Origin of the sequence: Leptospira wolbachii serovar Codice str. CDC, from assembly GCF_000332515.2 — a bacterium.
Taxonomy (GTDB): Bacteria; Spirochaetota; Leptospiria; order Leptospirales; family Leptospiraceae; genus Leptospira_A; species Leptospira_A wolbachii.
Window position 1 is genome coordinate 1 of the sequence record NZ_AOGZ02000014.1, and the last position, 56,976, is coordinate 56,976.

Here is a 56,976-nt window from a genome sequence, read left to right on the forward strand (position 1 = left end):
ACGCGTAGATTATGGTTTCCTTAGAGTTTTTAGTTATGTTACCCTTCGGGCCATGATGGCGGGTCTCACTTCCATGTTTATCACCTTTCTTTTTGGAAAGGCTTTGATTTCCTTCCTTCTTTCCTTGAAGTTTCGAGAATCAGTCCGTAACGATGGACCGCAGTCTCATGCTGCCAAATCGGGAACTCCTACTATGGGAGGACTCATTATGATTCTCTCTCTGACCGTCTCCACTCTGTTATGGGGGAATCTCGCCAATTTAAATGTTTTGTTACTTCTAGTATCAGCCATTCTATTTGCAGGACTTGGTTTTACAGATGATTATATGAAGTCTGTGAAAAAAATCAAAGGGGGCATGAGGGCAAGAACCAAATTTCTTGTAACCATCTTCTTTGCAGTCTCCATTACAACGCTTTACTTTTACTTTACCGGAAAATCAAACTTGATCGCCACCAAAGGTGTTGTCTTTACCATCACGGATTTATTTTTACCGTTTGTAAAAGGTCCTGTTTGGAATTTAGGGTTTCTTGCTGTTCCCTTCGCCATCATCGTGTTAATTGGAAGCTCCCATGCAGTGAATCTTACCGATGGACTAGATGGTCTTGCTTCGGGGACTGTTGTGATTGCAACAGCTACCTTTGCTCTCATTTCTTATGTATCAGGAACTCCTTCTGCGGCAAACTATTTGCACATTCCTTACCTTCCGGGTTCCCATGAGTATGCGGTTTTCCTGGCAGGACTTTCCGGGGCTTTACTTGGATTCTTATGGTTCAATTGCCATCCAGCTCAAGTGTTTATGGGAGATACTGGTTCCTTATTTTTAGGCTCCACTCTTGGTCTTGTTGCCATTATGTTAAAAAAAGAAATCCTTCTTGTGATCCTGGGAGGTATCTTTGTTGCGGAAGCGGTAAGTGTAATCTTACAAGTGGGTTCATTCAAACTTACGGGAAAACGAATCTTTAAAATGGCCCCTTTACACCACCATTTTGAATTGTCTGGTTGGTCGGAAGAAAAAGTTGTGATTCGTTTTTGGATCATCGGAATCATTCTTGCTATCATTACCTTGTCTACTCTTAAGATTCAATAGTCGACAGGGTTAGACAACATTTATGGAAATTTACAGGTCAATACAAAACCTCTTTCGATTTGGAAACTCGAGGTTTGATGGACCTGTCTTGTATGGAATTTTTTTTCTATTTGGAATGGGCATTGTCATTATGTACAGTGCCTCTGTTATTCCCGCCGAACGTGAATTTTCCGATCCTAATTACTATTTAAACAAACAATTGTTATGGGGAACTCTTGGAGTAATTATTTTTTTGGTTTTTAGCCAAATTCCTTACCAATTTCTTGTGAAGTGGTCGTTTGTTTTTTCTGTTCTTAGTTTGTTATTACTCATTTCGGTATTTATTCCTGGCCTCGGAAAATCAGTAGGTACGAGTTATGGAAGGAGTTTTAATCGTTGGATCCAAATTGGAGGAGTCCAAATCCAACCTTCCGAATTTTCAAAGATTAGTATTTTACTTTTTTCTTCTTATTTCTTTTATAACTTTGATTTTAAAAAAGTAAAATGGGACAGAAAGAAAATTGTATCTGTCTTATTGATTTTTGCCACATTAGTGCTGATTGTGATCGAACCTGCCTTTGGAACAACTATTGAGCTTCTACTTGTTTTATTTTTCTTTGTTCTACTTGCAGGTTTTCCTATGAAACGTCTTTTCATTTTGGGAGCTTCGGTTTTGCCTCTGCTTGTAGTTCTTGTGACCCAAGTGGGATATCGTAAAAAACGTTTAGAGATTTGGCTTGATCCTTATAAATTTCGATTTGATGAAGGCCACCAGTTAGTGACAAGTTTTCGTGCCTTCTTTGATGGAGGGAGTTTTGGTCGTCCCGTAGGTTCAGGTTATGCCCACAGGTATTTGGCCTATAGCCATACTGACTTTGTGATGGCCTCTTTTGTGGAAGATTTTGGATTTTTGGGGTTTTTGTTATTTCTGACCGTAGTGATTTTTCTATTTATTAGAATCTATTTTTTACTGCAGCGTTTAAAGGACAAACTAGGATTCTTTTTAGGTTCAGGGATACTCATCCTTTTTGGATTCCAAACCATTTTGAATCTTTTTGTTGTGACAGGGATTGTTCCTGTTACTGGAATTTCGTTACCTTTTTTAAGTTATGGAGGATCCTCTCTTATAACAATTTTTATCCTATTCGGAATTCTTGCCAACATCACTAGTAAAGAGAATTTGGTATTATGAGTGGATCCGTATTAATTGCAGCTGGTGGAACCGGTGGACATATATCACCAGGAGTGGCACTTGCCGAAGTTTTGGCAGAAAAGATATCCACATTTGGATTTGATGCGGTCTATCTGCATTCTCTTGTGCGTAACAAAGACAATCCCGACCTTTTAAATCCGCCGTGTCTTGTTCTTTGGCATAATGTTCCACAGTTAGGTGGCCTACGAACATTAGTGTATCCACTTTTATTTTTGTATCCTTTTTTAAAAACCATCCTCCTTTTTCATAAGTTAAAAGTGAAGGCAGTGATTGGAATGGGAGGGTATTCTAGCCTTCCTGCCATCCTCTATGCCATTTTATTTAGAAAGAAATTATATCTTTGCGAACAAAATTGTGTGCCAGGAAAAATTACACGAATCTTTGCTAAATTTTCTGAAAAGATTGCCTTTAGTTTTCCCTTAGCGGAAGAATATTCCATTACCGGAAAGACGATTGGAAACCCCATCCGCAAACGTGTGATCCCAGTAACCTTAAACATCCGGCAAAATGAAAACTTGCACGAAGGAAAAAAGAATACTGTGAATGTTCTTGTTCTTGGAGGATCCCAAGGGGCAAGGCAACTCAACCAAATGATTCTAAAAGCGATGGAAAATCCCGATATAGCAAATAAGTATAAATTCCGTCTGTTGACTGGAACTTCTTTGTATGAAGAAACCAAACGTAAATCAGTTGGGAATGCAGAAATCATTTCTTATGCGAATGATATGAAACCCAATTATGAATGGGCAAATATCGTCGTCGCAAGGTCAGGTGCGGGAGTTCTTGCTGAATGTTTGGTTTTTGGTCTTCCTATGATTCTCATTCCTTATCCTTATGCCGCAGACAACCACCAAAAGGAAAATGCAAATTATATAGAATCACAAGGTGCTGCAGTGACAATTCATTCCACTTCGGAAGATCCAACAAGACTTGTGCAGATTTTACTTGGATGGAAAGACCACTCGGAGATTCTTCGAGAAATGGGACATACCTCCTTAGCACTTTCTAATGTAAATGCCGCTTACCAAACGGTTTCCTATTTTTTTCATTAAACAAAATTGAAGTTTTAACAAATGAAAGGTTCTATTTTATTTTTGGGAATTGGTGGGAGTGGGATGTCAAGCCTTGCCCACATGGCACTCGACTTAAAACTTTCAGTCCTTGGATATGACAAAAAAAGTTCTGAAACAACTCGGTATTTAGAAAAACGCGGAGCTACCATTCAAAATAATATCGAACAGATTCCACTAGAGGGAATTGAAATGGTTGTCTATAGTTCTGCAATTAATGATAAACACAAACAAGTGTTTGATGAGATAAAGAAGAAGAATATTCCTCTTAAACATAGATCCGAATTTATGCATCTTTTGGTTTCTAACCAAAAATCCATTTCTGTTGCAGGCAGCCATGGGAAAACATCTACTACAACCATGGTTTCCCAAATTCTTACGGAATTAGGAATGGATCCTACCATAATGATTGGCGGGGACACTAGTCTTTTAGAAAAACGTGGGGGAAAGATCGGAGGAGGAAAGTTTGCTGTATACGAATCAGATGAATCTGACGGAACTTTCCTTGGCCACAAAGCTTCCATACGTCTATTGACAAATATTGACAATGATCACTTGGACTATTACAAAACCAGGGAACGTTTAGAAGATGCATTTTTTGAATACATCGCTTTTGGCATAGAAGGGGATGCAGTCTTGTATGCCAATGATCCAGGGATTCGGGATGTTCTTATTCATAAAACAAAGGACATCGATTTTTCAAAAAACTTTCGGCTCTATCTTTGTATGGAAAAAAAAGATAAAGAGTCTGATTGGTATCTTTCTTTAGAATCGAAACTTCGAGACCAACTGGTTCCGGTTCTCTATCAAATTCAGGAAGATGTTTTGGAATTTGAATTTCTTGGATTTCCTACCCAATCTTTACAACTCCCTTATCCTGGAATTCACTATCTTACCAATGGCCTTGTGGCTCTTGTCGGTGCATTTGTAGCGGGAGTATCGCCCGATGTTTCGGCGGGAATTCTCTCTCGTTATATTGGTGTGAAACGAAGACAAGAGGTTCTTGGAATTTGGAATGGGGTCACTGTCATGGACGACTATGGACATCACCCGACAGAAATTGCAATGGTCATCCGTTCCTTACAGAATAAATTAAAATCGAACGGAAGGCTTGTGGTTCTTTTCCAACCGCATCGTTATACCCGCACGCAGTTGTTATTAAAAGAGCTGGCAGAGTCTCTTTCTCTTGCAGAAATTCTCTTAATCCTTCCCATTTATTCCGCTGGAGAAACATCCATTTCGGGAATCACTCACGAATCTTTTTTGCCATTCCTTGATACCAAGAATGCAGAATTTTTAAAAGGTGAAATGGATTTGGATTTAATTACTATCAAATCCAAATTAAAAAAAGGGGACATGTTACTTTGTTTAGGTGCAGGGAATGTAAGAGACTGGGGCCTTCAGTTATTAGAAGACAAATCTCAGTTATAGATCATGAAAGCGGGGATTTACCTCTTCTAAATTTCCTTTAAAGTTTATATGACCCATCTTTCTTCCTATTTTTGCATCCTTTTTTCCATAAAGATGCAATTGGTACCTATCATCTTTTAGAAGAGAACGAGCTATTACCAAACTCTCTTTGTATTCATTCCCTAAGATATTTTTCATTAACGTAGGTTTTGGCCTAACATCTGTTGGCGGAAGATTTCCGGAAATTGCAGAAACATGTAAATGAAATTGAGAAAAACTTTGACAGTCTTGAGTGAAATGTCCCGTGTTGTGAGGTCTCGGCGCAAATTCATTTAAATAAATATGGTTTTCTTTCAAAAAGAATTCTACACCCATCGTTCCCACATAGTCCAAAGATTCGGCAAGTTTGCAAGCCATCTCAGTAGCCTCCAAATTTAAGCCTGTTGGAATTCGTGCAGGATAGATAGAAAGATCCAAAATATGATTTTTGTGTTCGTTTTCTACAGCTCCATAACAAACAATTTCCCCATTTTGAAACCGAGTGAGGATGATACTTATTTCCTTTTGAAAAGGAATTACTTCCTCAACTAAATACTCTTCATTTCCACTGGCAAAGGCTCTGTCTAAAAAATTTTTGTATTCGCTCACATCGTTTACTTTGACCTGACCCTTTCCATCATACCCAAAACGTAGTGTTTTGATGATCCAAGGATAGGGAATGTTAATCTCTATTTTTGATGTGTTTTCTGTTAGGTGGAAAAAACTGGCTGTGCGAAAACCTAACTTACGAAAGTGGGTTTTTTCTAAATATCGGTCTTGGGCAATGACTAGGGCTTTTGGCGGCGGAAAAATTTGAATCTGTTTTGTTTGTGATTCCAAATACTCTAAAGTGGATTTGGGAATATTTTCAAATTCGAAACTCAAAACATCTATTTTAGAAAGAAATATTTTTAAACTGGCTAAGTCTTCATAAAAACCAACGGTCGCTACCGCACCAGCCTTTTCAGAAGGAGAGTCCTTATCTGGTGAATAACAAAAAAAATCATAACCAAGGGGAAGGGCCTCTAAACACATCATTTGTCCGAGTTGGCCCGAACCCAAAACACCGATTTTTAAATTTTGATTATCTTTAGAGGAGTTGGTCATTTTTAGAAAGTGCTAACTTACGATTGTTGTCTGCATAAGATTCTAATTTTTTGTGTAGTGTCGGGTCGAGTAAAGATAAAATGCGTACAGCAAGTAAACCTGCGTTGGCGGCACCACTCGTTCCAATCGCTAATGTGGCAACAGGGACTCCTTTGGGCATCTGCACAATCGATAATAAACTATCCATTCCATTCAGTGCTTTGGATTGCACAGGAACACCTAATACTGGCAATGTGGTGAGGGCTGCTGTCATTCCCGGTAAATGGGCGGCACCACCGGCACCGGCAATGATTACGCCAAATCCATTTTGTTTTGCCAATTTTGCAAACTCGACCATTCGTTCGGGGGAACGATGCGCTGAAACAATTTCTTTTTCAAAAGGAATTCCAAACTCTGTCAAAATATCGCAGGCTTCCCTCATAGTTTCCCAATCGGAATGGGAACCCATAATGACAGCTACTTTTGGTAGATTTGTAGGCATACGTGTAATCTAGGAAAGGCCAATTCTTCATCAACCCTTAAATGTTTCTAGGGCCAATACAATTCTTTCCATTTTCATAGACCTTGATCCCTTCACGAGTAAAACAGTTTTTTTAGGAACAGTAGATTTCACAAATTGAATGAGTTCTTCCACTTCTGTAAAACATTGAGCTCCCGGAACTTTTTTAACCATAGGTTTTGTTTCTTCGCCAAACCCAAGTAAGATACCTTTTCCGATTCTTTGGATTTCTTTTCCTACCTCTTCATGATAGTATTTGGAAAACTTACCAAGTTCCTTCATTGAACCTAGGATCCAAACAATTGGTTTATCCCCCGCAAACTGTTCTGCAGCCCCAATACTCGACAACATGGATTCAGGATTGGCATTATAACAATCATCGATGATGGTAAAGTATCCCTTGTTAATATTTAGTCGTTTGTCAGGGCTTTTGTAATTTTGAATTGTATTTGCAATTTGCTCTGGGTCGATTTGAAAATATGTTCCCACAGCTAACATTCCTCTCACATTGCTGAGGAGTTTTGTGCCGGGAAGTTTCCAATGGATCTCTTTTCCTTTCCACTCCAGTCGAAATCCATTTGTTTCAGTTTTCTTTATTTTTAGATTCGGTTTTTCTTTATGATTCCAAACCACAAGTTTTATGTTTTGTTTTTTGGATCTTAGTTTTGCCCGATTTAGAAACTCCAAATCATCAGGAACAAAAAGCACTGAATTTTCTAGCATTCCACTAATGATATCAATTTTTTCGTCAGCAATGGCTTCTCGTGTTTTGAGATTTTCAATATGTGCCGAACCAATGTTGGTGATGAGGGCATGCGTGGGTTCCGCAATGAGAGAGAGTCGTTTGATTTCCCCTCTATGGTTCATTCCCAATTCACAAATCACAACCCGAGTCTCTTCTGTAATCCGAAATAAAGTAAAGGGAAGTCCTATTTCATTGTTATAGTTCTTTTCAGTCACCACAAGGGATTTGTGATTTAAAAAACCAAACAGACCTCCTAACAAATCTTTAGTGGTTGTTTTCCCTGAGGATCCAGTCACGGCAAGGATGATGGGATTAAATCTCTTTCGATGGTAACGAGAAAGGACTCCGAGTGCGAGCAAACAATCAGAAACTAAAATTGCCTTAGCTTGATCAGCAACGGATAACTTTTTTAAAATGGGATGATTTCTTTCGCAAAGAAAAGCATGTGCCCCTTTGGATAAGGCATCTGGTATAAATTCATGACCGTCTCTTGTCCCTCGTAGCGGGACAAACAATGACCCTGGTTTGATTTCGCCAGAAGAGGTTGTGATCCATCGGAAGGTAGGATTGTCTGTCCGTTTCCAATCCTGGTCTTTGGAAAACAAACTTAGAATAGTTGACAGGGAATATTCAAATGGTGCGATCATAGCTTCTACGCCAGTTTCTTTCAGAAAGAAAGATTTGGAAGAAAAAGATAAATGAAACGATCCAAAATCAAAACCATCCTGATTGGCCTAGGACGGATTTGTTCCAGTTTAGAGGAGGATCCATTTCGTAAAAAACCCTGCACCCATATGGGGGTATTGGCCTCAGAATGGGGAAAAGATCGGTTCGAATTTGTTTTGGGGTTAGATACCAAGTCTGAAAAATGCGAATCATTCCAATCCTTTTGGAAGGAAAAAACCGAAATCATAAGCTCTGATCCCACAAAAGTTACGCTACCAAAATCGATCCAATTAGCTGTGATTTCCACCCCGAGTGCCTACCATGAAGAATGGGCCAAACACTGCATTCGCCAAGGGATCCCAAACCTCCTCATTGAAAAGCCTGTGGCTCTCACTGAATCTGGGGCCAAACGAATTCAAAAACTCGCAAAAAAAAACAATACTCGAATATGGATCAATCATGAAAGGCGATACCACCCAAGTTACCAATATGTAAGAGACCAACTAACAACTGGAAAATTGGGGAACCTGAAATCCCTTCGTGCCTCAGTATTTACCTCAGCAAAAAATCCAGGTCTTGCATTTTCAAAACTAGGTGGAGGACCTTTACTTCATGACGGGACACATGCGGTAGATCTGATCCATTGGATTCTCGGAAAACCAAAGTTAGTGGATGCGAAATTAGAAAGTCCTAAAAAGAATTCCATCGAATCAAGAGCTGTGGCCTGGTTCCGAAGCAAATCAGGTGTAGATGTTTTTTTAGATGTAGCGGGCGAAAGAGACTATTTTCAATTTGAACTCGACATCCATACAGACACTCATAGAATTATTTGTTCCAATGATGGTTTTCAGTTTTATCAATCAGAAACATCAAAATTGTACAAAGGATTTCGAAGTTTAGTTCCCTATCTTCCACCTCAGTTTCCAAAGCCAGAAACAGCAAACGCGTTTATCGGAATTTATGATGAAATCTTTCAAGTGATTATGGGGAATAAAAATACGATGGAAGGGACTCTTTCTGACAATATCGAGATTCTAAACTTGATAGAATCAATTTACAGGCGAAAACAATGAATTCAAAACAAAACAGATCTGCTTCTATTTATTTTTTTGTGATCAGAACTTGGTTTCAGTATCTCTTATTAACTAAAATCAAACGAAAGATAAAGAGCCAACCCAAATACGAAACACTCCGAATCCGGTTTTTAAAACGAAAAGGGAAAGAAACCAAAATCCTCTTCTTTCGGTTAGGTGGAGTGTATATCAAAATTGGCCAATTTGTCAGTAACTTGTTTCATGTTTTACCAGAAGAATTTCTTTGGGAACTACAAGACTTACAAGATAAAATCCCTCCAAGGAAATTTGAGGACATCGACAAACGTTGGATTCGTGATTATGGAAAATCCATGAATGAGATTTTTACTGATTTGGACAAAACCTCCTATGCCAGTGCGTCAACCGCCCAAGTTCATATTGGTTACTACAAAGAGAAAAAAGTCGCAATCAAAACTCTATATCCTGGAATTGAAGAAGACGCCATCAGGGATTTAAAAACCATCTCAAGAGTACTTTGGATGATCGATCGTTTCGTATTTAAAATTTCTGCTAAAGAAGTGAATGAACAATTGCATTCCATGATTCGTGCAGAACTTGACCTTCGAAGTGAATTAAAAAATTTAAAGTATACCAAACAACTATTTGCTTTAGAAAAAGATTTTCATTTTCCAAATCCCATTGATGAACTTTGTAATAAACATACTTTAGTTACAGAATTTGTAGAAGGGAAAAAAATTTATGAATTGGATGTCTTGGATTCTCACACAAAGAAAAATCCGAATTTAGAAAAACTGGTTCGTGCTTATATCTTGATGATTTTCGAATACCGCTTCTTTCATGCAGACCCCCATCCTGGAAATTTAATTTTTATGGAAACAGGGGAACTTTGTTTTATTGATTTTGGTGCCGTCCAATCCATCTCTGAAGAAGAAACTCGCATTTTAGAACGAATTCTGATTGGTGCTATGCGAAAAGACTACCATCTCATCACAGAATCTTTATTTGAACTAGGAGCCGTAACCGAATCCTTATCTAAGGAAGAACTAATCCAAATTGTGAAATATTCTCTAGAGAAACTAAATCGAATTTTAGATTCCACTGACCATTTTCGGAATATTGGTTTGGATACACTTCGTCCTGCCGAAGACCTTCGATTTTTAAAAGAAATCCAAGTGAGTTTAAAACGCCTTCTTTCAAGCCTAAAACTTCCACCCAATTTTCTTAGTCTTCACCGTGTTCTTGCATTGTTACTTGGTAACTCATCTTATTTGGACCCAACAAGGTCTATGATCGATTATGCCGAAAAACCTTTTTCACAAATCGTTTTGAAAGGAAGTTCCTTAAAAAAACTTTGGAAGGATGAAGGAGAAGAATTCATCACGAGCCTCTTTTCCTTACCTAAAGAGCTGAACGAATTTCTATACAAATGGAACCGAGGAGAGTTCCAAACCCCCGATTCGACAAGAAAAGAGGAGTTACGTCTGAAAGAGATTTTTACCTTTGGAGGTCTCGGTTCGATATTTTTCTTTTTCGGAATGTATTATTCGGAAAAATTATGGAAAGAACCAAGCATATTATTTTATATACTATCAGGACTTAGTTTTTGGTCATTAGCCAAATCTAGTCTAAGTTATTGGAAACAAAAATAAACGGATCATCTCTAATTTATGAATCTACCTAAACCCCCTTTTTTTTCGGTCTTTAAACCAGGATACCTTGCTTTTGTTGCGTTTGGACTTTTTTTAGATTTAGCATCCAAATATATCATCATAACAAAAATGTTAGCTCACGAAAGTATCCCCGTGTTAGGTGATTTTTTCAGATTGTCATTAACTTTTAATACTGGTTTTGTTTTTGGTCTATTCCAAGACAATGCCCTTCCTTCATTATTTGCGACAGGATTTGCTATTGTATTCTTAATTTTCTACCGTTGGCAAAATGCCGATTTAGGAAATGCTTGGGGTTGGAACTTTGTAATGGCGGGAGCTTTTGGAAACTTTTCCGATAAATTCTTTGTAAAGATTCCAGGTGTTGGATTTCGATTTGGATTCAGCCCTGAAAAACCAGGTATCGAATATATTGGGGTAGTAGACTTTTTAGACTTCGAATGGCCCGATTTTTTACTTTTTGACCGATGGCCTGCCTTCAACGTTGCAGATTCTTGTGTTTCGATCGGAATCGTCATTCTCCTTCTTACCATGGATTGGAAAGAAATAGATAAAAAATAAAATTTTAAGACACTGCGATTATAGAAAAACAAACTGAGTGGGGGTCATTTTTAAAAAAGATCCCCGATTGTTTGTATTTATAACAAATAACTTCTCATTACATTCACAGACAAAGTTTTAAACACATCTTTGTCTTCTTCTGCTTTTCCCACTTTCCAATTAATTCCAGAAGGGGATGCATACAGACTTCGAGCAGGTTTGCCGTCCGATGGTCCACAAACACGGATTAAATGGACAGATTTTTCTTTCGCAAGCGATTCAAAATATGTAAGATCTTCCTCGTAAGAGCGTTTTTCATCAGCGTAAGACAAATAAAATATAATCTCGATATCTTCTTTTTTAAACTCTTTCCAGATGGATTCATTTTCTAAATCTTCACCGACAAGAAGTCCAAAACGAAGTCCTCCCATAATAAAGATAGATTCTGTTTTTCCTGGAACCACACCAGGTTCTTTCGAGGCAGAAGGAGATTTTTTTTCATAAAAATCAACTAAAACCAAAGATTGAACAATGGGAAGAGCTGAAACTAAATGCCCGTCTTCATTTTTTCGATAATGGCTACCACCGAGGATAACACCTGGAAAAGTTTCTGAAATTTCCAATAAATGGTCTTGGTATTCTTTTTCATGTTTGGCTGCATCCTGAGGAGATTCGCTTTGGAAAAGATGAGGAAAACCTTCCGGTAAAATTAAAAAATGAGCCTTACTTTGTTGGATTCTAGAAATTTCATCAGAGCTTATGCGTTTGTGTAAGTTCTTTTGGTAGATTGCGATTTTGATAACTGCCATTAAAAAGGATTCCCGCTTGGTAATATGTCATCATCCAAAGGATCATCCGAACTGTCATTTTCTTCATCAGAAGAATCCTCTGCCGAATCCTTCGTTTCTAAATCATTATTTGTTTTCGGTGCTGGTGATTGATTCGATTGTTCTGTCGTCTCTTTGTCTAAATCGGCAAACTCTGTTTCAGTAGATTCGCCACTAGCATTACCCAATTCTACTCCAAAGGAAGATTTCATTTGTTCTGGAGTGAGTTCGACAAGCCCACCGAATAAGTCTCCTGTTTCCAGGCGCTCATACAAAGCCATTAGGTAACAATAGGCCTCCATAATACATTGTTTTACTGGTTTTTTGTTGAGTCGTTTACGAGACTCCATAGAATCCAAAGTTAAAACGTCATTCATGTTTGCGACGATTTCCTTTTTACTTTTCATGTCCTTAATGAGAACAAGAAGAGAATCTCTTGATTTTAAACTAAATTCTTTGATGGCCATCCTAACTGTTCTGGATTGACCTGTCCGTTTTTGTTCAATCCCTGTTAGCTTTTTGGAAGCTTCTATGTAATTAGCACCGGGATTTGCTTTGTGTTTTTCTAATTCTCTTACAATGTCGTTATAAATACGGAATTGGTCGATGATGGTTCTTGTACCTTCATAAATATCCAACATTTTTTGACGATAATCCACCTTGACTCCGTTAACCGAACCAGGTTTGATATCGATTTTTTTTGTAGTCATTACAAAAGAATACTCATCATCAAATTCAAAAAAATAAAACAAGGCAAGTAGAGCTTTGTCTGAATCGGGTATATGACTATACTCATTTTTCGGATCAAATTTTTTACGGAGTTTCGGCAAGGAATACATCTGCATCAAACGAAGACCATAGGCTTGTTCTTTGGAAAGAGGGACTTCTTCTTCCGTATCCTCCTTCTTTGATTCTTCGTCTTTTTTGTCGTCTTTGGTTTCTACTTGTTTCCCGCCAGGAACATTTTCCCCTGACTTTCTTTGTCCAGGTCGATCTTCCGGTAGAATACCCAAAAGATTTTCCATATAACGAGAAATTAGTGGTATATTTTTATTTTCTGCCCTTAAGACAACAAGGTAAAGTCTATCAAAAAAACCTTCAAAGAGAGTATCAATTTCTTGTGTTACCTTTCTTTTTTTATTAGCATAAATCATAGAAGGTTTCCCTTCTAATTTTTGTAACTCATCATAAGCTTGTACAAAAGATTTTTTTAAGGTCTCTTGGTAAGGATATAAAATGTACATCCTTTTAAAGAGAGCATAAATCGGGTTTTTGACTCGTTCTATGGCAACAGGGGATTCTGGTGCTACCATGATGGGGTCAGTAATGTCTGTTAGTTCAGGACCATTATAAAGTTTTTGGCCCATGGCAAGTAATTCAACAAGTAACGGATTGATTTTATCTAAGGCTTTACTGAGTTGGGGGGAATATTGTTGATTGGCTAAAAGTTCATTCCCGCTATACTGAAGTTCAATTAATGATTGTTTGGCGCGCATGCTAAAGTCATGCATAAATTTTGGAGTGAGATCACTAGTTCCAAAAGGGGTGACACGGGCAAGCCAACATTTAAGTTTAATTCCAAACCTGGCAGAGAAACTACTAATTTCTTTTTCGTATTGGGCTTTAGAATCTGCCTGTGATTTAGCATTTCCAGAATCGGATTTGTTTTGGTTTCCACCACGGCTTCCCGATCGGCTATCATCACCACTACCACGGGAAACAGTGCTTTGACGAACCTTTGGCTCCGGGCGGTTCTTCTTTGTGTCGTCTTCTTTCTGCGGTTGTTTTTCTTTTACAATTTCCCCACCAGCACTGACAAACTTATTGAACATATCCTTTCTTGCAGAATCATCCAGTTTCCCTACGCCAATTGCCCGTTTCGTATTATCAAAATCGCCCATAATTTACTATCGTTCCAAATCCTCAATATGGGAATTCAATTTCTTACAAAAAGCAATTTTTAGTGGATTCCCCCGTTTTTCTGAAAAGATTGGAGTCCAAAAGGTAGATTACACCATGGCTGATTACATCCTGTCCGACGATCTGAAAGAAGCGGTCCTAGTGGCAGAAATTACGAAAAGACCTCTCCTTCTGAAAGGGGAACCTGGGACTGGGAAAACTCTCCTTGCCAGTTTCCTTGCGGAAACAAAGGAGCTTCCCTTTTACCGGTGGCATATTAAATCCACCAGCTTGGCCAAGGAAGGTTTGTACTTCTATGATGCCGTGTCCCGCTTGAATGATTCTAGGTTTCCCGAAGAGGAAGCCATGCTCCGGGTTCGGGACGTGAAAAACTACATCCGGCTGGGTGCCCTCGGGGAAGCCTTTGCCCAAACCAATAAAGCAGTGGTCCTCATTGACGAAATTGATAAGGCGGACATCGAATTTCCGAACGATTTACTTTTGGAATTAGATAAAATGGAATTTTTCATCCCGGAAACGAAAGAACATATCATCGCCAAAGAAAGGCCGATTGTTATCATCACCTCCAATAACGAAAAAGAACTTCCCGATGCGTTCCTTAGACGTTGTATTTTTCATTACATTGAATTTCCGAAACGAGAGGCGATGAAAGAAATTATCAAAGCGCATTACCCTTCCATCCAAACGGAGTTCATGGAAAAAGCCTTGGCAATGTTCTATTCCATTCGCAAAATTGAAAGCCTTAGAAAAAAACCTTCTACAAGCGAACTTTTGGATTGGATTCAGGTTTTGTTAGTATCCGGAGAGACTTTGGAATCCAGTAGAATCCCTTTTGCGGGAACTCTATTCAAATCAGAAGACGACTATAGAGTTTATTTGAACTAATATGTTTTTGGATTTTTTTTACAATCTGCGAGGAGAGTCTGTCCCTTGTTCTACGGGAGAGTTAATTGCATTTCTTGCAAGCCTGAGGAAACTTACCGATCCATCCGGTTACATGAACTTGGACCAACTTTACCGGGTTGGCAGACTTAACTTTGCCAAAGATCTAAAATTCTATGATAGTTATGATCTTGCCTTTGCCAAAACCTTTGGGAGCTGGAAGGAACAAAGAATTCAATTTAGAGATACTCTCTTTGAATGGTTGGAAGAAAATATTTCGAAACACTTAAGTGATTCCGAAAAATTAAATGCCCCTAACTTGAGTTTGGAAGAAGTTATTGAAGAATTAAAAAAACGTTTAGCCGAACAAAAAGAACGCCACGATGGTGGTAACAAATGGATTGGAACTTCGGGAACCTCTCCCTTTGGGAATTCCGGATTTAATCCCAATGGAATCTCCATCGGCGGAAATACAGAAGGTGAGGGAAGTCGTTCCGGTGTGAGTTTGTGGAACGAAAGAAAGTACAAAGCCTACCGGGAAGATGAAATCCTAGACACAAGATCTATCCAACTTGCCTTAAAGGAACTTAGGTTCTTAAAAAAAGAAGGAAGGAGAGAACTCCACGTAGACAAAACCATCGATAGAACCTGTGAAAATGGGGGTGAGATTGAACTTGTGGAAGAGAGAGAGCGAAAAAATTCGCTTCGCCTTGTACTCATTATGGACATTGGAGGAAGTATGACTCCTCATTCTGACAGGGTAAGTAAACTTTTTAGTGCCAGTAGGGGACTGTATCATTTCAAAGAAGTTCACAACTATTTTTTCCATAACATCTTTCATGAATATCTATATGCAAACCATGAGTTCCAAACCAAAATCTCTCTCAAACAATTTGAGGAAAAATTTCGCAAAAACACAAAACTAATTTTTGTAGGTGATGCTTATATGGCGCCTTACGAACTTATGGGAACACCTTACAATCCTTATGCGTATCACAGTTCTAGTTCTGAAGAAAAACAAAGAAAGGCAAAAAGTGGACTCGAATCCTTAAAAGAACTCGTAGGATATTTTCCGGAATCAGTTTGGCTGAATCCAGAACCAAAACGTTTTTGGGGAGCACCCACGATCGAAGCAATTGAAGATGTTGTTCCTATGTTTCCTTTAACGATTGACGGTTTACGGAAGGCAGTAAAAAGATTAGTTTAATCAATTTTCTTTAGCATTTCTCATTGATTTTTAGAGTTTTTTAGCCGTTAATCATACCAAATGATCGCTCAAATTTCCATCCCTAGTCTGGTCATTTTTCTTATCAATTTTCTCACTTTAGGTTTTTATTATTCCTTCTATCGATTTCATTTTTACCGATTCACTGATTCCTTTTTGCAATATACTGCGTTTGCATTTTCAATTTTTAGCGCAGGAGTTGCGATTGGCCTGCAAGCGCTTCTTTTAAATTGGATTCCAAGTGGCGATCCCTTTTGGAATGCTTTTATCCACTCTGCCTTTCTAGAAGAGTTTGCCAAACTACTGGGAATTTATTTATTTTTCCGTAAGAATCAGGATGAATTTACTGTTACCGATGGTATTTTTTATGGACTTGTGTTAGGTGGAGGTTTTGGTTTAGTTGAAAATATTTTATATTACATCAACACGGGCCTTTGGTCACAAGTGCTTCGTTCCATCACGGCTTTACCCATCCACATGATGAATGGTGGGCTCATTGGTGCTTACCTGATGATGTTTTTATTTCATAAAAATCCAGTTTTTAAATGGGGAAAACTATCCTTTGGATTCTTGATTTGTGTCGGAATTCATGGATTGTATAACCTTTCTTTGTTTCAAGAACAAGACTTGTTATTAATTCTTCCGATTTGTATTCTTTTCCTTTTCTTTTTATTGGAACTGACAATTGCAAAATCTAGGATCCTTGTTCCTGGACACATCCTAAAACTCTTAAATATGAGTATGGAAGAATATGAAATTTTGAGTCGTCACAATAGGCACGAAGGTTGGATTCAAAATATTCAAAAACATATTTCTACGTCGGGTATCAAACTTTTACAATTTCCAACCTTACGTCATTCTCTACTCACTGTTTTCTTTCTAATACCTAGTATTTTATCAGTGTATTTATTATTTAATTCCCCTGATTGGATATCTCATAAATTTCCCGATTTAGCACTTCAAGATTATTTTGCCTTGTTTGTTATGTATCCAATGATCCTATCCCTAATGTTTTTCTTTGCCGGAATTATAAATCCATATTTTTTCCGGGACAGGATGCTTGAAGTACCTTTATTTAGTTCCGTTGACCTACATACGACAAATGTTGAAGAAAACTCGGCAATCTTTCATATACAAGCGAATATGTTTTATATGCCAACCTCACAATTGTTTCAAGAAAATACAAAAGTGAAATTTGATCTTTGGATTGGTTTGGACTGTTTTGTTGGACTTTCAGGAACCATTCTATGGTGTAAGGAAAACGAAGAAGGAAATTGCGGTGCTATGTGTCAATTGGACCAAATTCCCTATGCTTTCTTAACCAAATGGCATTTTCTAAGACTCAAACAGAATTTCAAAAATTTATTTTTAAGAAAGTCTATTGTTTGAGTTATCAAAACTAAAATCTTGACTCAAAGCTAAATCCATAAAACATACTGTCGTTAGGTTTATAGATTTGTTGGTTCCCAAGACCCAGGCTACTTACGTTTGGTTTCATATCCAAAATTGGTTTCAGATACACTCCGTTCGGATTTTCCTTTTTTGTCTCCATAGGTCCCAAATAAAAACTATCTATTAGACTATAAGTGATGATCGAAGTGAAAACTACAGAATAGATAAGGAAACGTTGCCTGTGAAAGTCGTAATTATCCGTTCCAAGAGTATTAGCAAAAATAAATACTTTTCCGTCACCAGAAGGAATGTATTCAATATCTTTGTTAATTGCATTTACGGATGCATTGTATTCGTATAACATTCCTAAGCCGGAAAGCAAAGCTCCTCCAAAAATATAAGCAGCTTTTCCATATCTTTTTTCTGTGATAGGGGCATAACCTGGAATGACTTTGGGTGTTTCTTCTTTGATTACTTTAACAATGACCGATTTATTTTGGATCTCAAAGGATTGGAAATCCAGAGTATCGAAGGATTCCAAAGTTTTGGATTCTGTCTCAATAGTGATTTTCCCACGTTCTAAAGTTTTGAAATTTCCGAGGATTTCTCTATCCGCAAAAATCCATTTCCCTCGCACTCCAGGATCAATATAGCGCTCCATAGGAAGCCCCGATTCCGCACTCACTTTCAAAGTTGAGATTTTTTTAACGGGAATAATCTCCAACTCCAAGGGACTACTTTTCTTCGAAAAACTTGCTGTCGTTTTGTTTAGTTTGGTGAGAATTAAATCACAATCCTCTACACCAAATGTTTTGTAATCGGCACAAGTAGGAAGACCGTCATACCCAACATCAATGCCCAAAACCTCTGTATTTAAAAATTTATAACGTTTTCCTTGGTCCTGCCATTCTACGTGAGTTGCGGTCACGTTCACCACTTTGCCATTCAGTACTTCCCCTGATTTTAACCGGATCTTGTCGGCAGAAAGGGCAGAAAAACTAAATACTACAAAACAGGTAAGAAGGGAGGCCCGCAAGCAGGAAGGGAAGGATATGTTGATGCCTAAAACCAATGGAAAATCTCAATTTTGTGATAGATTTCTATCACTTAATTATCGACAATACTAGTAATTGCCGTGAACAAAAGCAAAATCAAAACGACGAATTCCTTACGCTTTAAGATTGGACTCTTTTATTCCCTTCTTGCCTTACTTAATATCATCTTTTTTACGGTGATGATCTTCGAAAATCAATCTGATTTACTACTCAAGAACTTTCAATTCCAGTCAGAAAACCTTGCCAACACCATCCTTGCCGATATCCAAACGATTGGTCTTTCGGGAGAAAGGGATGAAAGTTTTGAAGTTTTTCGCAAAACACTTAAATTATACGAAATCAATAAATTTACTATCTTTGACGTTGATGGCAAAAATGTGTTATCGGAACCAGAGTCTGGTCCAGATGTAAAAGAGATAACAGAAGCTGTTTTAAAAAAGACAAAAGAGGTCTCATCAGATAAGGAAGGGAATCTCTTTAAAGCTCGGTATAGTTTGGATCTAAATGAGTCAGATTTCACAGTCGATTTTTTATTACCCATCCGTCTTTCAAATAACAAGGAAGTTTTTTTATTCACTCATTTCAATATCTCTTCAATCCAGGACCGACTGAAACAACTCTATATCCAAGTGGGATATGCTGTCCTTTGGGGAATCGTATTTCATATTATTTTTGCTATCCTTGTATACAGAGCCATATTCAAACGTGTTGGTTCTTTAGAAATTGCTTCAAAAGATATGGCCACAGGAAATTTACAATCTCGAGTCAAGTGGGATTTCAAAAGTAATGATGAGTTGGATAGTTTGGGTAAGTCATTCAACTTAATGGCAGAAGAAATCCAAAACAAAGTAACAACAATTACGCGATTGAACGAAGAGATCAATCAAGAATTACAAATCGGAAAAGAAGTACAGGAATTGTTTTTGCCTTCTGTGAAAAAATATAAAAAATTTAATATTGGAAAACTCTATCGCCCCATGCGGGAAGTTTCCGGCGATTTATATCAATATTTTCAGTTTCCCGAAAAAGATTATTACGGATTCTTTTTAGCTGATGCTTCGGGCCACGGTGTTTCTGCTGCTCTTGTAACGGTCGTTATGGCAATGTCCTTACAAGCTATTATGAAAGAAAATCATTCAGCGATACAAGCAATCAACCAACTAGGCGAAGTCATTGCCAATCGCCTCCAAGCATCCTTTTTTGCTACAGGTGTTTTTGTAGTTTTTGAAGAACCAGGTGTTGTTAAATTTGTAAATGCAGGCCACAACGCACCCTTTATCATTCGTCCTTCCACAAAGGAAATTACCTATGTAGATAGTTCAGGCCCACCACTCGGTATGGGTGATGACATCCAATACTCTTTAGAATCATTTCCTGTTCTTCCTGGTGATAAAATCATTCTTTATACGGATGGTGTAGTGGAAACTCCCATCAAAGAAGGGGGACTTTTTGGACTCGAACGTTTCACCGAAGTAGTTCTTGAAAACATTCATTTATCCAATGCAGAAATTGTGGAAAAGGCAATGGCACTGCTCGAAGAAAAACATGAGGAATATAAGGATGATGTGACTATGATTGTCCTTGATGTACCAGAATGAAAAAGTTTTTCTTTTTCTCTCTTTTCTTTGTTTTGTTTTTCTTTTTTGCTTTGGCTTCTCAATCGATTGTCAGTGTAAAACTACAAGAACTACGTTTTGGAATTCTTAGAGATCAACTGATGAATTACGAGCTCTCTTCTCAAACATTGAGAGAGCGATTGAAACAAATGTTCCTTTCCAAAGATGACTATATGTCTGAGGTAAAAGTCAACATTTTGGAATCGGGGATTATGAACTCCGAAACAGAAGGTTTGGACTTAAAGATGAGCTGGCAAGACCGTTTTGGTTTATATGTCATTAACTCGGTGCGTTTTTTAAATTTCAAACCAGCATTGGAGCTAGAGGAACAACAAAAAACCATCATTCGTTTGCAGTTTGCTTTCTACATGGAAAGAACAAGAAAGTATCCAATTGCTTCAAAAAAATACCAAGAGTTGGAAGAATCGATCACTTCTTCACTCTCTGATGAAATGGCTTTCACTCTTCTACACTACGGGTATTGTTTGGTGATGATGGGGGAGAGAGAAAAGGCCTTTCTCAAACTCACCAAAGCCATTGATTTATTTCCAGGAACTCACTATGCAGAGAACGCAAGCCTGCTCATTAGTTTTTTAGAAGAAGGTGAGAAGAAAAAAGAGGAACTCAAAAACAAAAAGAAGTCCCCGGAGGAATTGGCTTATTCTTTATTCCAAAGTGGAGACTATGAAGAAACCTTAAAAACCTTGGAAAACCTTCCTATACTTACTAAAGATCAATCCTATATCAAAGCTAGGGCAATGGAAGAATTAGGTAAAACTTCCAATGCAGTAAAAGAATACATTCAGCTCGTCAAACAAAAACAAAACAAAGAAGTCGCCATTAGGGCTAACAGACGTTTATTATTAATTGGAAATTTTTATCAAGAAAACAAATCACTTGTAGCCTTTTCTAAAGAAGAAGCAACGAAACTAGGTGATGCAAAAGCCGCAGAGAATATTGAAGAAGGAAAAAGTTTGGTTCTAAAACCGGTCATTATAGAAAAGGTGCTAAAATCTGAAACTGCGTCCAACCTTTCTGCAGAAGAAGCAAAAGAACTCAATCAAATCAAAGAAAACATTCGGGAGTCTCTCGAAGATTCCAAGGGTGAAACTACAAAATTAGCTACTGTTGTTTCAGAAGAAAAAATACCGCTAGTTGCAGAAACCCCAGAAGTGACCTTAAAAACTACCGAACAAACTCCTCCAGTCGTTATAAAGAAACAATTACCTCAAACTCCGTTAAAACTGAAAGTGAAGTTACGTGATGGAAGAGAAGTAGTTTGCGATGAAGTGCGGATTGAAGGAAACCTTGCTACACTGCAATTAGGTTCCTTTGGATTAAACCTACCATACGATTTGGTGGTTTCCGTCCAAGTTTCCGGGGATCGAGCTGGTATCGTAAAACTAATTACAGGTTCAGGAAGCCAAGTCGAATCAAGTCGTTGGATTCAAGATAGTTCTGGGGATTGGACTAAACCAAAATCACTAGAAGCGCCGGTCGTACGGGGAGAGGTGAAGTCCTTCCGGCTCTAAAAGAGAAACTAAGAATTTCTGAATTTAGGGAAGTTCAGATTCTCCGCCGAGGATCGTAAAGAATTTGTCCAAACTGGACAGTTTCAAAATTACCATAACATCCTGGCTAACATTGAGAAGAAAAAACTGCCCTTCTTCAGACTTAAGTTTCTTTTGAAGATTTGCAAGCAATGCAATTCCGGAGGAATCCAATAGTTTGATATTCACCATATCAATTGCTACTGATTCAGCCCGTCATCGATGATTTTGTGGAGTTCTTTTTTAAGTGCGGGTGCAGAATAAATATCGAGGGAACCCTCTAGAGTAACAACTGTATGATTTTTAACTTGTTTTGTTGTGAAATTCATTGAACTTCCTACTGGCACGTATACTATCTGTTTCGTTGCCAATTTTGTAAAGAATTTTTGTGGAAACTTGTCGCTTGAACCAATATACCATTTTAACTAGAAAAAACCCTAGGTTTGTAGCCTTTTTAAAACCAAAGTGATCGCTTGGTTGAAACCATCATAACCACCTTTGTCATATTCATTGAGTCCTTTATAATCCAAATCGCTCATGTCTAAGAGTAATTTCCTTAGTTCATGCTCTAAATAATCTTTTTTGATATAAGTAGTTTCGAAAGTTTTTGGATGCACTTCAGATATCGGACGAAATTTCCAAGAAATTTCGAATCTTTTTTAGGTTGAGATTTTAAGAAAAATACGAATCATAAGTGGCAGAGATAGCCGGGTTCGGCAAATACAATGGGCATTCCAATCAGCGTTCTAATACTCGAAAACGATTCTAATAGTGTATTTGACCTAGTAAGAGAGATGAAGGCCAACGGCCTAAGTCCTCTTTACCGAGTGGTGGAGACATTCCCATCCTGGGAAGCGACTGTCCACGAAGAAGACTGGGATGCCATCATCTGCAGCACGAGAGAACCATTCCACTCAGAAATTCCAATTTACCTACAATACTTAAATGATAAAAAAATTGATATCCCGGTAATTTTACTCAGCGATCCCGAAGACTTTTCGAAAAACTTGAGTTATATGAAGTCTGGAGTCAATGACCTAATTGACAGAAAAAACCTTCTTCGATTAACAGAAGTTTTAGAAAGGGAAAGGAGGGAACTTGTCTATAGAAAGGAAAAAAATACAACTGAAACCTTCTTATATGAATCTTTAAAAGAGATTCAACTCCAAAAATTTGCTTTAGACCAGGCCAATATTGTCTCAATTACAGATGCAAATGGAATCATTACTTACGTTAACGAGTCCTTTTCAAAAGCAACCGGATACACAGTTTCCGAATTGATCGGACAAAACCATAGAATTCTCAAATCCACAGACAAAACCAAAGACGATTGGACTAAAATTTGGGAAACGATCCAAAAAGGAAAAGTATGGCGGGGAGAAATACGCAATATTAAAAAAGACGGTAGTGACTACTGGGCAGACACAACCATAGTTCCATTTACAGGTCAAGACGGATCCATATTTCAATACATTGCCATCCATCACGATATCACAAACCGAAAACTCGCAGAACAACAATTAACCCATGATGCTTTTTATGATAATCTAACTGGACTACCAAATCGTGCTTTGTTTCTTGCAAGGATTGAACAAAAAATCTTCGCATATAATATGAAGAGCTCTGGGTATCCAATCTTATTTTGTATCAACATCGATAACTTCAAACGAATCAATCATTCGCTTGGAAATGATGCTGGAGATCAAATCCTCGTTATCTTTTCAGAAAGACTCAGACAATTTTCAGATTCCGATGCCATCATTACAAGGCTCGGTGCAGATAACTTTTCGATTCTACTCACTCATCTTCTTGCCATCGATGAAGGAGTGAATTATGCAATAAGACTTCTCGAACGTCTAGGAGATCCTATCCCTCTCGGTGGATACGAAATCTATCTGACTGCTTCCTGTGGGATCTCGGCATTTGGACTTGGTGGAAAAGATGCTGATGTACTTTTAAGGAATGCGGAAATTGCAATGTTTCATGCAAAATCTCAGAAGGTGGGAACTGTATCCGTTTTTAACCAAGCGATGCAGGAAAAAATTCATTTCCAATTAGAAATTCAAAATGATTTAAAAAAAGCATTAACTCATAACGAAATCTTTGTTTACTACCAACCAATCTTAGATCTTAAAGAAAATAAAATAGGTCACTGGGAAGCTCTGGTTCGTTGGCGCCATCCCCAAAGAGGAATGGTTTCACCTGCAGAATTCATTCCCCTTGCCGAAGACTCAGGTCTCATTGTTCCCATCACTCGTTTTGTATTAGAACAAGCTGCAAATGTCATTGAAGAAGTACAAATTAAACAAGGATTACCAATTTCCATTGCGGTTAACTTAAGTCCACAGGTGTTTTTTGATCAAAATATTTTCCATTGGATTGTAGACCTCCATAATAGAAGAGGGATTCCATACACGTCCCTACAAGTTGAAATTACAGAAAGTTTGGCGATGAAAAATCTCACAGAGACTGTTCCAATACTTTCCAATCTAATTGATATTGGAGTGAAAGTTGCTTTAGATGATTTTGGAACAGGATTTTCCTCTCTGTCATATTTAGAAAAGTTGCCCTTGTCGATTGTGAAAATTGATAAATCTTTCCTTAGTAATGTTGAGGAAGGTTCTAAAGAAAGTTTTTTATTAATTTCCATTATCAATATGGCACATGACCTTGGTTATTCGGTTGTGGCAGAAGGAGTTGAGGAATTAGAACAGTTGGAACTTCTTAAATCTTATGAATGCGACAAAATCCAAGGTTATTGGTTATCAAAACCGATTGGTAGCGAAGATGTAGTCCCTTTTATCCATCAATTTTATTCACAACAGGAAAAATAATGATTCGAAATTCAATTTTCTTTTTAGCACTTACAACCCTCATCCATTGCAGCACTTCTCCTACAGGAAGAAAACAAATCATACTTGTAAAAGATGCAGAAATGAACGAGATGGGAACCTCAGCATTTGCAGAGATGAAAACAAAAACACCAGTCGATACAAATGTAGTAGCAAATACTTATGTAAACTGCATTGTTTCGGCGGAGTTGGCTGTCACTTCCGATACCACTGGTGTAAATTCATGGGAGGTAGTTGTATTTAGAGACAACAATCCCAATGCATTTGCTCTTCCTGGTGGGAAAATAGGTGTATATACAGGTATGTTTTCAATAGCGAAAAACAAAGACCAATTAGCAGCCGTTATTGGACATGAAATTGGTCACGTGATTGCGCGCCATGGAAACGAACGCATATCTCAAAATCAATTGGCTGGTGGGTCTGTTAAAATTTTAGAAAGCCTTGGAAAACCTACCGTTGCAGGAGCTCTCGGAATGGGTGCGAAATTTGGAATCCTGTTACCTTTTTCTCGGGAACATGAATCGGAAGCTGATTTGATTGGTTTGGAACTTATGGCAAAGTCGGGATTTGATCCCAGACAGAGTGTAGAACTATGGAAAAATATGAGTGCTCTTGGTGGTAACAAACCAAACGAGTTATTATCAACTCATCCGTCTGATGCCACTAGAATGAAGAATTTAAATGCTGCTATGCCAAATGCGCTGGTTTTATGGGAAAGGGCAAAAGCAGAAGGGAAACATCCCAACTGCCAATTGTAAGGTGATATTTATTCGCAGAGAAGTTTTCTTCCTGCGATTTTACAATTCCTGGCTTTACCTTCATCAGTAAGTACACCGATACCTTCCTGACCATCAGAAGTAAAATCACCAGAAACAGATTTACCATCTTTGAAACTATAAGTTCCTTTTCCGTTGATTTGTCCGTTTTGAAATTCTCCAATATACTTGTCCCCGTTTTTGAAATTATATTCACCGGGGCCTTGTTTTTTATCTTCTATATATGTACCACTAAACTTCTCACCATCAGAGTAGAGAAAACTTCCAGGACCTTCCCGTAAGTCGTTTTTGAAAGACCCTGTGTAGACATCTCCATTATCATACACATATTTACCGATTCCATTAACACAGTTTCCTTCGATACAACCAAACTTCTTTCCACCTTTTTCTGGATCTTCTAAATTGGCAGCTCGTGAGTTTGTTTTCGAATCTTGGTTGGATGGATCAGAAACATCTTTTGTATCTTGTGAAGCACAAGCCATAAATAGCGGCAAAAGTAAAACTCCACAAACCAAACTGCGAATGAATAATTTCATACGTCCCCCAAATCTGAACCCATCCTAGAGGGTGATTTGTTAGAAATCAATTCAAAAAGTATCTTTGGATGTCCTGAAACCGGTCGTTTTCCGAATCAGCTTTTGTACCTTCCATTTGATTGTTTGCAATTTCTGGATGAACTACTTCCACTAAATCGGAAAGATTGGGTAAATCGACTAGGAATCGGCTGATAGTTGTTAATCGGTTTTTATCAGTGAATACAGGTGATGTTAAAAACAAACCTTGTTTTGCCCGAGTGATAGCTACATAAAACAATCGTCTTTCTTCCTCCAAATCTTGGACAGTTTTGATCCTAGAACTTGGTAAACTTCCTTCCACCAAATGCATGGTAAATACATACTTCCATTCTAATCCCTTTGCTGAATGAATTGTGGACAGTGTCAGAAATTCATCTTCCTCTGTATCCAAAGAGTTTGTATCTTTTTTTTCCGTAGGATCTAGAGTTAAATTTGCAAGGTATTCAGAAAGGTTCTCAGTCGATTTGGCTAAAATTTTCAATGAATCCAAATCCTGTTTCCGTCTCTCAAAATCATCATATTCCTGTTCTAAAATTGGTAAGTAGTGTGAAAGAACGGTTTCCACTACCGCCTGACTATTTCTTAAACTTACAATATTTTCTTGTAAAATTTGGATTAATCTTTGAAAGGATGACTTAACTGCTTCAGGAATACCCAAATAAAATGTAGGGGAACTTTCCAACATATCATATTGGAAATGGTTCAGTTCTAGATTTTTATAAAGAACTTGCGCATATTTTTTTCCAATGTTTTTTTCCAAAAGTAAAACCCGGTTCCAAGAAAGGATATCTTTGGGATTGTCGATAATGCGAAGGTAAGCAAGAAGATCCTTCACATGTGCTAAATCCAAAAAACGTTTTCCCCCATATTTACGGAACGGGATTTGTTTCGCACTCAGTTTGACTTCCAGAAGGTTTGAAATATAACCAGCTCGGAATAGGACTGCCATTTCCGACAAAGGGATGTTATCTTCATACAATTCCAATATTTTATCCGCAATCCAGGTAGCTTCCTCTTCAGCAGATTCAAACTTAGTATGTATTGGTTTGTTTAAAGAACCTTGCGTATGTGATATTAATATTTTTTTATAGTTTTCTTTACTTTCGTTCAAAACGGCATTTGCTAAATCCAAAATGGATTGTGTGCTTCGATAGTTTTCTGTTAGATGGATTGTTTTTGTATTAGGGAAAATTTTTGGGAAATCCAACATATTGTGTACGTTGGCCCCGCGAAAACCGTAAATACACTGAGCATCATCACCAACGACAATTATATTTTGATGTTTACTTGCCAGTAAACAAGCAATATGTGCTTGAATCCGATTAGTGTCTTGGTATTCATCGACTAAAATATATTTATATTGTAACCCAATCCTTTCGCGGATCGATTCTTCTTCCATTAAGATCTTTCTTGTGAAATCTAGTAAATCGTCAAAATCCAGGGAATTGTGTTTTAGCTTTAATTCTGCAAATTTAGATTTGATTTCTTGAATTTCTTTTGTGAGACCAAGAAACATTGGGTAGTCCTTTTGCAGAACTTTTTCCAAAGAAATCTGAAGATTGAAACAACTTGAGAATATCTCCGCAAGAGTTTCCTTTTTCGGAAACCGGACTTTGGACTCCTTGGAAACGAATTGGTCTCTCGCCATACCCACAAGGCTTGTGGCATCATCTTCATCCAAAATCGTAAAATTGGAATTGAGGGAAACAGCCAACGAATGCTTACGTAAAAAATGGTGACAAAACGAGTGAAAGGTTCCGCCTTGTACGGATAACATTCGAGAGTCTAGTTTTTTCGTTGCACGGTTCAACATCTCTTTGGCTGCCCTTCTCGTGAAGGTTAAAAGGAGTAGGGAACTCGGCTCTAGTCCACTCTGAACGAGAGCTGCCAATTTATTGACAAGAGTGTTCGTTTTCCCAGTACCTGCACCCGCAACGACTAGGACAGGGCCAGGAGGTGATAAAATGACTGATTTTTGGGCTTCGTTTAAATCCTCATTCACAATACAGAGATTTGTTGTACGGATTCTGTTGACAAACTCTAATTATTGTATTTGATAGATGAAACCGGTTTTAAAGAATATGACAGCAGTTGTGGGAACAGATAAAGAAACAGACGTTAAGAGGATCCTTGTCGTTGAAGACGAAAGAATCATTGCAATCAATATATGTTCTACCTTGAAACAATATGGATACAACGCAAGTTATGTTTCCGATGCAAACGATGCCATTGAACATATTGAAAACGAACACTTTGACTTAGTGTTAATGGATATTATGCTTAATGGTCCAATGGATGGAATTGAAATCGCAAGTATCATAAAAAAAACAAAAGAAATCCCCGTTATCTATCTAACTGCTTATTCGGACGAAGCTACCATCAACCGAGCCAAGGCCACGGAACCCTTTGGTTACTTAATCAAACCATTTAACAGTCGTGATTTGTATATTTCTGTCGAAATGGCAATTTATAAATCCCAAGTGCAAAAGCATATTCGTAATGTAGAAAGTAGGCTTGCTGAAAATCAGAAATGGGAAACGATAGCACTGGTCGCCTCTGGGATTTCCCATGAAATCAATAATCCACTCACATCCATTTTAAATTTGGCGGACCTAATTTCGTTAGAAGCAAAAAAATTAAGTAATCCCTCTTTGGGTGAAAAAGCATCCAAAATCGCAGAAGAATCGGAACGAATTGCAAAAATCATCAAAAACTTAGTTTCCTATTCACAATCCACTTCTTCTCAATGGAACTATTCCAACTTGGGTAGTATTCTAAGTGACACTCGTTCCTTCCTACACCAGTATTTTTTAAAAGAAGGAATCCAATGTGAAATTGAAGTAGGCGATGTACCACTTGCTTATTGCCAACCTCAAAAAATCAAACAAGTTCTCCTCAACCTCATCCAAGATGCAAGGGTCCGAGTCAATACGAGAAAAGATACTATCGGTAGAAAAATTACAATCATCCTAAAACAAGCAGAAGCTGACGGAACAAGTCACATTCTCATTCAAATTAAGGACAATGGAGCAGAGGATTTAATGAAAGGAATTTCTCAAATGAATTCCTTAGAAGTTACAAAAAGTATAGTTACCGAACACAAGGGAAAAATGTATAGGGATGAAGAATCCTCTTCCTGGTTTTTTACCCTACCGATCATAAAACCACTATAACAATTGTTAGCGCTTCCCTAACACCAAAGATTTGGATATCGGGGGAGTTTCTTCTAACAGTTTAAAAAATAAATCTATGCGATTGGAATGTAACATCCAATTATCTTCCAAAAAAAGGCCACTTAAGAAAAAATTGAAGTCTTTGTAATATAAGAACGAGGTTTGTGGGTTTTTTGTGAAATCTAAAAGGATAGCCAGGGCTAACCGGTTGGCACTTTCATCCGGTCCGAAACCTTCCATGGGAATTTGGATTGATGGTTCTGGAACCGTAAAACAATGTTCCGTACTTCCCTCTCGAACTTTGAGATTGTACCGCAAAGTACCAGGAATACGCTCTCCAGAGTAGGTTTTTGCCATTCAAAACTCCCGGATGCCCAAGGAATGAGCCATTTGATTATGTCCATTACATGAATAGTTTCGCAACCTCTTTTTCCGATAAAATACAGGATTCCTGTTCGAAATTCTGCCTGGTTTTCCATTGATTTTTTCGACCGGTGTAAAACTGTCGTTCTATACTTTCAAAGCCCGCTGTGCAAAAATCCATTCGTTTTCTCATATTATTTTATGGTTTTCTCTTCGGAATGGAAATTCTGGCGCAGGATATCAACGGACTAAAACTCACTTTTCCCGACCAATCTAGTCCAACAAAAAACGCTCAAGAAGAAGAAAGAAAACAAACTACTGCCCAAGTGCAACGTGGACTTGTCAGAAAATCAGTGGATTCCATGTCTGATAGAGAAGTAGAGGACAATCTTCGGAATTTGGGACTCAATCCATCGGGAACCATTTATACAAAAAGAGAAAGACTACGCGAGGCACTCGTTCCCGAAGAAGAACAGGCGTTAACTCCTGAAGCATTACTAAGTTCACAAACAAAAAAAGGCCCACCAATTCAAATCCAAAATGCTGCGGAAGGGCAACTTTTGAATATTGATAAAACGAAGGGTGGGGTCCTTGTCCTTCGCGGTAAAGTTCGACTCAAAATTAGATCGGGCGAACTAGTTGCTGACTCAGTCTCCATCGATGCGAATCGACAAGAGGTCTATGCAGAAGGTGGCGTGGAATACAAAGACGGTACTGCCAAAGTAAATGGCGACCGGATGATCTACGATTTAAAAATAAACCAAGGTGTTGTGTATAATTCCAAACTTAGTATGTATCCATCATACTTCATTGGACAAAAGATAAAACGTTTAGATGAAAAAAGATACCTTTTGGAGATGGGATACTTTACTGCCTGTAATGCGGAACTTCCTCATGAATCTTTTCAAGCTAGAAAAATCATTATCCATGATGATAAGTCCGTTGTAGCCTACCGAGTTTCCTATAAAGTAGGGGGAACTCCATTATTTTGGCTTCCCGTTTTATACAATTCTGAGTCAGGAAACGGAGTCACAACACAAGTTGGTAAAAACAATACACAAGGTTGGTTTTGGCAAAACTCTTACCAATGGTCCGATTCTTATCCGAATAGTCTTCTACTCGCCAATGGTTATAAATTTCGTTTTGATATGTATGAAAAAACGGGACAAGCCGCACAGTTGGAGATGTGGAAAGTATCACCAATTTTAAATTACAATATCAATCTTGGATACGCTAATTATAAGAATAATACAATAACACCTGTGTATGAAGATCGGTTCCGTAATGGTGGTATTGGAAACGTTGCTGTTACGAATAACGTGGATCGCGGAGAGATGTTCCCGAATACAGGATTACCTTACCGCAATACGGGCGTTAACTATGATCCTTGGTGGAAAACGGACCTTCGATTGAATGCAAAATTCAATGATTTTTCGCGTGACTACACTAGAAACGTTCAAATCCAATACGAAAATTATAGCAATCGCCAATTTGACTATGAATTTGGGAACAGATACCAACCATCAAATTCACTTCAATCATTATACTCTTATAGAGATGTTCGTTTTGGTCTTATCCGAAACTTATTAAATTGGAACTTAAACTATACTGAGAACCGAGGAGACTTGAGTGTCGGAATTGCAATGAGCCGAACTCTTGTTTACCAAATCCAAGCCAATCAATACTTTGCAGCACAAGATACGTTACCAGCAGTTACAATTAGAAATTCTAGTAACATTGGTTTGGTTCCTGGTACTAATAGTCCTATTTATTGGGATTTATTTTTTCAAACCAATATCAATCGAATCTACGGCGCTCCCCAACAGAGAACCAATCCAACAACAGGTGTTGTGGATCCAAGAAGTCAGTACCAAGACTTTGTTTTACGATCGCAAACCAACGTAATCGGTGAAACAGGATTTCGATCTCCAATAACCATGGGTGCTTATATGTCCTTTACACCCTCTGTTTATATGGGTGCTACGAAACAAACGGTGGAATATCCTGGATCTGGAAATGATTTAAACAGTCCAGACAGAGACGTAAACAAAGCATACTCCACACTATTAAAACAACAATCCTATCAGTATGTAAGGCAATCACATACAGTTCGAATGGGAATTCCTGAAATCTTTCTATCTACTACTTACCGACGTTTAGACGCAGATAAGGCAGAGGCAAAAGACCCCATCCTTGGAAATTTACGTCAGAATGAGGCTGAGTTAGCATTAGAAAGTTATGCGCTCAATGATTGGGACATCTCGGTAAGAACCATTAGAGATTTACGCCAATTTTCATCCTCTTACAATCCGGGGCTTACCAATATGCAACGATGGTATTATACTGTTGTGAGAGTGGGCGGATTTTTTGACTTTGTAGACGGTTTTACAACACGTAGACCAAGTCTTTTGGAAAGAAAACGAAACTTCTATTCTGGTGTATTTATTAACAATGATTATGTGCACCATACCCCTCAAAATAGATCCTTATCAAATAACCTTACCCTTTCTTATAAAATGGGAGGTTTTTCTTGGCCAATTATCCGTGCTTTTCGAAGTTTAGAAGTAGGGTCTACCTGGTATCATGTGTATAAAGATAGTTATTTGGATAGTTACAGATTTTTCTTTAGAACTGATGTCAAAGTCACAAGATATTCCGGTGTTGAATTAGAACTTGATTCACGAGTCACAGAACCTTGGCGTCTTACAGCTCTTGCACAAGGTCAGTTTTATGCAATGAATACTAGTCCGGAAATGTATACATCCCAAACAGGAACTAATTACGATCAAACTACAATTTGGGAAGATTTAGCTGCAGGAACAGGTGCCCAAGGCCAAACAGAAAGACAAAAAACTGTCTTTAATATCAACAGGTTTATGATGACCTTAAAACTCGACCTACACAACTGGGAATATCGTTTGGGTTATAGTATGAATTTACGGGCGCTACCAGGAGGTCTAACAATGAACAACCAATTGACTTTTTACGATCAGTCTGTATACTTTTCTGTTAACTTAACCAATTTTAGTTTTGGCGATTCTGCGTCTGCTCAGGCGACAAGAGTTCGGTTGTATAGGTTCCGCAAACGTCCACTTGATGGAACATCCACAGACTTAACGGATTAATAGAGTTACAAATGTTAAAAGAAAGAAGCCAATCCTTCAAACTCCTATTCCTTGTAACAGACTTCTTCATAGCACTGACAAGCTTTGTATGCGCTTATACAATCCGATATTATTTATCACCCGATTCGAGTTTTCAAATCCAAACCATTGATCCTATAAATTATTTGATTTTGGGCGTTGTACTTGGTTTCTCTCAGGTTTTATCATTCCTCTCCATCGATTTATACCACCCGCGAAGAGGTTTATCTTTTTCTGATGAACTATTTGCAATCATTACGGGAGTGGTTTTAAACTTACTCGTTGTACTTTCTCTTTTGTTTTTCTTTCGAGGTGAAAGTTTTTCGAGGTTAGTCATCGGTTACTTTGCTATTTGCACAGTCATCCTTACTTCATTTTCCCACTATATTTTGCGATCCTTTATGCAATATTTGCGCAGTCGAGGATTCAATCTAAAGTCTGTTCTTATCATTGGAACAGGAAAGTCTGCGATTAATTTTTCTGAAACTATCAAAAAACATTCCATTTATGGTTATACAGTAAAGGGTTTTGTAGCTGGAAAAAAAAATCTTTCCCCCAAGAAAATCCAAACCGTTACAACAACTGGAAAATTAGAGCCTTACGTTGAAGAAAACAATATCGATTTAATCGTCTATGCATTATCGCATGAAGAAGGTGATTCTCTCAAAGAGATTATTGATATTGCAGACTTTCATGGTATTGATTTAAAAGTCATTCCAAGTTACGAAGAAATCGTTACTGCCAAAGGAAGAGTGGAAGTATTGGACGGGATTCCCATTATCTCGATTCGTAATATTCCTTTGCGATTGGGATACAACTTAGTATTAAAAAGAACTTTTGATATTTTCTTTTCCCTATTTTTTATCTTATTATTCAGCCCATTCTATCTGATCATTGCTTTACTTGTGAAGTTAACGAGTAAAGGTCCCATTTTTTACAAACAAGAAAGAGTTGGTCTCGATAATAAGGTTTTCGGAATGCTCAAGTTTCGATCCATGGTAGTGCAAGCAAAAGAAAAATCGGATACACTCTGGACTGTAAAAGATGACCCTCGTGTCACAGTAGTGGGTGCTGTTTTACGTAAATTATCATTAGATGAAACTCCCCAATTTTTTAATGTATTACTGGGCGATATGTCTGTTGTGGGACCGAGACCAGAACGTCCTTTTTATGTAGAAAAATTTAGAAACGAACACCAACAGTATATGAGACGGCATGCAGCAAAAGCTGGGATCACAGGTTGGGCACAAGTGCAAGGATTCCGAGGAGATACTTCGATCGAAAAACGAATTGAAGCTGATATTTTTTACATTGAAAACTGGTCTCTACTTCTCGATATCAAGATCATTTTACTCACCCCCCTTAAGACAATTATAGATAGGAATGCATACTGAGGAAACATTATGGATGAAAAAGAATTAAAAAACATTGCCCACTTGGCAAAACTTAACATAGATGATACGGAAGTTTCTTCTATGTTAAATGACTTTTCTCGGATTGTACAATACGTAGATGAAATTAAAAATCTAGACACAACTAGTGTAGGTAATGATGAAATCTATGAACAAATCTTCTATGAATTGAGAAAGGACTTTGCGGAGAACAGTTTAAAGCGAGACGATCTCGCAAAAATTGCTCCTTCCTATGAAAATGGATACGTTGTGGTTCCCAAGGTAATTGAAACATGAAAGACTTAATTTTTCTCACATATTCTGAAATTAAAACGAAACTAAATGATGGTTCCTTAAAATCAGCAGACTTAGTTTCTGCTTATATCAAAAGGATTGAAGGAACTGATTCCAAGGTAAAAGCTTTTCTTGAATTCAACAAAGAGCGAATTTTAAAACAAGCTGAAGAAAGTGACAATAGGAGAAAATCCGGAAAATTACTTTCTGAATTTGATGGAATCCCCATCGGAATCAAAGACAACATCTGTATCACTGGGGAGATCACATCTTGTTCATCTAAGATTCTCGAAAACTTTCGTTCTCCCTATGATGCATCCGTCATTCAAAGGCTAAAAGACAAAGGATTTGTATTATTCCCAAGACTCAATATGGATGAGTTTGCCATGGGATCCTCGACAGAAAATAGTGCCTACCAAACAACTAGAAATCCTTTTGATACAAGTCGTATTCCTGGAGGATCTAGCGGTGGTTCGGCGGCGGCTGTCGCAGCCTCGATGTTACCTGTTTCACTTGGATCCGATACAGGTGGATCTATCAGGCAACCTGCAGCACTTTGTGGGATTTGGGGACTTAAACCTACCTACGGTCGTGTGTCCAGGTATGGACTTATAGCTTATGCTTCCAGCCTTGACCAAATTGGTCCCTTTTCCAATGACTTACAAGGGATCTCGGATCTTATGGAAATTATCTCAGGTCTCGATCACAAAGACCAAACAACGGCAAAGGTAAATCCATTCGAAGCAAGTTCTGTTTCCTCTGTGGATTGGAAAGGCAAACGAATTGGGGTGATGAAATCAGAAGAATTTAACTTTTCACCTGATGTAAACAAACGTTACACGGAAATTCTAAAAACGCTAGAATCCAAAGGAGCTACTCTTGTTCCCCTCGATTTTTCTTTGTTAAAGTATGCTATTCCAGTTTATTATTTGATTGCCACTGCAGAATGTTCCTCCAACTTAAGCCGCTTTGATGGAATCCGCTACGGATTACGTAAGGAAGGTGCTGGAAAATTAGAAGATTTATACTCTGAATCTAGAACTGCAGGTTTTGGACCAGAAGTCAAACGCCGTATATTACTAGGAACATTTTCCCTCAGTTCGGGTTATTATGATGCATATTACGGTAAGGCTCAAAAAGCAAGGGTGCTTATTCGTAAACAGTATGCGGAATTCTTTAAAACAGTGGATATCATCTTCCAACCTACATCACCCACAACGGCATTCAAAGTCGGGGAAAAAACAAAAGATCCAATTCAAATGTACCAGGCAGACATTCTTACTACATCCGTCAACTTAGCGGGAGTTCCTGCCATCAGTTGCCCAGCAGGACTAGATTCGAATGGACTTCCGATTGGGTTACAAATTACTTCCTCCCATTTTGATGAAACAAAACTCCTAAGTTATGCAAAATCAGCTTCTGAATTAGAAATTTGTAAATTGGTACTTCCTACCGAGATCACCTAACATGGATGAACTAACAAAAAGAGTCATTCCTTGTTTGGATATAAAGGGCGGAAGGGTTGTCAAAGGGATACAATTCGTAAACCTAGTCGATGCCGGTGATCCTGTTGCTTGTGCAGTGGCTTATGAGGAAAACAAAGCAGATGAACTTTGTTTTTTAGATATCACCGCTTCTTCTGACAAACGAGATATCCTTCTGCATTTGGTAGAACAAGTAGCAAATAGACTTTTTATTCCTTTCACCGTCGGTGGAGGGATTCGTACCATCGAAGATGTTAAAGCAGTACTCAATAAAGGAGCTGATAAAGTTTCAATCAATACCAGCGCTTTTCAAAACCCGCAATTACTGAAAGATTCCAGTGAAATTTATGGATCACAATGTATTGTTTGTGCTATCGATGTTAAATTTCATCCAGAACGTAAAAGATACGAAGTATACTTGAATGGCGGGCGTTTAGAAACTGGTAGGGAAGCTCTGGATTGGGGTAGGGAAGCTTTCGAGATGGGTGCGGGAGAAATCCTTCTTACCTCTATGGACAAGGATGGAACTAAAGATGGTTTTGATATCACACTAATGAAATCATTCACATCAAACCTATCGATTCCCATCATCGCCTCAGGTGGTGCAGGGAATCCAGAACATATGGCAGAAGTCATCCTACGTGGTGGTGCTGATGCAGTCCTTGCAGCTTCTATTTTTCACTTTGGAGAATTTTCCATCCAAGAAACAAAACAAACTATGAAAGAGATGGGAATCAAAGTGAGATTATGATTCCTTTTCATTTTCTTGATTATGTTTTTTTTCTTTTTCCTTTTGTAGTCATTATCCTCATTCTATTTCGTTTTCGATCCAAACAAAAATCCACGAAAGAATACTTTCAAGCAGAAGGCAGTTTGTCTTGGTTTGTTGCGGGAACCGCCATGGTCGCAACTACTTTTGCAGCAGATACTCCCCTTGCCGTAACAGAGATCATACGAGGACAAGGGATTGCAGGAAATTGGATTTGGTGGTATATGGCCATTGGCGGATTTGTCACGGTATTTTTCTTTTCCAAGTTGTGGAAGAGGTCTGGTGCCTCCACAGATTTGGAACTTATCGGACTTCGTTACAGCGGAAAGGAAGCAAATTTTTTACGTGGATTCAAAGCCTTCGTCATCGGTTTTTTACTCAACTTAGTGATTCTTGGTTGGGTCAATTTAGCAATGTTAAAAATCATTCCTGTTTTCTTTCCGAGTTTAATTGCATCTCATGTTCTCATATATCTGCTGTTATTTGGTGTTTTCTATACTTCTATTGCTGGTCTTCGAGGTATTTCCTATATTGATGTTTTCCAATTCTTTTTAGCTTGGATGGGCTGTATTCTTTTTGCTTATTTTGCAGTAAACTTACCAGCTATCGGTGGGTTAGAAGGCCTAAAATCAAAACTCAATAGTAACAAAATCCTATTTTTCCCTAATGGAACCTCTGGAACTCTACCTTGGGACCATTTTTTAATTCTCCTAACTGTACTTTGGTGGTCTAGTTGGTATCCAGGTTCGGAACCTGGTGGGGGTGGTTACATTGCACAACGAATCCTCGCTACTAAAAATGAAGATGCCGCACTCAAAGGTTCTTTATGGTTTGTCATTGCCCATTACTTTGTTAGGCCCTGGCCTTGGATACTTGTGGCTCTAGTTTCTATCATCCTTTATCCAAATCTATCAGAAGTGGAAAGTGGGAAAGGATTTTTAATGGTACTACAGGAAGGAATGCCCAGTGGAATGATGGGACTTATGCTCAGTGCCTTTCTTGCAGCTTACCTGTCCACACTAGCAACACATTTAAATTGGGGAGCTTCCTATCTTGTGAATGATCTTTGGAAACCTATGTTAGAGAAGGGAAAATCTGATTCATACTATCTAAAGGTATCTTATGTTGTCCAAGTAATAACAGCGGTTTGCTCCTTTTTCCTTGCGGTCTACGGGATGGAAACTATCAAAGGAGCATGGGTTTTTTTACTGGAAGCATCATCAGGGATTGGTTTTATTTTAATCGCTCGGTGGTTTTTTTGGCGAATCTCGGCTTGGACAGAAATTTTAGCCTTTATCCTTTCTCCAGTTTTGTATTTACTCTTTTCTGTTTATCTAAAAATAGAATTCCCTTATTCCATTCTCTACACTTCTATAACATCAAGCCTATTACTAATTTTCTCTACCTATCTTTTACCGATTACCAATCGAGATGTGTTAGTTCAATTCTACGAGAAAACAAAACCACCATTTTTCTTTTGGAAAGGTCTTTTCGATAAAGGATCCCATCAGAAACAAATCATTTATCCCAACCATTTGGTTCTATCCTTGATGGGAACACTTTCTGGTTTATGTTTTGTTTTCGGTGGATTGTATACAATCCAGTGTATTGCTTGGAACGAAGGAAATATCCTTATTGGCCTTCCAGTATTTCTTTTAGGATTATTTGGTTTATACCAAGCACTCCAATCTTTACAAGATAAAACTAAAATGTAAGCGAGTGGTTAGTACGGAGAATTACGAATTTCCGTAATCACTTGCGTAAAAAGATTCAGACTTTTAACATCATCTGGGCTTATCGTTTGAAAAGCCATCATAGAATGGTCACAATCGGCAATATTGATTTGTTTATAAGATAGATTCCCAAGCCTTGCGCTATTGATCGGAACAATCCCATCTGACTGCGTAAAACCGGCATTATTTAAAATGTTACAACCTGCATTATAATAAACGGTTTGCACATTATTACAGCCACTCATTACGCCCGCAAAACTAACAAACCTTCCATTCAGACCGGAGCTTTGATAGGATTGATTGAGTGCGTCTAAAACCAGATTTTCTGCTCCCGACAAATGGGGTTGTCCCGCACCTTGGTTTGTATAAGCAAGCTCCGAACCACCTTGTGTTCCCACAAGATAACTTCCTAGTTCATTTAAAAAAGGATTACTATTTAAAAAACTGGGAGTAGCAAACGGGGATCCAAATTGTGGACTCGCAAGAGTTACTACCAAACGGACAAATGGAAGAAAACCAGTTTCAGGAGATAAAGCCACTCGGGTTACAAGTCCTCCCATCGAATGAGCTATAATATACACTTGGTCTGAATCAGAAAAGTTAGAGCGAAGTGTGGAGTGAAATTGCCTCCCATTAACAAGGATACTATTAGAAGTGCGATAAGTATAAAGGTAAAGATCAAAATCACTGTTTGCAGAAGCCCTTCCTTCTTGAAAGTGGATCATTCCATTGGAAAAAGTGTTTTTTATATTCTGGATTTTTTTTTCATCGTTGGTAACAGGATCTGAATCTCTTTCTGCTGGATTCCAACCATGGATCAAAACTAATTTCTTTCTACCCGTTTTAGGGAAATAATCTGCAGTAACAAATTGTGAATCTGAAAGATTTCTAGAAAATCCAGAAGCGAAACCAAACAGTTTCTGATTTGGATTTGGCAAAAGACCAAGAAGTGCCAAAATCAATAACTCATAGTTTTTTTTCTTATCGGAAGCAAATTCCTTTCTGTAAAAATCATAGATACACGATTGAAATACAAAAATTCCTATTAGGAATAATATAAAACTAGATAGGATCTTTCGCCTAACGCGAAACATTTTGAATCCGATCCAAAGTGATGCCACAAGCAACCACAACATTGAGAGAAGTCACAGAACCAAAAAGAGGAATCCTTGCCACATAATCCGCTTCTTCTAAAAGCAGACGTTTCACTCCTTCACCTTCATTTCCCATGATCACCGCCATCTGCGAGGCTTCTGGTAAAGTTTCCCAAATGGATTCTTCCCCTTCCTCATCAGTAGCCAAAATCCAATATTCATTTTTTTTGAGATACTCCATCCCATGCATCAGGTTTGCCACTCGATAAATCTGCAAATGGTGAACAGCTCCCGCAGAAACTTTTTCCACAACGGGAGTGATAGGAGAAGTATCTCTATCAGACATTAATACATGTTTTACGCCCATGCATTCTGCCGTTCTCAAAATGTTTCCAAGATTTCCTGGATCTTGAATCCGATCTAAAATTAAAATGGGGCCATCGCCGACCTTCACATTCTGTTTGAACTGTTCAAATCCGAGTGACAAAAACGATTTCTGTTTGGTACGAATGATCACATAACCTTGGTGGTTTTTATCAGAGGCAATACGATCTAGTTCGCGAGTCGATACTGTCGTAAATTTAATTGAGTTCGGAATGTACTGACGAATCCTTTGTTTTTCTTCATTTCCGAGGGAATCTTTTACGATGACCTCGCGAATGGTTTTGATTCCACGTTCGGGAGCCACTTGGTCTAATGACTCTAAAAATTCAAAAAAGTTACGTTTTCCAAAAAGTATTTCTACTGGATTTTTTTCCATGTGGTTCTTCCTTCTTTTGTATCAGCGAGAAGGATTCCTTTTTCTTCCAACTCTTTACGAATTTTGTCGGCAGTTGAGAAATCTTTGTTTTGTTTGGCGGTCTTTCTTAGTTCGATTTGTTCTAAAATCCATTCTTCAGAAATACCATCTATAGATTGGATTTGTTTTTTAAATTGAAACACAGCAAAGAGTTCATTGATTTTATAGAAAAGTTGAATGGACTCTTTTAAAAAAGAAATATCTATAGTATTCTGATTGGCATCCAAATACTGATTCACAATCCGAACTAGTTCAAAAACAGAAGCCAAAGCTTTTGGAACATTTAAATCATCTGCAAGTGAATTTATAAATTCCAGGTTTAGATTTTGTAATTCAGAATTAGTTAAATCCCTGTTTTCAAAACTATTTGGAACCTGATCCCACAAATTACCAGCTTCTAAAACACGATAGATCACATTCTGAATCCGATCCATCGCTATTTTAGATTCTTCAAGTTTGTTAAGTGAAAAATTCAACTTACTTCTGTAATGTGCAGAGATCAAATGATAACGAATTGAATTCGGATCATATCCCTTTTCTAACATGTCTCGTAAGGTATAGAAATTTCCCTTACTTTTAGACATCTTTTCTCCATCAACCAATAGATGTTCGCAGTGAAGCCAAGTTCCGACAAACTCTTCATTTGGATAGGCACCAAGACTTTGAGCAGCTTCGTTTTCATGATGAGGAAAGAGAAGATCAATTCCACCAGTATGGATATCCACACCCGATCCGTACACTTTGCGAATCATAGCCGAACATTCCAAATGCCAACCGGGACGCCCGTTCCCAATCCGAGTATGCCAACACTTTTCCTCTTCGGTCTTTTGATTTTTCCAAAGGACAAAATCTCTCACGTCATCCTTATCATATTCATCGGCATCATAACGAACACCAGACTTCATCCCAGAAACATCAATTTTAGATAGTTCTCCATACCGGGAAAACTTCTGAATCGAAAAGTATAAGTTCCCATCTTTTTCATAAACCAGGCCATTGGATTGGAGTGTTTCCACTAGGCCAACCATATCCTCAATGGACTCGGTTGCCTTAGGATAATGCTCTAATTTTTGCACATGCAAAGTTTCTAAATCTTTAAAAAAAGCTTCTGTCCAAGGTTTCGTGAATTCTTCTACACTGATTTTTCTTTTGATCGATTCGTTGATAATTTTGTCATCGATATCGGTGATATTCATTGATTGGTTCAACTTATAACCACCTAACAAAAGAGCTCGACGTAAAACATCCACGAACAAAAAGGACCGAATATTACCAATATGAGCAAAATTATAAACGGTCGGTCCACAGGAGTAAATAGTTACATTAGTTTCATCTTTTGGTCGAAAAGTTTCCTTTTTCCCCGATTTAGAATTTTGAAAAACGAAGGGAACTCGAGTCATAGGGCAAAAATTTCTTTTACAAATTCTAAATTTGCTTGTGGTTGTTTGTCTTTCCCTGCTTCGTTTCCTTCGGTGGGATATAGCTGCATTCGTTTGTCACAATTTAGATGATTGAACAAAGCAAAGGTGGATTTTGGATGAGAGATAACATCTTCCATTCCACAGGAAACAAGGGCTGGAATTTTTATTTTTTTTGCAAAGTTGAGAGCATCAAAATAAGCTAATTCCTTCTTATAATCAACTTTTTTAGTGGCCCTTTTCTCTAATAAGGGAGTGAGTTCCCGAACCCATGGATTTCCTTTTAAAGAAATTTGATCCTTATCGATATAACAGAAAGAAGGTGTTTCTAAAATCAAACCCTTAATACGATCGGAGTAGGCAGCTCCAAATACTGAAAGTGCAGATCCAAGGGACTTCCCATGTAAAATAATTTGGTCTCCATCAATCCCGTCTGTTAAACGTAGAAACTCAATAGTTCGAATCACGTCTAGATAGAGTTTCCGCATATAGAACTCTTCTTTTTGATCGAGACCATGTGCAAAATAATTAGGAGTCCAACCAATAGGAGCCTTCCCTGTGGTTGGATCTAAAGGTGCATGAACCATTTCTTCACCATGTCCACGTAAGGTGACATGGAGCTGAGCCACACCCAAATCAGAATACCCTTTTTGGATTTCTTCAGGAACTGCCAAATAATCATGGAAATATACTACGACGGGTCTATTTCCCCTTTTTCTCGGGATTGCAAGTTTTCCATGTAACACATGATTGTCGATACTTTGAAAACTCACATCATTAAGTGATTCCCAAATAAAAGATCCTTTCAAAACCGTTTTGTATGTGGCCTTGATCGGTACTTTTTTTAATTCGGCAATCCCATCCTTCCAAAAACTATCTAAATCCGAAGGTGGATCTAATTTGGGAACCGTCTGGAAACATTCATCAAAACTAGCGGTTTGAGGCATGAGAATCCAACTTAGGAGAAAATTGATTTAAAAAACTATACATAGTTTGAAGTAAAAGTACTGAGATTGTCATTGGACCAACTCCTCCAGGAACTGGGGTGTAGTAGGAAGCTTTGTCCTTGGCTTTCGAAATTTCAATATCCCCCACATTGCCAACATTATAACCTGCATCCAAGATTACTGCCCCATCTTTAATCCAATCGGCCTGAATGAATTCAGGTTTCCCAACAGCACCAACCACAATGTCCGCTTGTTTAACAAGCTCTGGAAGGTTTTTGGTTTTGGAATGGCAAAGAGTTACAGTAGCATTTAGATTCGTGAGCATAATTGCCATGGGTTTTCCAAGAATAGGGGACCTTCCCACTACCACTGCATGTTTTCCAGTAACATCAATTCCATATTCCTGCAGAAGAAGAACCATTCCGTACGGAGTGCACGGATAATATGCCTCACTATTCATTGATAGTTTCCCAAAGGAAACGGTAGTTACACCATCCACATCCTTCTCCAAGGCAATTTCATCAAAACACAAACGTTCGTCGATTTGGTGAGGGACAGGATGTTGTAAAAGAATCCCGTTTACAGAGCTGTCGGCATTCAATTTTCTAATTTCGGCTAACAGTTCTTCGGTGGTAGTCTCTTCTTTTAGTCGCACATAACGCGATACCATACCCACTTTTTCGCAGGCCTTCACCTTCATATTCACATAGGTTTCGGAAGCGGGGTTGTTACCGACAAGGATGGTGGCAAGAGTAGGAATTCCCTTACCCTCGGATTTAGCTTTCGCTAATGTTTCTGCGATACGATTTCGAATTTTTTCGGAAATCGCTTTACCGTCTAATAGGATGCTAGATTTCATTCTGTAAGTTCAAAATTTCAGAGAAAATTGAACTGGCAAACAGAAAAAACCATCCATGACTCCAAGTTTAGATCCATCACAAACACAATCCCCCAATCCGGCTTCCACACATAGTTTTCAAGGTTGGGTCCAAGGACTCCGAGGAAACAACCACGTCCAGTTCCTCCAACTGCGCACCGATGGGAAAATTTACCAAGTTGTAGCGGAAAAAGAATATTTAGGAGAGGATATCTTCAAACAGGTCAAAGGTCTGCCACAAGAAACCTCCTTAGTGGTTCATGGAGTTTTACAAGAAAATGCTAAGGCACCTGGGGGACAGGAACTCTTTCTACATTCTCTTTCCATCGTAGGTGAATCGCACCAATACCCCATCACTCCGAAGGAACATGGACCGGACTTTTTACACAACCACAGGCATTTGTGGTTACGATCCAAACGCCAACTGGCCATCCAAAGGGTTCGTTCCGAATTGTCCTTTGCCATCCGTGAATTCTTTCGCAATGATGGATACACCCTTATCGACACTCCCATCCTTACCGGTTCCATTGGAGAATCAGCCGGAACCTTATTTTCTACAGAATACTTTGATTTAGGCCAAGCATATCTAGCACAGACAGGCCAACTCTATTTAGAAACGGCAGCGTTTGCTCATTCCAAGGTCTATTGTTTTGGTCCTACGTTCCGAGCGGAAAAAAGTAAAACCCGGCGCCACTTAACCGAATTTTGGATGCTTGAGGCAGAAACCGCATTTCTCGGCCAAGACGGAAATTTAGACTTACAAGAACGATTTGTAAAGACAGTGCTTCGTACCACGATCGAACGAACCCGAGAAGATCTGCAAGCTCTGGACCGAGATCCAGCCCCTCTCTTAGAACAACTCACAAAACCCTTCCCAAGAGTGGATTACGGAGAAGCGATCCAAATATTACAAACTGCCGGGGAAGAAATCACTTGGGGTGAGGACATCAATTCCGATAGAGAACAAATCCTCACTACGCATTTTGGTACAGCCATTTTTATTCAAAATTTTCCGAGGGCCATCAAAGCCTTCTATATGAAACAGAATCCAAACGATGCCAAGACGGTTCTATCTGCGGACCTGATTGCTCCCGATGGAATTGGGGAGATCATCGGAGGTTCGGAAAGAGAAGAATCTTATGAAAAAATTGTGGAACGATTGCAAGAAGAAGGTCTTCCTCCTGAAGATTATTCTTGGTATTTGGACCTTCGCAAGTATGGTTCAGTTCCTCATGCGGGTTTTGGAATGGGACTCGAACGAGTGATCGCCTGGATTTGTGGTTTGTCCCATATTCGGGAGTGCATTCCCTTTCCTCGGATGATTTACAGGCTCAGCCCTTAATTTTTCGTACGGGAAATTTGCTCTAAGGCCGATCTTTTTAGGGAAAGAGAGGTACCTTATGGCACAACAAGCAACCCAAGTTTTAAACACATCCGTCGAACAAGAAGCTTGGGATCTATATGAGGTAGGATCAAACGAAGACGTCGTGGTCCTTGCCAAACGCCATCCCGAGAACTTTTATATCCAACATCTTGGTTATTTAGCATTGTATGAACTCACAGGAAGAGCTACGATCTCAGCTCCTAAAGGCATTTCAAGTCTTGCTCCATTAGTTGATGCAATCCAGAACTTTGAAATTGGAAAAACGGCGGATGCATGTAATAGCCTAAATCTATATTTCAAAACTCAAACCAACCCTCTCTGTTTCTCCATCATCCAAACTGCCATCAAAATATACTTTCGTGCAGAAGCTTATGAAGAAACAAAATCAATCATTGCCCGCTTTAAAAAACAATGGAATGATAACTCTTTTGTCAAAGAAGAACTGATTTGTACGTATTACTTAAAACGTTATGATGAAGTGATCAAGGTTTTCCGTGACAATATGAAATTGTTAAACGATTCCGATATCCATAAACTCGTGGGTATGGCGCTTCTCTTTTTGGATCGTCACAAAGAAGCCAATTTGATTTTTGAAAACATCCCGAACAAGTTGAATCTACCTAGCTTTGATGAGAAACGAAAGATGTATGATTCAGTGTATAAAAAAATTGGTGAGTTAGAAGCAAAATCAAATTCTCTAGGCCACAAAGACTTAGAAGATATGGGTTTTGCTTATCTCTTTCATGGGGATTATTCAAAAGCAGAAAAGATGTTTTTATCTCTTACCGAGAAACTAAAATCAAAACTCTGCAACGTGTAAGGTTTTTTCTGGTTTCGGGGTGGCTAAGAAGTTTGGCCGCCTCATCCGTGGGAATGACAAGGTCCGTTTGGTTTTTTCCCGCAGTCCCGAGGGCCAAAACAAAGTAGGGATTCTTTCCTATTTTAGCTTCTGTTCCTTTTCCTGTTTGTTCTTCCTTATACACAATATATCCAGTTTCAATGGCATAGGCTTCTTTCACATAGACAGGAGAATAAATGTCAAGGCCACGATCGGTTTGGATTTTAGGAAATAGAGCTCGTTTCACATTCAGATGACGAGCATCAACCACAAGACCCGAAAACTCAACAGGCACCACTTCTTCGCTAAATTCCGGCACAGACTCAATTCCATACTCTATGGGAAGGTGAGCTAAAATTCCCTCTTTTCCCTTAAGATGTAAACTTGCTTTTGCTTCTAGAACATTCTTCACAAACTGAAAATCATACTCTTCTTTCTCTGATCCAATATAAGAATTTAAACGTAACCTTGCCTGTTGGTTCACTTGAGTGTATTCATACACTGTATAATCTGCGTTAAAAAGAATGGATTCTAACCTTTGGCTTAAGCGCACTCTGAGTTTTTCACGGGCTTTCTTCCGAGCCATAGAATGGGCTTTGCCCTGGCTTGTGTGGCCGTATTTTTTCCCGAGAATTCGGGATCTTCTTCATCAAATACAATTTTAGGAATGGTCTCTTTTACCGAAGAGGAAATGAGAAGATCTGTCCAGTTGACAATAGAAGAATAGATATCTTTATCTTCAATGGGTTTTGACCCAAGAGAAAAAACAGAGAGTAAAAAAAACAAAAGAAGATAGATTCGTTTCATAATTAAGACTTCGGTAAAAGATTGAATTTTCTTTCCAATTCGTTAAATTCCGTTATGAGGGGAACTCCTTTTGGAAGACTTTGCAAGACGTTTTTTCCATAGGACTTTGTATGCACCCGTGGATCGAGGATACTCACCATCCCAGTGTCCGATTGCGATCGGATGAGGCGACCAAACCCTTGCCTGAGCAACAAACAAGTTTTAGGAACCTGCATTTCCCAAAACGGACTTTTCCCCTTTCGTTCCATATCTTCCATCTTCGCTTGTAAAACGGGTTCCGTGGGAACTTGGAAGGGAAGTTTTGTCACAATCACATTTCTAAGTTTATCACCCTTAATGTCCACACCCTGCCAAAAACTAGAAACTCCAAATAACACACTTTTTTCATTAGCAAGAAACTCACGTTTGGCGGCTATTGGTCCCATTTCTGTTTGCGAAAATATTGGGAATGGAACTTGGTTTTTTAGTTCTTCATAAAGTTCTGAAAGTAGTTTATTGGAAGTAAAAAGAACAAAAGCATCCCCTTCTGAAAGTTTTAAGAGGCGAGTGATCCAATAAGACAAATCTGTTTTATTTCGTTTGGGATCTTGGACTGGATCTGCCACTTGTCTGGGAACAAACAAAAGCGAATGTGTGTTATACGAAAAAGGAGAAGCCAATGTTTTGGTTTTTACTTCTGTTGTTCCCACTTCCTTCAAAAAATACTGAAAATTTCCCGCTGTTGGGGAAAGGGTAGCCGATGTCATCACCACAGAATCCATATTGGGGAATAGAGTGCTTGCTAAGATCTCGTCCGTATTTTTCGGTTGGGAGAACAAATAGTAAAAAGGATCTTTCGAAGACTGGGGAGGAGGTTCAATCCAAAAAACCAAGTTGGGATTGGTTTTCAAACGAAAGTCATTCAGGAAGGAAGAAGCTTTTTTTAAGTTTCCAGAAACCATCTCAAGGCCTAAAGCGATTTCCTTCTCTTCCATATCCTCACTATCTTTTTTGTATTTAGATAGTAGTGATTCTAATTGAGAAGCTAAATCTGCCAGAGTATCTTCTAAAGCACCGTTGTCTAACTTGATTCGTTCGGTGTGACGCGTAGAAAACTGATTGAACTGTAAAGGAATGGCTGAAAGCAACATACGGAAAAGATCATTCGCATACGCAATGGAAGCCTCAACAGACTTCATGATTTTTTCGCTGTTTTTTAATTTTAAAACAAGACCTGTTCGTTTCTCTGGAAAATAGAGATAATGAAGTAAATTCATAAGTAAGTCATAACGAATTTCAGAACCAAAGGCACGGCCCACAATTTCCGGAAAGGCATGGGCTTCATCAATGACGAGTTGAGAAAAAGGAGGAAGGATTTTGAAATCACCAGCCAGGTGGCTTGCGAGAAGATGGTGGTTTACAATCAATATATTTGCTTTTTTCCACTTTTCCTTTTCTAAAAAATAATAAGAGGAACTGAAGTTGGGACAATTTCTCCCCAAACAGTTGTCAGACTCCCGAGAGACTGAGTTCCAAAAGGAATTGGATATAAAACCATCATATTCCGCACGGATTCCCGCTGTGGTTTGTTTCTCCCAGTTCACAAAGTATTGTAGGGAAGATTCCATTTCTGGACCAAAATCTCCCCGTTCCATGACACGGTTGTATTTACGTTTGCAAAGATAGTTACTGGCACCAAGAGCCACCATTGCATTTACAGGGACTCCCAAAGCCTCAGAAACAAGCGGGATATCTTTATATAGTAGTTGGTCTTGTAAAGATTTGGTCTCTGTGGAAACTACCACAGTGCATTCATTTTCTAGAGAGAAGAGGGCACTCGGAATCAAATAGGCAAGGGATTTACCTACACCTGTTCCTGCTTCAATCGCCCAGTGGGAACCTGTATTAAATGCTGACTCAATGGAAGTGGCCATTTCCATCTGTTCTTTTCTAACTTCATAATCCTTCCAAAGTTTAGGAAGTTTGTTTGTAAAAACTGCTTGTACGTCCAATCCCTAATGCCTGTTACGAAAAAGAAGTATAATACAAGCCACAGTCAAACTAATCACGGAAACAAGAGAGATTGTCATAATGAGTATCCCTTGCCAATTGAGTTCTCCTGATGAAATCATATAACAACCTTTTCCTTTTTGTGATCCAGTGCTTTGGAAACTAAAATATAAATAAACCCGTAGATCAAAAATAATCCAATCACTACCGAACGAGCCACAGTGGCCTTTGTTTTAGCATCTTCCACATTTTCTCCTTTATTTTCCGCAAGGAGTCCCATAACTTCCGGATTCATTTTATCCAAATATTCGGGCAGGTTCATATAACAAAAAGAAACGAAGATAAACAATAGAAACCAGGGGGTAATGTATTTTAAGACAAACCGAATTGATTTAGGAAAGGGGATCAGACTTCCTTCGTTGGCTTCCTTTACACCTTTATCCACTCCAATCTTAAAAACAAAGATAAAGATCTGGATAGAAGCCAAAATATAAATCATAATGGTTCCAATATAAAAGTCTGCAATATCTAAAGCAGCAAAGTCTTTGTTAAAATAAATAATAGGAAGGCATAAACAGAAGGTAAATAGAAACAATAGCAAAGAAGACTTACGCCGACCCACATGAAATCCTTCTTCTAAGAAAAGGATCCCTGGTTGTAACATAGTTACCGAAGAAGTAATCGCAGCGAGAAATAACACAAAAAACCACAACCCGCCAAAAAAATCTCCTCCAGGCATCATCCCAAAAACAGAGGGGAGTGCAATAAACCCCATCCCAAAGGTTCCAAAGGAAGTGGCCTGCATCCCTAAAAATAAAAAAGCTACAGGAATGGTTATCATACCACCAAACACAACCTCTGCGAACTCATTTAAAGAAGCAGAAGAAAGACTAGAAAGTACGACATCATCTTTTTTCTTTAAAAAACTAGAGAACACGAGTGCAATCCCAAATCCAGTGGATAAAGAAAAGAAAATTTGTCCAGCAGCACTGATCCATACTTTAGGTTGGGTAAGCTTTGACCAATCGGGGTTCCACATTACAGCAAGGCCCGACTCAATTCCAGGAATGGTGAGCACTCGGATGAGGATGATGGTAGCACAAATTCCCATAAGAGGCATGGCAATCTTGGCAAATGCTTCGAGTCCTTTGGAAAGGCCTCGATACACTAGTAAAAAATTAAACAAAACACATAAGAAAAAAAACACAATGATTGGGGATTGAAAACTAGAACCATTCGCATCGGCACCAGTTAGATGTAAAAAAAATGTGGAAGCCTGTTTTGTCATCTCATCTTGGGTGGAACCATTCAGGGACATTTGACCAGTCAGAAAATAATAAGCGTAAGCCAAACACCAAGATTCTATAAATACATAGTATACATAAATCATTACCGGAATCATCACACCAATGGTGCCGGAAAGTTTGAGTGGAAATCCTTTGAGATACTCGCGAAAGATAAAAGGTGTACTATGACCGTGTTTGCCACCCATGCGACCCATGGTCCATTCTGCTAAACAAACGGGAATGCCGAGAATGAGGAAACTGATGATGTAAGGAACCATAAAGGCACCACCACCATTTTGAGCCGCTTGCCCCGGAAATCGTAAAAAATTTCCAAGTCCAATCGCACCACTAGCCACAGCCAATATCAATCCAATACGACTGGCCCAGCCATCGTGGTGTTCCACTTGTCTCTCTTTCATCAGGGACTATTGAATGCAGTAGGAATTATGTGACAAAATCTTTTTGTCGAAGGATGAGAAAAAGCAAGGCTTTGATACGCCTTGCTTTGGTATTTTTCAAATTAGCCGAGAAATAGCTCGTTTTTTTCCATTTTCAGAACTTTGGAGACCAGATTCTTAAAATCTTCCGGTGGTTCCAAAAGTCCAAGTTCTACTTTTGACAAAAACGGAGTGGAAACCTTCAATTTCTTAGCGAAATCGTATTGTTTGATTCCTAACTCACGTCTGACTGCCCAAAGTTTGTTTTTCAATCCATTGGAAAACTCAGGGTAGATGTCTTCCACAGCGCTGTCGTTGAAAAGTTTATCAACAGAGGTTTTGATATACTTTGCACAAGACGACTTGAATTTTTCAGTCGGATCTTGGGCTCCAGTCTCAATTTTGGACAGGTAACTCGGAGAAACTCCTAGTGCCCTTGCCATATCGTACTGTTTGATACCTCTCTTCTTTCGAAGCATGTAAATGTGATTGTTCATTTATCCCCCCTAACAGTCAGAATATGTCAAATATGGCAAAATTCAATAAAAAAATTTTGCCATCCCCTAAAACTTGAATGGGCTTATAATGTAACTTCCTTTAGACGATCGGCGGCAATCACCAGATTGTAAGTGGTTTTTAGCCCGGAAACTTTCTGTTCAATAAATGAATTCCTTTGGGCACCTTCCATCTCCGATTTGATCCTTTCGCGAACAGCCGAATAAGGCTTAGGAATGCGATTCTGCGGGTTTTTTGGGTCTGGGTCAGCATAAGCGTACAATTTACCGGCTTCGTACGCATCTCTCATTTGAGTTTCAGTCACAGTCACTGGGATAGCTTTGATCTCATCTTGTAGCGATTTTAACGCCAAAGAAACTTTCATTTTATCCATTTGCATCAAATAGCTAATTTCCGATCCCACGTCTTGGACACGGTCTGAAGTTTCTGCAATTTTTCCCTGAAGGATGGTGGACTGGAACAAATTGAGCATATCCCAAGTTTTAGATTTTTCATCTTTGTAATCTTGTTTTAGGATATTGGGAATGGCTTCAAATTCTATAGTCAAATCTTTCCAAGAGTAGTTTTTGCCATCACGAGTGGAATACAATGCATAATCAGGTGTAAAGACCTTCGGATCGATGTCTGTTGGACCTGAAAAACGTGGCAGGTTTGCTACAGTGATTCCACTTTCTTCGGTAATTTTTTTTAGTTCTTTTTGATAGAGACCTTGTTCATACTCTTTCATAGTATGAGAAGCAAACTGGTTGGCTTTGTCAGCGGATTCCCCATCAGTAAAGTAGGCAACGGATGCTTTTGTGTCCGCATCATCATGGGTTTTCCCATATTCGGTAGCTTCTTTTTTAAAATCGTCAAAAATGGATGTGAAGTATTTTTTAAGTCTCTCTGGGTGGACTTTTTCTGAACCTGTGGAACGAACCACATAGGCAATTCTTCCTTCTCCTGCTTTCGCATAAGAAATAAAAGTTCCTTTTTTTGCCTTCTTCACTTCGGTAAGAATATCTTCCAATGGTGTTTCTGCACAGTTTGTACAAAAAGGCTCTAATTTTCCAGCGATAGGTCTACGTGTGATGTCTTCAGTAACTTTAGAAATTTCTTCTGCAATTTCTTTGTTCGACAATGAATTCAATTTGGTTGCGAGTTCTTCTGCTTTTTTTAAATTAGCAGCTTCATCTTCACCCCGAACGAGCGCTAACTGAAGATTGACAAACTCTAACGGTTTTTCTTTTAAACCATTTTTTACATATTCACGCATGTAAACGTTTAGTTTCAAAAATTGATTCACAAGAGATTCAATTTTTTGCACATCAGCCTCGGCCACTTTTTTGGAGGAGATTGCATCTTTTAATAAGATTTTTTCCAAAGCGATACTTTCTAAAATTTTTGCTTGGATGTCAGCACTAATTGGTTGTGGTTCTGTATTTCCTCGTTTGGAAGCCTCAATCACAAAGTTCATTTCTTTGCGAGTAACAGTTCCACCATCAAACGTCGCTAGGATTTCAGAATCCTTGGAGCAATTGAGAAGTGATGCGAGAGTCAAACTGAGCAAAACACCCAGAGTGAGAAATTTGTTTAGATTCATTGGATTTCCTTATCTATTTTCTTAAGTATTCTTTAATATTTGCGAACTGGTTTTTCCGGCTTTTTTGTTTCCGAAACTTGTGTGGTGGTAGGGATTGTTTTTTCTGGAGAACCTGCGGTTTTTTTAACCAAGGGTAGGGAACTCGCAACATTCAATTTCAGGATCTCTGATTTTTGGTCCTCTAATTTATGCATCTCAGATAAAAACGTTTCTTTGAGAATGGGGGAATATTCCCTGTCCGAAGCAAGCCGATCCGTCAATTTTTTCAATTCTATGACATCGCGATCCAGTTCTTCCAGTTTTTTGTATAAATGGGCAACAGTTACCTTCAAACACCACTCCTTCCAAAAGTTTTATTTACTTGCAATAGAGTGCAAGAATGAAATAAGAAAAATAGCAAATTTTATGAGCCTAGACGATTTAGTAGTTTCCACTGAAAAAATTGATACTGTTTACGTTACCAAATTGCAGGGAAATCTAAATAACTTCACTGCTGAGAAATGCATCAAATCGGTACTCAATTCTCTAAAACATGGTTCTGTCATTTTGGATCTAGAAGAATTGAATATGGTGACAACCCAAGGAATCATCGCTTTCAAAACGCTCAGCGAAGAAGCCTTCCTGCACAAACATAAGATCATCTTAGTCAATCTGCCGTTAAGTGTTAGACAAGCATTTTTAATGGCAGGAGTTCGTAATTTATTTCCCATCGCTAACAATGAAGAGGCTGCGTTCAAAATGGCCTCAAGACCCAGTAGGTAAACCGTGAATTCAGGATTTAATTTTTTCCGTAAGATTTGGCATGTGCTCGGGCTCATCATTCCCGTGACCCTCTTTTTTGACCCCTTCCGCGATGCCTTTGGCCTTGTGTTTGCAACACGGGCTATTCTCGTTACCTTACTTGCGGCACTTCTCGTAGCGCTCTTTGTGTTGGAACTGGTTCGGCTAAACCATTCTGGTTTTGAAAACTTCTTTTATAAATACTTTGGTTTTCTCATGAAAGAATCCGAAAGACAAAGATTCAACGGAACGGTTCCTTATTTTTTTGCCAACTTCCTGGTAGTTTTATTCTTTCCTGCAGAAGTTGCTATCCTTGCAATTTTGTTTTTAGTAATAGGGGATCCGTTTGCGGCTTTTGTTGGGAGTAAATATGGCAAACATAGATTCTACAATGGGAAATCTTTAGAAGGGATTATCGGTTTTTTAGTTCCTGCTTTTTTATTTTCCGTTCTTGCTCTTTTTCTCATTACCAAGTCTCATCCCGGAAGTTTTCTTGCCATCACTGGCCCCCAAACAGAACTTTTGTGGACACCCATTGTTATAGTTTTCTTTTCTGTGGTTGCAGCTTGCGTAACTGAGTTTTTTGCTAACACAACAGCAAAGGGACTCGTTGACGACAACCTTCTCATTCCAATCGTGGGAGCCGTTGTCCTTTCCGTGCTTTCTTTATTGTATTTGGACTACACACCTATGGATTTTTTCTTCGATCCGCAGGCTTTATACATTCAAAAGTAACTAAAAAATTCCTAAGACTACTTCGTTGGTTTACTTCCAACGAAGTTCGATAGTTCTATGTTTGGTGATGGTCTCCATTCCAGGTACAATCACCTTATATTCCAATGGAATGGGACCCAGTGTTTCTAACTGAAAAGGAGATTTATCGATTCCTTTATGGCGAAATTCCTCTTTTAGAAGAGCTCCTAAATAATGAAAAGACGCCACTATATTGTTTTGGAATAAATTCCCTTCCATCCTTTCGGTAGAATTTCCGTATTTTAAATAGGCAACATATCCAGAGCGAAAAGTTTGTTTCGCGAGCCCATTGTATGGTTTTGGGAGCACCAGACGAAATCCAGGAGTTTCTCTTGCGGTAAAATAAAGAAAGTTTCCAAAATCCTCGTTACTTGGATTTTCTTTCTTAAACAACTTCTTGTCCAGAAAAACTATGTCATTCTCTGTTTTAGGTTCCGTACAATCCAACGGTTCATTAAAATTATCACAAAACTGGAACGACTGCTTCGGGTCAGTTTGGCATCCACCTATCCAAAAGCTGATATAAACAAATAAAGAAATTAAAATAGAATTAGGGCGGCTGAGATTCCAATTAGAATCCAGTCTAAACTTACGAAAAAAAGTAGAAATATTCGCATCACTAGGGTTAGATGTTCCTATTTCTCTTTTCATAATAATTTCAGAAGCATAAACACAATCAGGATTTGAACTTATTGAATTCATAGGATTCCCTGAGTGTATTAAAAAAATAACTAACATCTCTTTCCCGAAAGTAATTTTGTGCCGTATTTGGTACAACCAGTTGGCCCCGGGAAAAATGATAAACCGTTTCTCCATAGACCCCTTGAAATAAATAAGTTCGATGAAAATCATCCTTAGATTTCGCAATTACAATGTTATGCGAAGTGACATATCCAGGAATCAAAAGAACACTCGGATCTTTTTTTTGTAAAAGTGTTTGAAATTCCAAACATTCCTTTTTTTTCTCAACAAGTTCTTCTCTGTGGATCCTTTGTTTGAAGGAAAGGACTTTAGTCCATCGCCCCGGATAGGCAAACTCACGCTCTGTTTCATCCGGTGTCCATTTGGGAAGAAGGACAGACTCATAAAGAATTTTAGAAAAACGTTTTTCTCCCATTGCCTTTAGCTCAAATAGAATGTCCTCTTGCTCGTAAGAGAGGATCATAAAAAATGCAGCACCGGGTGGTCTTTCCAATAACTCTTGTGGCATACCTTAGTTTTCCGTAACCCCAGTGATTGTAAATCCATCCAGAAGCATATAAGGAACAAAGGAGGACTCACCCAAAAGCTCTCCTTCTTTGGAGATGGCTTCAATTTGATTTAATGCATCGAAAGCATTTCCCACAACTTGCACTTCCCGAACAGGGATCTTTTCGCCGTTCTCTAGGACATACCCACCTTTGATCACACCGGAAAAATCACCGGATGCCCCGTCCTTAGTTCCAGAGATCCGGTTCACAAATAGAGTTTTCCCGGGCAGTTTGAAAAACTCATCCTTAGAAGAAGAGCCAGGGGCAATTTGCAATTGTTTTGGCCCGCATCCAGGAAGACTTTGGGCGCCTCCCGTAGCACAACCATTGGATTTGGTTAGGCCAGCTTTTTTGGCTTCATAGGTATTGTAGAAGTAAGTGTGCAGCACTCCATCGGTTAGGATGGGTTTTTTAGAAGTAGGGAGTCCTTCCCTGTCAAATCCGGTAGAACCCATAAAACGATCGTTTGTTGGATCGTCCCAAATAGATAAGAGAGAAGAAGCAATCTTTTCTTCCAGTTTTCCCGCCATCTTTGATTTTCCTTTTCTAAGACTTGTTCCATTTAAGGAACCAATAAAGAGTCCCAGGAAAAATGAATACACTGCCTCTGGCGGAAGTAAAACTTTTCCTTGGAAACCGGAACTCGGTTTAGCATAAAGAGCACCCATACATTTGTCTCCAAAGTTGGTAAATGCTTTCTTCCAAAGGTTTTGGAACTGCTCCTTGTTGAAACCACTCGCGGAATCATAATCAAAACTTCCGACAAGATCTCCGTCCACACCCATTCCCATCACAGAGGCTGAAAGTTCTGCTCCCAGTTCGTGAGCCATCACTCCTTTAGAGGATACAATGAGTTTATAACCCTTGCTAAGCGAAAAATCTCCCGAATCAATATTGACCTTAGAATATAGATCATTTCTCCAACCAAGGGCTTCCTTGGCAGTGGCAACTAAATCCTCAATACCCATCAAATCCAAGGAATCATCGTACTGATTGAAATGATTAGAAATGGTTTCTGGCTCTGGCAAACCCAAATCAAAATCAGGCGTGGATTGGCTTTTAGCGAGACTGTAGGCTTCTTCGATCGACTCATAGAGACTTGGTATATGATTGGAGATGATAAAACCTTGGTTTCCTTCGGCTATCACACGGATTCCAAACATATTCTCTTCTGTTGCCGTACAGTTGTTTAAGTCATTTTTTTCTAAGCTGACATCTTCTGAGTAACCATAACTGGAATAAATTTCCACCTGGTCGATTCCATTGGTTTTTGCTTTTTTGACTAGACCGGAAAGTAATTCCTTTTGACCGTCTAACCGTTTTTCAATCGATAAACGATCCATCATTTACCACCTAGCAATACTTTGGTTCTAACATAGGGCCCACCTGCATCGACTTTTGCTGGTTGGCCTTTGCCACAATGTCCCGAACCCAAATCCCATTTGAATTCTTTGGAGACCATATCTACATTTTGTAATACATCGAAAGCAAGTCCAGATACTGTGACTCCTTTCAAAAGGTCAGTGATCTTTCCATTTTGGATGCGGTAGGCTTTTTGTACGGCAAACATAAACTCACCCGTAGCATCCGCTTGGCCATTTTTGGCCCCATCCAAATAATATCCATCTTTGGTGTTTGCGATCATTTCTTCCAAACTGGAATCTCCAGGAACGAGAAAGGTATTTCGCATACGGATGAGGGGAACGTCTCCATACTCCCAGGCCCTTGCCGAACCGGTAGGAGCCACACCAAACCGTTCTGCGGTTTCTCTGTTGTGTAAATAAGAAGTCAAAATTCCATTTTTAATGATGACAGTGTTTGTGGGGAGGAGGCCCTCATCATCCACAGGAATGGATCCACCGGCACCTTCATAGTATTCGGAAAAGCCAGAGTCGCATAACGTAACTAATTCGGAACCAACCCGTTGTCCGATTTTCCCTTGGGCCACAGAACCCGAGAGAACAAAATCCGCTTCCACTGTGTGACCAATGGCTTCATGGACAAGAAGTCCCACGATCGATGGAGAAAGGATGACAGTCGAAAGTCCACCATCGGGCAAAACACTGGAGAGTAAATCCACTGCAGTTTTACAAGCTTCTTCAGATATCTCTGTGGCCGACTG

Annotated in this window: 53 protein-coding genes (1 of these 53 only partly in view); 25 read left to right on the top strand and 28 right to left on the bottom strand. The window is 38.7% G+C overall.

The window, feature by feature from the left end; genetic code table 11:
• The 4 genes from mraY to murC form a co-directional block, all read left to right on the top strand.
• On the top strand, positions 1-1,087 hold a 1,087-nt coding region (mraY, locus tag LEP1GSC195_RS05505; protein ID WP_040506450.1), incomplete at its 5' end, for a phospho-N-acetylmuramoyl-pentapeptide-transferase.
• A 22-nt stretch (positions 1,088-1,109) separates the two neighbouring features.
• Positions 1,110-2,258, top strand: a complete 1,149-nt coding sequence (locus LEP1GSC195_RS05510) for an FtsW/RodA/SpoVE family cell cycle protein (protein WP_015681709.1) — start codon at positions 1,110-1,112, stop codon at positions 2,256-2,258.
• Entirely contained in the window at positions 2,255-3,331 is a 1,077-nt protein-coding gene (locus tag LEP1GSC195_RS05515; protein WP_015681210.1) for a UDP-N-acetylglucosamine--N-acetylmuramyl-(pentapeptide) pyrophosphoryl-undecaprenol N-acetylglucosamine transferase, read from the top strand. Before LEP1GSC195_RS05510 ends, LEP1GSC195_RS05515 begins: the two co-directional genes overlap by 4 nt.
• Positions 3,332-3,352: 21 nt before the next feature.
• Complete coding sequence (gene murC, locus LEP1GSC195_RS05520) at positions 3,353-4,780, top strand: UDP-N-acetylmuramate--L-alanine ligase (protein ID WP_015680704.1); 1,428 nt, start codon at positions 3,353-3,355, stop codon at positions 4,778-4,780.
• Here murC and LEP1GSC195_RS05525 read toward each other — a convergent pair.
• The 3 genes from LEP1GSC195_RS05525 to LEP1GSC195_RS05535 are packed head-to-tail and all read right to left on the bottom strand — an operon-like array spanning position 4,775 to position 7,796.
• Positions 4,775-5,905: a 5-(carboxyamino)imidazole ribonucleotide synthase gene (locus LEP1GSC195_RS05525; protein WP_015681084.1), complete on the bottom strand. Its 1,131-nt coding sequence runs from the start codon at positions 5,903-5,905 to the stop codon at positions 4,775-4,777. The two genes, murC and LEP1GSC195_RS05525, sit on opposite strands and share 6 nt — an antisense overlap.
• The gene (purE, locus tag LEP1GSC195_RS05530; protein ID WP_015682443.1) at positions 5,889-6,386 is read right to left on the bottom strand and encodes a 5-(carboxyamino)imidazole ribonucleotide mutase; all 498 of its coding nucleotides are present in this window, start codon (positions 6,384-6,386) and stop codon (positions 5,889-5,891) included. Before purE ends, LEP1GSC195_RS05525 begins: the two co-directional genes overlap by 17 nt.
• A gap of 30 nt (positions 6,387-6,416) precedes the next feature.
• The gene (locus LEP1GSC195_RS05535; protein WP_015681464.1) at positions 6,417-7,796 is read right to left on the bottom strand and encodes a UDP-N-acetylmuramoyl-tripeptide--D-alanyl-D-alanine ligase; all 1,380 of its coding nucleotides are present in this window, start codon (positions 7,794-7,796) and stop codon (positions 6,417-6,419) included.
• A 51-nt stretch (positions 7,797-7,847) separates the two neighbouring features.
• Here LEP1GSC195_RS05535 and LEP1GSC195_RS05540 point away from each other — a divergent pair, with 51 nt between their 5' ends.
• The 3 genes from LEP1GSC195_RS05540 to LEP1GSC195_RS05550 are packed head-to-tail and all read left to right on the top strand — an operon-like array spanning position 7,848 to position 11,098.
• Positions 7,848-8,888, top strand: coding sequence for a Gfo/Idh/MocA family protein (locus tag LEP1GSC195_RS05540; RefSeq protein WP_015681467.1), 1,041 nt, complete (start codon positions 7,848-7,850; stop codon positions 8,886-8,888).
• Positions 8,885-10,519, top strand: a complete 1,635-nt coding sequence (locus LEP1GSC195_RS05545; RefSeq protein WP_015680826.1) for an ABC1 kinase family protein — start codon at positions 8,885-8,887, stop codon at positions 10,517-10,519. The genes LEP1GSC195_RS05540 and LEP1GSC195_RS05545 overlap by 4 nt, the downstream gene beginning before the upstream one ends.
• Positions 10,520-10,537: 18 nt before the next feature.
• Complete coding sequence (locus LEP1GSC195_RS05550) at positions 10,538-11,098, top strand: lipoprotein signal peptidase (RefSeq protein WP_015682720.1); 561 nt, start codon at positions 10,538-10,540, stop codon at positions 11,096-11,098.
• A gap of 77 nt (positions 11,099-11,175) precedes the next feature.
• Here the strand turns inward: LEP1GSC195_RS05550 and LEP1GSC195_RS05555 are convergent, their stop codons facing one another.
• Positions 11,176-11,886 carry a carbon-nitrogen hydrolase family protein gene (locus LEP1GSC195_RS05555; protein WP_015681016.1) on the bottom strand — a complete coding sequence of 237 codons (711 nt, stop codon included), beginning with the start codon at positions 11,884-11,886 and terminating at the stop codon, positions 11,176-11,178.
• Positions 11,886-13,805, bottom strand: a complete 1,920-nt coding sequence (locus LEP1GSC195_RS05560; RefSeq protein ID WP_015681745.1) for a hypothetical protein — start codon at positions 13,803-13,805, stop codon at positions 11,886-11,888. The genes LEP1GSC195_RS05555 and LEP1GSC195_RS05560 overlap by 1 nt, the downstream gene beginning before the upstream one ends.
• Before the next feature lie 115 nt (positions 13,806-13,920).
• Here LEP1GSC195_RS05560 and LEP1GSC195_RS05565 point away from each other — a divergent pair, with 115 nt between their 5' ends.
• From LEP1GSC195_RS05565 to LEP1GSC195_RS05575, 3 genes are read left to right on the top strand one after another with little or no spacing between them, the layout of a single operon-like run.
• Positions 13,921-14,709 carry an AAA family ATPase gene (locus LEP1GSC195_RS05565; RefSeq protein WP_015681341.1) on the top strand — a complete coding sequence of 263 codons (789 nt, stop codon included), beginning with the start codon at positions 13,921-13,923 and terminating at the stop codon, positions 14,707-14,709.
• Position 14,710: 1 nt separating this feature from the next.
• Positions 14,711-15,913 (top strand): VWA domain-containing protein, encoded by a 1,203-nt coding sequence (locus LEP1GSC195_RS05570; protein WP_015682554.1) that lies wholly within the window; start codon positions 14,711-14,713, stop codon positions 15,911-15,913.
• Positions 15,914-15,973: 60 nt separating this feature from the next.
• A complete protein-coding gene (locus LEP1GSC195_RS05575; RefSeq protein ID WP_015682043.1) occupies positions 15,974-17,320 on the top strand; it encodes a PrsW family glutamic-type intramembrane protease in 1,347 nt (448 codons plus the stop codon).
• Between the two features lie 10 nt (positions 17,321-17,330).
• Here the strand turns inward: LEP1GSC195_RS05575 and LEP1GSC195_RS05580 are convergent, their stop codons facing one another.
• Entirely contained in the window at positions 17,331-18,395 is a 1,065-nt protein-coding gene (locus tag LEP1GSC195_RS05580) for an LB_137 family protein (RefSeq protein WP_232227705.1), read from the bottom strand.
• A 63-nt stretch (positions 18,396-18,458) separates the two neighbouring features.
• Here LEP1GSC195_RS05580 and LEP1GSC195_RS05585 point away from each other — a divergent pair, with 63 nt between their 5' ends.
• Together LEP1GSC195_RS05585 and LEP1GSC195_RS05590 are read left to right on the top strand one after the other, a co-directional pair.
• On the top strand, positions 18,459-19,976 hold the full coding sequence (locus tag LEP1GSC195_RS05585; protein ID WP_015681488.1) for a SpoIIE family protein phosphatase: 1,518 nt from the start codon (positions 18,459-18,461) through the stop codon (positions 19,974-19,976).
• Positions 19,973-21,526, top strand: a complete 1,554-nt coding sequence (locus LEP1GSC195_RS05590) for a tetratricopeptide repeat protein (protein ID WP_015680997.1) — start codon at positions 19,973-19,975, stop codon at positions 21,524-21,526. The genes LEP1GSC195_RS05585 and LEP1GSC195_RS05590 overlap by 4 nt, the downstream gene beginning before the upstream one ends.
• 24 nt (positions 21,527-21,550) lie before the next feature.
• Here LEP1GSC195_RS05590 and LEP1GSC195_RS19955 read toward each other — a convergent pair whose 3' ends face one another.
• The 3 genes from LEP1GSC195_RS19955 to LEP1GSC195_RS05600 all read right to left on the bottom strand — a co-directional run bounded on the left by LEP1GSC195_RS19955 (position 21,551) and on the right by LEP1GSC195_RS05600 (position 22,161).
• Entirely contained in the window at positions 21,551-21,736 is a 186-nt protein-coding gene (locus LEP1GSC195_RS19955; RefSeq protein ID WP_015682387.1) for an STAS domain-containing protein, read from the bottom strand.
• An 8-nt stretch (positions 21,737-21,744) separates the two neighbouring features.
• On the bottom strand, positions 21,745-21,873 hold the full coding sequence (locus tag LEP1GSC195_RS20165; protein ID WP_015680829.1) for an STAS domain-containing protein: 129 nt from the start codon (positions 21,871-21,873) through the stop codon (positions 21,745-21,747).
• A gap of 108 nt (positions 21,874-21,981) precedes the next feature.
• The gene (locus LEP1GSC195_RS05600) at positions 21,982-22,161 is read right to left on the bottom strand and encodes a hypothetical protein (protein ID WP_002987119.1); all 180 of its coding nucleotides are present in this window, start codon (positions 22,159-22,161) and stop codon (positions 21,982-21,984) included.
• A gap of 108 nt (positions 22,162-22,269) precedes the next feature.
• Here LEP1GSC195_RS05600 and LEP1GSC195_RS05605 point away from each other — a divergent pair, with 108 nt between their 5' ends.
• Both LEP1GSC195_RS05605 and LEP1GSC195_RS05610 read left to right on the top strand, forming a co-directional pair.
• Entirely contained in the window at positions 22,270-24,378 is a 2,109-nt protein-coding gene (locus LEP1GSC195_RS05605; RefSeq protein ID WP_015682748.1) for an EAL domain-containing protein, read from the top strand.
• The gene (locus tag LEP1GSC195_RS05610) at positions 24,378-25,154 is read left to right on the top strand and encodes a M48 family metallopeptidase (protein ID WP_015680777.1); all 777 of its coding nucleotides are present in this window, start codon (positions 24,378-24,380) and stop codon (positions 25,152-25,154) included. Before LEP1GSC195_RS05605 ends, LEP1GSC195_RS05610 begins: the two co-directional genes overlap by 1 nt.
• 8 nt (positions 25,155-25,162) lie before the next feature.
• On the opposite strand, the gene LEP1GSC195_RS05615 is transcribed toward LEP1GSC195_RS05610, so the two are convergent.
• Together LEP1GSC195_RS05615 and LEP1GSC195_RS05620 are read right to left on the bottom strand one after the other, a co-directional pair.
• Positions 25,163-25,708, bottom strand: a complete 546-nt coding sequence (locus tag LEP1GSC195_RS05615) for an MORN repeat-containing protein (protein ID WP_015681141.1) — start codon at positions 25,706-25,708, stop codon at positions 25,163-25,165.
• A gap of 46 nt (positions 25,709-25,754) precedes the next feature.
• Positions 25,755-27,749: an ATP-dependent helicase gene (locus LEP1GSC195_RS05620; RefSeq protein ID WP_015682107.1), complete on the bottom strand. Its 1,995-nt coding sequence runs from the start codon at positions 27,747-27,749 to the stop codon at positions 25,755-25,757.
• A 79-nt stretch (positions 27,750-27,828) separates the two neighbouring features.
• On the opposite strand from LEP1GSC195_RS05620, the gene LEP1GSC195_RS05625 reads away from it, so the two are divergent.
• Positions 27,829-28,920 carry a response regulator gene (locus LEP1GSC195_RS05625; RefSeq protein WP_015682505.1) on the top strand — a complete coding sequence of 364 codons (1,092 nt, stop codon included), beginning with the start codon at positions 27,829-27,831 and terminating at the stop codon, positions 28,918-28,920.
• Positions 28,921-28,926: 6 nt separating this feature from the next.
• On the opposite strand, the gene LEP1GSC195_RS05630 is transcribed toward LEP1GSC195_RS05625, so the two are convergent.
• Positions 28,927-29,277 carry a hypothetical protein gene (locus LEP1GSC195_RS05630; RefSeq protein WP_015680546.1) on the bottom strand — a complete coding sequence of 117 codons (351 nt, stop codon included), beginning with the start codon at positions 29,275-29,277 and terminating at the stop codon, positions 28,927-28,929.
• A 224-nt stretch (positions 29,278-29,501) separates the two neighbouring features.
• On the opposite strand from LEP1GSC195_RS05630, the gene LEP1GSC195_RS05635 reads away from it, so the two are divergent.
• The 6 genes from LEP1GSC195_RS05635 to LEP1GSC195_RS05660 are packed head-to-tail and all read left to right on the top strand — an operon-like array spanning position 29,502 to position 38,079.
• Complete coding sequence (locus LEP1GSC195_RS05635; RefSeq protein ID WP_051122371.1) at positions 29,502-32,408, top strand: LPS-assembly protein LptD; 2,907 nt, start codon at positions 29,502-29,504, stop codon at positions 32,406-32,408.
• 11 nt (positions 32,409-32,419) lie between these two features.
• Positions 32,420-33,820 (top strand): undecaprenyl-phosphate glucose phosphotransferase, encoded by a 1,401-nt coding sequence (locus LEP1GSC195_RS05640; RefSeq protein ID WP_015681435.1) that lies wholly within the window; start codon positions 32,420-32,422, stop codon positions 33,818-33,820.
• A 9-nt stretch (positions 33,821-33,829) separates the two neighbouring features.
• Complete coding sequence (gatC, locus tag LEP1GSC195_RS05645; RefSeq protein WP_015682207.1) at positions 33,830-34,114, top strand: Asp-tRNA(Asn)/Glu-tRNA(Gln) amidotransferase subunit GatC; 285 nt, start codon at positions 33,830-33,832, stop codon at positions 34,112-34,114.
• On the top strand, positions 34,111-35,577 hold the full coding sequence (gene gatA / locus LEP1GSC195_RS05650; protein WP_015681230.1) for an Asp-tRNA(Asn)/Glu-tRNA(Gln) amidotransferase subunit GatA: 1,467 nt from the start codon (positions 34,111-34,113) through the stop codon (positions 35,575-35,577). Before gatC ends, gatA begins: the two co-directional genes overlap by 4 nt.
• A 1-nt stretch (position 35,578) precedes the next feature.
• Positions 35,579-36,346: an imidazole glycerol phosphate synthase subunit HisF gene (gene hisF / locus LEP1GSC195_RS05655; protein WP_015681050.1), complete on the top strand. Its 768-nt coding sequence runs from the start codon at positions 35,579-35,581 to the stop codon at positions 36,344-36,346.
• Positions 36,343-38,079, top strand: coding sequence for a sodium:solute symporter family protein (locus LEP1GSC195_RS05660; RefSeq protein ID WP_015682783.1), 1,737 nt, complete (start codon positions 36,343-36,345; stop codon positions 38,077-38,079). The genes hisF and LEP1GSC195_RS05660 overlap by 4 nt, the downstream gene beginning before the upstream one ends.
• An 8-nt stretch (positions 38,080-38,087) precedes the next feature.
• Here LEP1GSC195_RS05660 and LEP1GSC195_RS05665 read toward each other — a convergent pair whose 3' ends face one another.
• From LEP1GSC195_RS05665 to folD, 5 genes are read right to left on the bottom strand one after another with little or no spacing between them, the layout of a single operon-like run.
• Positions 38,088-39,191 (bottom strand): esterase/lipase family protein, encoded by a 1,104-nt coding sequence (locus tag LEP1GSC195_RS05665; protein WP_015682024.1) that lies wholly within the window; start codon positions 39,189-39,191, stop codon positions 38,088-38,090.
• Positions 39,178-39,951, bottom strand: a complete 774-nt coding sequence (gene rlmB / locus LEP1GSC195_RS05670; protein WP_015681521.1) for a 23S rRNA (guanosine(2251)-2'-O)-methyltransferase RlmB — start codon at positions 39,949-39,951, stop codon at positions 39,178-39,180. Before rlmB ends, LEP1GSC195_RS05665 begins: the two co-directional genes overlap by 14 nt.
• A complete protein-coding gene (gene cysS, locus LEP1GSC195_RS05675) occupies positions 39,933-41,390 on the bottom strand; it encodes a cysteine--tRNA ligase (RefSeq protein WP_015681923.1) in 1,458 nt (485 codons plus the stop codon). The genes rlmB and cysS overlap by 19 nt, the downstream gene beginning before the upstream one ends.
• On the bottom strand, positions 41,387-42,355 hold the full coding sequence (locus tag LEP1GSC195_RS05680; protein WP_015682658.1) for an acetylxylan esterase: 969 nt from the start codon (positions 42,353-42,355) through the stop codon (positions 41,387-41,389). Before LEP1GSC195_RS05680 ends, cysS begins: the two co-directional genes overlap by 4 nt.
• Entirely contained in the window at positions 42,339-43,214 is an 876-nt protein-coding gene (folD, locus tag LEP1GSC195_RS05685; protein WP_015680655.1) for a bifunctional methylenetetrahydrofolate dehydrogenase/methenyltetrahydrofolate cyclohydrolase FolD, read from the bottom strand. The genes LEP1GSC195_RS05680 and folD overlap by 17 nt, the downstream gene beginning before the upstream one ends.
• Before the next feature lie 55 nt (positions 43,215-43,269).
• Here folD and asnS point away from each other — a divergent pair, with 55 nt between their 5' ends.
• On the top strand, positions 43,270-44,574 hold the full coding sequence (gene asnS, locus LEP1GSC195_RS05690; protein ID WP_015681306.1) for an asparagine--tRNA ligase: 1,305 nt from the start codon (positions 43,270-43,272) through the stop codon (positions 44,572-44,574).
• Between the two features lie 58 nt (positions 44,575-44,632).
• Positions 44,633-45,436, top strand: a complete 804-nt coding sequence (locus LEP1GSC195_RS05695) for a hypothetical protein (protein WP_015680796.1) — start codon at positions 44,633-44,635, stop codon at positions 45,434-45,436.
• On the opposite strand, the gene LEP1GSC195_RS05700 is transcribed toward LEP1GSC195_RS05695, so the two are convergent.
• From LEP1GSC195_RS05700 to LEP1GSC195_RS05725, 7 genes are all read right to left on the bottom strand, one after another.
• Positions 45,399-46,040, bottom strand: a complete 642-nt coding sequence (locus tag LEP1GSC195_RS05700; RefSeq protein ID WP_015681401.1) for a hypothetical protein — start codon at positions 46,038-46,040, stop codon at positions 45,399-45,401. The genes LEP1GSC195_RS05695 and LEP1GSC195_RS05700 overlap by 38 nt on opposite strands.
• Positions 45,998-46,261 carry a hypothetical protein gene (locus LEP1GSC195_RS19960; protein ID WP_015681448.1) on the bottom strand — a complete coding sequence of 88 codons (264 nt, stop codon included), beginning with the start codon at positions 46,259-46,261 and terminating at the stop codon, positions 45,998-46,000. The genes LEP1GSC195_RS05700 and LEP1GSC195_RS19960 overlap by 43 nt, the downstream gene beginning before the upstream one ends.
• A 2-nt stretch (positions 46,262-46,263) precedes the next feature.
• Positions 46,264-48,252 carry an ATP-dependent DNA helicase gene (locus LEP1GSC195_RS05705; RefSeq protein WP_015682118.1) on the bottom strand — a complete coding sequence of 663 codons (1,989 nt, stop codon included), beginning with the start codon at positions 48,250-48,252 and terminating at the stop codon, positions 46,264-46,266.
• A gap of 116 nt (positions 48,253-48,368) precedes the next feature.
• Positions 48,369-49,955: a sodium-dependent transporter gene (locus LEP1GSC195_RS05710; RefSeq protein ID WP_015680644.1), complete on the bottom strand. Its 1,587-nt coding sequence runs from the start codon at positions 49,953-49,955 to the stop codon at positions 48,369-48,371.
• Between the two features lie 101 nt (positions 49,956-50,056).
• Positions 50,057-50,452 carry a helix-turn-helix domain-containing protein gene (locus LEP1GSC195_RS05715; protein ID WP_039927087.1) on the bottom strand — a complete coding sequence of 132 codons (396 nt, stop codon included), beginning with the start codon at positions 50,450-50,452 and terminating at the stop codon, positions 50,057-50,059.
• Positions 50,453-50,553: 101 nt separating this feature from the next.
• A complete protein-coding gene (locus LEP1GSC195_RS05720) occupies positions 50,554-52,071 on the bottom strand; it encodes an LIC12015 family putative lipoprotein (protein WP_015681689.1) in 1,518 nt (505 codons plus the stop codon).
• 32 nt (positions 52,072-52,103) lie between these two features.
• The gene (locus LEP1GSC195_RS05725; RefSeq protein ID WP_015681958.1) at positions 52,104-52,403 is read right to left on the bottom strand and encodes a hypothetical protein; all 300 of its coding nucleotides are present in this window, start codon (positions 52,401-52,403) and stop codon (positions 52,104-52,106) included.
• Positions 52,404-52,476: 73 nt separating this feature from the next.
• Here LEP1GSC195_RS05725 and LEP1GSC195_RS05730 point away from each other — a divergent pair, with 73 nt between their 5' ends.
• Positions 52,477-52,833 (top strand): STAS domain-containing protein, encoded by a 357-nt coding sequence (locus LEP1GSC195_RS05730; protein ID WP_015680691.1) that lies wholly within the window; start codon positions 52,477-52,479, stop codon positions 52,831-52,833.
• Positions 52,834-52,836: 3 nt separating this feature from the next.
• Positions 52,837-53,586, top strand: a complete 750-nt coding sequence (locus LEP1GSC195_RS05735; RefSeq protein ID WP_015681056.1) for a diacylglycerol/polyprenol kinase family protein — start codon at positions 52,837-52,839, stop codon at positions 53,584-53,586.
• A gap of 30 nt (positions 53,587-53,616) precedes the next feature.
• Here LEP1GSC195_RS05735 and LEP1GSC195_RS05740 read toward each other — a convergent pair whose 3' ends face one another.
• The 4 genes in view from LEP1GSC195_RS05740 to LEP1GSC195_RS05755 are tightly spaced (at most 3 nt apart) and all read right to left on the bottom strand, a layout consistent with a single transcriptional unit that may run on beyond the window.
• Complete coding sequence (locus LEP1GSC195_RS05740; RefSeq protein WP_232227707.1) at positions 53,617-54,306, bottom strand: hypothetical protein; 690 nt, start codon at positions 54,304-54,306, stop codon at positions 53,617-53,619.
• The gene (locus LEP1GSC195_RS05745) at positions 54,281-54,814 is read right to left on the bottom strand and encodes a DUF4416 family protein (protein ID WP_015680977.1); all 534 of its coding nucleotides are present in this window, start codon (positions 54,812-54,814) and stop codon (positions 54,281-54,283) included. The genes LEP1GSC195_RS05740 and LEP1GSC195_RS05745 overlap by 26 nt, the downstream gene beginning before the upstream one ends.
• Before the next feature lie 3 nt (positions 54,815-54,817).
• Complete coding sequence (locus tag LEP1GSC195_RS05750; protein ID WP_015682650.1) at positions 54,818-56,197, bottom strand: TldD/PmbA family protein; 1,380 nt, start codon at positions 56,195-56,197, stop codon at positions 54,818-54,820.
• A protein-coding gene (locus tag LEP1GSC195_RS05755; protein WP_015682504.1) for a TldD/PmbA family protein crosses the window boundary here: on the bottom strand, positions 56,197-56,976 show its 3' portion. It continues 606 nt past the right edge of the window; only the last 780 of its 1,386 coding nucleotides appear in the window; the start codon falls outside the window, past its right edge — the gene reads right to left on this strand; the stop codon is at positions 56,197-56,199. The genes LEP1GSC195_RS05750 and LEP1GSC195_RS05755 overlap by 1 nt, the downstream gene beginning before the upstream one ends.

What these genes read in the sequence shown, in the direction of transcription:
- hisF (WP_015681050.1), top strand. Translation starts at nt 35,579, where the DNA reads ATGGATGAACTAACAAAAAGAGTCATTCCTTGTTTGGATATAAAGGGC.
- LEP1GSC195_RS05525 (WP_015681084.1), bottom strand. Translation starts at nt 5,905, where the DNA reads ATGACCAACTCCTCTAAAGATAATCAAAATTTAAAAATCGGTGTTTTG.
- LEP1GSC195_RS05750 (WP_015682650.1), bottom strand. Translation starts at nt 56,197, where the DNA reads ATGGATCGTTTATCGATTGAAAAACGGTTAGACGGTCAAAAGGAATTA.
- LEP1GSC195_RS05660 (WP_015682783.1), top strand. Translation starts at nt 36,343, where the DNA reads ATGATTCCTTTTCATTTTCTTGATTATGTTTTTTTTCTTTTTCCTTTT.
- rlmB (WP_015681521.1), bottom strand. Translation starts at nt 39,951, where the DNA reads ATGGAAAAAAATCCAGTAGAAATACTTTTTGGAAAACGTAACTTTTTT.
- LEP1GSC195_RS05715 (WP_039927087.1), bottom strand. Translation starts at nt 50,452, where the DNA reads ATGCTTCGAAAGAAGAGAGGTATCAAACAGTACGATATGGCAAGGGCA.
- LEP1GSC195_RS05720 (WP_015681689.1), bottom strand. Translation starts at nt 52,071, where the DNA reads ATGAATCTAAACAAATTTCTCACTCTGGGTGTTTTGCTCAGTTTGACT.
- LEP1GSC195_RS05560 (WP_015681745.1), bottom strand. Translation starts at nt 13,805, where the DNA reads ATGGGCGATTTTGATAATACGAAACGGGCAATTGGCGTAGGGAAACTG.
- LEP1GSC195_RS05730 (WP_015680691.1), top strand. Translation starts at nt 52,477, where the DNA reads ATGAGCCTAGACGATTTAGTAGTTTCCACTGAAAAAATTGATACTGTT.
- LEP1GSC195_RS05555 (WP_015681016.1), bottom strand. Translation starts at nt 11,886, where the DNA reads ATGGCAGTTATCAAAATCGCAATCTACCAAAAGAACTTACACAAACGC.
- LEP1GSC195_RS05700 (WP_015681401.1), bottom strand. Translation starts at nt 46,040, where the DNA reads ATGGCTCGGAAGAAAGCCCGTGAAAAACTCAGAGTGCGCTTAAGCCAA.
- LEP1GSC195_RS05545 (WP_015680826.1), top strand. Translation starts at nt 8,885, where the DNA reads ATGAATTCAAAACAAAACAGATCTGCTTCTATTTATTTTTTTGTGATC.
- asnS (WP_015681306.1), top strand. Translation starts at nt 43,270, where the DNA reads ATGACTCCAAGTTTAGATCCATCACAAACACAATCCCCCAATCCGGCT.
- LEP1GSC195_RS05615 (WP_015681141.1), bottom strand. Translation starts at nt 25,708, where the DNA reads ATGAAATTATTCATTCGCAGTTTGGTTTGTGGAGTTTTACTTTTGCCG.
- murC (WP_015680704.1), top strand. Translation starts at nt 3,353, where the DNA reads ATGAAAGGTTCTATTTTATTTTTGGGAATTGGTGGGAGTGGGATGTCA.
- gatA (WP_015681230.1), top strand. Translation starts at nt 34,111, where the DNA reads ATGAAAGACTTAATTTTTCTCACATATTCTGAAATTAAAACGAAACTA.
- LEP1GSC195_RS05665 (WP_015682024.1), bottom strand. Translation starts at nt 39,191, where the DNA reads ATGTTTCGCGTTAGGCGAAAGATCCTATCTAGTTTTATATTATTCCTA.
- LEP1GSC195_RS05695 (WP_015680796.1), top strand. Translation starts at nt 44,633, where the DNA reads ATGGCACAACAAGCAACCCAAGTTTTAAACACATCCGTCGAACAAGAA.
- LEP1GSC195_RS05625 (WP_015682505.1), top strand. Translation starts at nt 27,829, where the DNA reads ATGACAGCAGTTGTGGGAACAGATAAAGAAACAGACGTTAAGAGGATC.
- LEP1GSC195_RS19955 (WP_015682387.1), bottom strand. Translation starts at nt 21,736, where the DNA reads ATGGTGAATATCAAACTATTGGATTCCTCCGGAATTGCATTGCTTGCA.
- LEP1GSC195_RS05635 (WP_051122371.1), top strand. Translation starts at nt 29,502, where the DNA reads ATGGAAATTCTGGCGCAGGATATCAACGGACTAAAACTCACTTTTCCC.
- cysS (WP_015681923.1), bottom strand. Translation starts at nt 41,390, where the DNA reads ATGACTCGAGTTCCCTTCGTTTTTCAAAATTCTAAATCGGGGAAAAAG.
- LEP1GSC195_RS05740 (WP_232227707.1), bottom strand. Translation starts at nt 54,306, where the DNA reads ATGAATTCAATAAGTTCAAATCCTGATTGTGTTTATGCTTCTGAAATT.
- LEP1GSC195_RS05680 (WP_015682658.1), bottom strand. Translation starts at nt 42,355, where the DNA reads ATGCCTCAAACCGCTAGTTTTGATGAATGTTTCCAGACGGTTCCCAAA.
- LEP1GSC195_RS05630 (WP_015680546.1), bottom strand. Translation starts at nt 29,277, where the DNA reads ATGGCAAAAACCTACTCTGGAGAGCGTATTCCTGGTACTTTGCGGTAC.
- LEP1GSC195_RS05570 (WP_015682554.1), top strand. Translation starts at nt 14,711, where the DNA reads ATGTTTTTGGATTTTTTTTACAATCTGCGAGGAGAGTCTGTCCCTTGT.
- LEP1GSC195_RS20165 (WP_015680829.1), bottom strand. Translation starts at nt 21,873, where the DNA reads ATGAATTTCACAACAAAACAAGTTAAAAATCATACAGTTGTTACTCTA.
- LEP1GSC195_RS05640 (WP_015681435.1), top strand. Translation starts at nt 32,420, where the DNA reads ATGTTAAAAGAAAGAAGCCAATCCTTCAAACTCCTATTCCTTGTAACA.
- LEP1GSC195_RS05590 (WP_015680997.1), top strand. Translation starts at nt 19,973, where the DNA reads ATGAAAAAGTTTTTCTTTTTCTCTCTTTTCTTTGTTTTGTTTTTCTTT.
- LEP1GSC195_RS05745 (WP_015680977.1), bottom strand. Translation starts at nt 54,814, where the DNA reads ATGCCACAAGAGTTATTGGAAAGACCACCCGGTGCTGCATTTTTTATG.
- LEP1GSC195_RS05605 (WP_015682748.1), top strand. Translation starts at nt 22,270, where the DNA reads ATGGGCATTCCAATCAGCGTTCTAATACTCGAAAACGATTCTAATAGT.
- LEP1GSC195_RS05550 (WP_015682720.1), top strand. Translation starts at nt 10,538, where the DNA reads ATGAATCTACCTAAACCCCCTTTTTTTTCGGTCTTTAAACCAGGATAC.
- LEP1GSC195_RS05515 (WP_015681210.1), top strand. Translation starts at nt 2,255, where the DNA reads ATGAGTGGATCCGTATTAATTGCAGCTGGTGGAACCGGTGGACATATA.
- LEP1GSC195_RS05575 (WP_015682043.1), top strand. Translation starts at nt 15,974, where the DNA reads ATGATCGCTCAAATTTCCATCCCTAGTCTGGTCATTTTTCTTATCAAT.
- LEP1GSC195_RS05610 (WP_015680777.1), top strand. Translation starts at nt 24,378, where the DNA reads ATGATTCGAAATTCAATTTTCTTTTTAGCACTTACAACCCTCATCCAT.
- LEP1GSC195_RS05710 (WP_015680644.1), bottom strand. Translation starts at nt 49,955, where the DNA reads ATGAAAGAGAGACAAGTGGAACACCACGATGGCTGGGCCAGTCGTATT.
- LEP1GSC195_RS05540 (WP_015681467.1), top strand. Translation starts at nt 7,848, where the DNA reads ATGAAACGATCCAAAATCAAAACCATCCTGATTGGCCTAGGACGGATT.
- purE (WP_015682443.1), bottom strand. Translation starts at nt 6,386, where the DNA reads ATGCCTACAAATCTACCAAAAGTAGCTGTCATTATGGGTTCCCATTCC.
- LEP1GSC195_RS05565 (WP_015681341.1), top strand. Translation starts at nt 13,921, where the DNA reads ATGGCTGATTACATCCTGTCCGACGATCTGAAAGAAGCGGTCCTAGTG.
- LEP1GSC195_RS19960 (WP_015681448.1), bottom strand. Translation starts at nt 46,261, where the DNA reads ATGAAACGAATCTATCTTCTTTTGTTTTTTTTACTCTCTGTTTTTTCT.
- LEP1GSC195_RS05510 (WP_015681709.1), top strand. Translation starts at nt 1,110, where the DNA reads ATGGAAATTTACAGGTCAATACAAAACCTCTTTCGATTTGGAAACTCG.
- gatC (WP_015682207.1), top strand. Translation starts at nt 33,830, where the DNA reads ATGGATGAAAAAGAATTAAAAAACATTGCCCACTTGGCAAAACTTAAC.
- LEP1GSC195_RS05535 (WP_015681464.1), bottom strand. Translation starts at nt 7,796, where the DNA reads ATGATCGCACCATTTGAATATTCCCTGTCAACTATTCTAAGTTTGTTT.
- folD (WP_015680655.1), bottom strand. Translation starts at nt 43,214, where the DNA reads ATGAAATCTAGCATCCTATTAGACGGTAAAGCGATTTCCGAAAAAATT.